This window comes from Streptococcus sanguinis, from assembly GCF_013343115.1.
GTDB classification, from domain to species: domain Bacteria; phylum Bacillota; class Bacilli; order Lactobacillales; family Streptococcaceae; genus Streptococcus; species Streptococcus sanguinis_H.
In genome coordinates this window covers 1,554,175-1,611,845 of sequence record NZ_CP054570.1, presented here as the reverse complement: position 1 = coordinate 1,611,845, position 57,671 = coordinate 1,554,175, and the positions used below count along the sequence as shown (strand labels likewise).

General features: G+C 44.0%; 57 protein-coding genes and 1 riboswitch (1 of these 58 running past the window's edge). Of the genes, 55 read left to right on the top strand and 2 right to left on the bottom strand.

The genetic code is table 11. The features are described 5' to 3' along the window. The 37 genes from cobD to recG form a co-directional block, all read left to right on the top strand. Nucleotides 1-808, top strand: the 3' portion of a protein-coding gene (cobD, locus tag FOC72_RS07715) for a threonine-phosphate decarboxylase CobD (protein ID WP_002896402.1). Its footprint begins 287 nt before the window's first position; 808 of the gene's 1,095 nt are visible here — the last part of the coding sequence; its start codon lies beyond the left edge, outside the window; the stop codon is at nucleotides 806-808. Further along, a complete protein-coding gene (locus FOC72_RS07710; RefSeq protein ID WP_002896400.1) occupies nucleotides 801-1,667 on the top strand; it encodes a GHMP family kinase ATP-binding protein in 867 nt (288 codons plus the stop codon). The genes cobD and FOC72_RS07710 overlap by 8 nt, the downstream gene beginning before the upstream one ends. A gap of 1 nt (nucleotide 1,668) precedes the next feature. Then, nucleotides 1,669-2,736: a nicotinate-nucleotide--dimethylbenzimidazole phosphoribosyltransferase gene (gene cobT / locus FOC72_RS07705; protein ID WP_002896398.1), complete on the top strand. Its 1,068-nt coding sequence runs from the start codon at nucleotides 1,669-1,671 to the stop codon at nucleotides 2,734-2,736. Between the two features lie 12 nt (nucleotides 2,737-2,748). Further along, nucleotides 2,749-3,348, top strand: a complete 600-nt coding sequence (locus tag FOC72_RS07700; protein ID WP_002896396.1) for a cob(I)yrinic acid a,c-diamide adenosyltransferase — start codon at nucleotides 2,749-2,751, stop codon at nucleotides 3,346-3,348. A gap of 260 nt (nucleotides 3,349-3,608) precedes the next feature. Beyond that, nucleotides 3,609-3,757: riboswitch (adenosylcobalamin (AdoCbl) riboswitch) on the bottom strand. 310 nt (nucleotides 3,758-4,067) lie between these two features. Then, nucleotides 4,068-5,210, top strand: a complete 1,143-nt coding sequence (locus FOC72_RS07695; RefSeq protein ID WP_002896393.1) for a 1-propanol dehydrogenase PduQ — start codon at nucleotides 4,068-4,070, stop codon at nucleotides 5,208-5,210. A 96-nt stretch (nucleotides 5,211-5,306) separates the two neighbouring features. Then, nucleotides 5,307-5,651 (top strand): BMC domain-containing protein, encoded by a 345-nt coding sequence (locus FOC72_RS07690; protein WP_002896391.1) that lies wholly within the window; start codon nucleotides 5,307-5,309, stop codon nucleotides 5,649-5,651. Between the two features lie 24 nt (nucleotides 5,652-5,675). Further along, nucleotides 5,676-6,251, top strand: coding sequence for an ANTAR domain-containing response regulator (locus FOC72_RS07685; RefSeq protein ID WP_002896388.1), 576 nt, complete (start codon nucleotides 5,676-5,678; stop codon nucleotides 6,249-6,251). Continuing rightward, complete coding sequence (locus FOC72_RS07680) at nucleotides 6,251-7,687, top strand: sensor histidine kinase (RefSeq protein ID WP_002896387.1); 1,437 nt, start codon at nucleotides 6,251-6,253, stop codon at nucleotides 7,685-7,687. The genes FOC72_RS07685 and FOC72_RS07680 overlap by 1 nt, the downstream gene beginning before the upstream one ends. Nucleotides 7,688-7,800: 113 nt before the next feature. Next, entirely contained in the window at nucleotides 7,801-9,234 is a 1,434-nt protein-coding gene (gene eutA / locus FOC72_RS07675) for an ethanolamine ammonia-lyase reactivating factor EutA (RefSeq protein ID WP_002896385.1), read from the top strand. 31 nt (nucleotides 9,235-9,265) lie between these two features. Further along, the gene (locus tag FOC72_RS07670; RefSeq protein WP_002896383.1) at nucleotides 9,266-10,636 is read left to right on the top strand and encodes an ethanolamine ammonia-lyase subunit EutB; all 1,371 of its coding nucleotides are present in this window, start codon (nucleotides 9,266-9,268) and stop codon (nucleotides 10,634-10,636) included. 16 nt (nucleotides 10,637-10,652) lie between these two features. Further along, nucleotides 10,653-11,597, top strand: coding sequence for an ethanolamine ammonia-lyase subunit EutC (gene eutC, locus FOC72_RS07665; RefSeq protein WP_002896381.1), 945 nt, complete (start codon nucleotides 10,653-10,655; stop codon nucleotides 11,595-11,597). Between the two features lie 15 nt (nucleotides 11,598-11,612). After that, complete coding sequence (eutL, locus tag FOC72_RS07660; RefSeq protein WP_009659835.1) at nucleotides 11,613-12,266, top strand: ethanolamine utilization microcompartment protein EutL; 654 nt, start codon at nucleotides 11,613-11,615, stop codon at nucleotides 12,264-12,266. Nucleotides 12,267-12,281: 15 nt separating this feature from the next. Then, complete coding sequence (locus FOC72_RS07655; protein WP_002896377.1) at nucleotides 12,282-12,845, top strand: BMC domain-containing protein; 564 nt, start codon at nucleotides 12,282-12,284, stop codon at nucleotides 12,843-12,845. Nucleotides 12,846-12,851: 6 nt separating this feature from the next. Beyond that, a complete protein-coding gene (locus tag FOC72_RS07650) occupies nucleotides 12,852-14,330 on the top strand; it encodes an acetaldehyde dehydrogenase (acetylating) (RefSeq protein WP_002896375.1) in 1,479 nt (492 codons plus the stop codon). Nucleotides 14,331-14,364: 34 nt separating this feature from the next. Continuing rightward, entirely contained in the window at nucleotides 14,365-14,646 is a 282-nt protein-coding gene (gene pduA, locus FOC72_RS07645) for a propanediol utilization microcompartment protein PduA (protein ID WP_002896374.1), read from the top strand. 55 nt (nucleotides 14,647-14,701) lie between these two features. Beyond that, nucleotides 14,702-14,977 (top strand): propanediol utilization microcompartment protein PduA, encoded by a 276-nt coding sequence (gene pduA / locus FOC72_RS07640; RefSeq protein ID WP_002896373.1) that lies wholly within the window; start codon nucleotides 14,702-14,704, stop codon nucleotides 14,975-14,977. 195 nt (nucleotides 14,978-15,172) lie between these two features. After that, nucleotides 15,173-15,814: a hypothetical protein gene (locus tag FOC72_RS07635; protein WP_002896366.1), complete on the top strand. Its 642-nt coding sequence runs from the start codon at nucleotides 15,173-15,175 to the stop codon at nucleotides 15,812-15,814. Nucleotides 15,815-15,837: 23 nt separating this feature from the next. Beyond that, nucleotides 15,838-16,464: an ethanolamine utilization phosphate acetyltransferase EutD gene (eutD, locus tag FOC72_RS07630; protein ID WP_002896361.1), complete on the top strand. Its 627-nt coding sequence runs from the start codon at nucleotides 15,838-15,840 to the stop codon at nucleotides 16,462-16,464. A gap of 31 nt (nucleotides 16,465-16,495) precedes the next feature. Continuing rightward, entirely contained in the window at nucleotides 16,496-17,143 is a 648-nt protein-coding gene (locus tag FOC72_RS07625) for a hypothetical protein (protein WP_002896359.1), read from the top strand. Nucleotides 17,144-17,157: 14 nt separating this feature from the next. Further along, nucleotides 17,158-17,439, top strand: a complete 282-nt coding sequence (locus FOC72_RS07620; protein ID WP_002896356.1) for a EutN/CcmL family microcompartment protein — start codon at nucleotides 17,158-17,160, stop codon at nucleotides 17,437-17,439. A 16-nt stretch (nucleotides 17,440-17,455) separates the two neighbouring features. Beyond that, a complete protein-coding gene (locus FOC72_RS07615; protein ID WP_002896353.1) occupies nucleotides 17,456-18,550 on the top strand; it encodes an ethanolamine utilization protein EutH in 1,095 nt (364 codons plus the stop codon). A gap of 17 nt (nucleotides 18,551-18,567) precedes the next feature. Then, nucleotides 18,568-19,017, top strand: a complete 450-nt coding sequence (locus FOC72_RS07610; protein WP_002896350.1) for a cupin domain-containing protein — start codon at nucleotides 18,568-18,570, stop codon at nucleotides 19,015-19,017. Between the two features lie 440 nt (nucleotides 19,018-19,457). After that, nucleotides 19,458-20,162 (top strand): propanediol utilization microcompartment protein PduB, encoded by a 705-nt coding sequence (gene pduB, locus FOC72_RS07605; protein ID WP_002896349.1) that lies wholly within the window; start codon nucleotides 19,458-19,460, stop codon nucleotides 20,160-20,162. A gap of 21 nt (nucleotides 20,163-20,183) precedes the next feature. Then, the gene (locus FOC72_RS07600; RefSeq protein ID WP_002896348.1) at nucleotides 20,184-21,845 is read left to right on the top strand and encodes a propanediol/glycerol family dehydratase large subunit; all 1,662 of its coding nucleotides are present in this window, start codon (nucleotides 20,184-20,186) and stop codon (nucleotides 21,843-21,845) included. An 11-nt stretch (nucleotides 21,846-21,856) separates the two neighbouring features. Then, nucleotides 21,857-22,525, top strand: a complete 669-nt coding sequence (locus FOC72_RS07595) for a propanediol/glycerol family dehydratase medium subunit (RefSeq protein ID WP_002896346.1) — start codon at nucleotides 21,857-21,859, stop codon at nucleotides 22,523-22,525. A 30-nt stretch (nucleotides 22,526-22,555) separates the two neighbouring features. Then, on the top strand, nucleotides 22,556-23,071 hold the full coding sequence (locus FOC72_RS07590; RefSeq protein ID WP_002896345.1) for a diol dehydratase small subunit: 516 nt from the start codon (nucleotides 22,556-22,558) through the stop codon (nucleotides 23,069-23,071). A gap of 98 nt (nucleotides 23,072-23,169) precedes the next feature. Next, nucleotides 23,170-25,026, top strand: coding sequence for a diol dehydratase reactivase subunit alpha (locus tag FOC72_RS07585; RefSeq protein ID WP_002896344.1), 1,857 nt, complete (start codon nucleotides 23,170-23,172; stop codon nucleotides 25,024-25,026). After that, nucleotides 25,007-25,387 carry a glycerol dehydratase reactivase beta/small subunit family protein gene (locus FOC72_RS07580; RefSeq protein ID WP_002896342.1) on the top strand — a complete coding sequence of 127 codons (381 nt, stop codon included), beginning with the start codon at nucleotides 25,007-25,009 and terminating at the stop codon, nucleotides 25,385-25,387. Before FOC72_RS07585 ends, FOC72_RS07580 begins: the two co-directional genes overlap by 20 nt. A 58-nt stretch (nucleotides 25,388-25,445) precedes the next feature. Further along, nucleotides 25,446-25,979 (top strand): GlcG/HbpS family heme-binding protein, encoded by a 534-nt coding sequence (locus tag FOC72_RS07575; RefSeq protein ID WP_002896340.1) that lies wholly within the window; start codon nucleotides 25,446-25,448, stop codon nucleotides 25,977-25,979. A gap of 188 nt (nucleotides 25,980-26,167) precedes the next feature. Continuing rightward, nucleotides 26,168-26,881: an MIP/aquaporin family protein gene (locus tag FOC72_RS07570; protein WP_002896339.1), complete on the top strand. Its 714-nt coding sequence runs from the start codon at nucleotides 26,168-26,170 to the stop codon at nucleotides 26,879-26,881. A 133-nt stretch (nucleotides 26,882-27,014) separates the two neighbouring features. After that, nucleotides 27,015-28,214: an acetate/propionate family kinase gene (locus FOC72_RS07565; RefSeq protein WP_080557415.1), complete on the top strand. Its 1,200-nt coding sequence runs from the start codon at nucleotides 27,015-27,017 to the stop codon at nucleotides 28,212-28,214. Between the two features lie 292 nt (nucleotides 28,215-28,506). Beyond that, complete coding sequence (gene secA / locus FOC72_RS07560) at nucleotides 28,507-31,026, top strand: preprotein translocase subunit SecA (protein ID WP_002896334.1); 2,520 nt, start codon at nucleotides 28,507-28,509, stop codon at nucleotides 31,024-31,026. 21 nt (nucleotides 31,027-31,047) lie between these two features. After that, nucleotides 31,048-32,079, top strand: a complete 1,032-nt coding sequence (locus FOC72_RS07555) for a 3-deoxy-7-phosphoheptulonate synthase (RefSeq protein ID WP_002901054.1) — start codon at nucleotides 31,048-31,050, stop codon at nucleotides 32,077-32,079. A gap of 1 nt (nucleotide 32,080) precedes the next feature. Then, nucleotides 32,081-33,112: a 3-deoxy-7-phosphoheptulonate synthase gene (locus tag FOC72_RS07550; RefSeq protein WP_002896330.1), complete on the top strand. Its 1,032-nt coding sequence runs from the start codon at nucleotides 32,081-32,083 to the stop codon at nucleotides 33,110-33,112. Between the two features lie 111 nt (nucleotides 33,113-33,223). Continuing rightward, nucleotides 33,224-33,586: a holo-ACP synthase gene (acpS, locus tag FOC72_RS07545; protein ID WP_002896329.1), complete on the top strand. Its 363-nt coding sequence runs from the start codon at nucleotides 33,224-33,226 to the stop codon at nucleotides 33,584-33,586. Beyond that, nucleotides 33,576-34,682 carry an alanine racemase gene (gene alr / locus FOC72_RS07540; protein WP_032914253.1) on the top strand — a complete coding sequence of 369 codons (1,107 nt, stop codon included), beginning with the start codon at nucleotides 33,576-33,578 and terminating at the stop codon, nucleotides 34,680-34,682. The genes acpS and alr overlap by 11 nt, the downstream gene beginning before the upstream one ends. 103 nt (nucleotides 34,683-34,785) lie before the next feature. Continuing rightward, nucleotides 34,786-36,801 (top strand): ATP-dependent DNA helicase RecG, encoded by a 2,016-nt coding sequence (recG, locus tag FOC72_RS07535; protein ID WP_002896326.1) that lies wholly within the window; start codon nucleotides 34,786-34,788, stop codon nucleotides 36,799-36,801. A 714-nt stretch (nucleotides 36,802-37,515) separates the two neighbouring features. Here recG and FOC72_RS07530 read toward each other — a convergent pair. Further along, nucleotides 37,516-38,478, bottom strand: coding sequence for an asparaginase (locus tag FOC72_RS07530; RefSeq protein WP_002896325.1), 963 nt, complete (start codon nucleotides 38,476-38,478; stop codon nucleotides 37,516-37,518). 180 nt (nucleotides 38,479-38,658) lie between these two features. On the opposite strand from FOC72_RS07530, the gene FOC72_RS07525 reads away from it, so the two are divergent. From FOC72_RS07525 to FOC72_RS07480, 10 genes are all read left to right on the top strand, one after another. Beyond that, nucleotides 38,659-40,056, top strand: coding sequence for a Cof-type HAD-IIB family hydrolase (locus FOC72_RS07525; RefSeq protein WP_032914251.1), 1,398 nt, complete (start codon nucleotides 38,659-38,661; stop codon nucleotides 40,054-40,056). Nucleotides 40,057-40,145: 89 nt separating this feature from the next. After that, the gene (locus tag FOC72_RS07520) at nucleotides 40,146-40,496 is read left to right on the top strand and encodes a TIGR04197 family type VII secretion effector (protein ID WP_002896323.1); all 351 of its coding nucleotides are present in this window, start codon (nucleotides 40,146-40,148) and stop codon (nucleotides 40,494-40,496) included. A 3-nt stretch (nucleotides 40,497-40,499) separates the two neighbouring features. Further along, on the top strand, nucleotides 40,500-40,847 hold the full coding sequence (locus FOC72_RS07515) for a DUF3958 family protein (protein WP_002896322.1): 348 nt from the start codon (nucleotides 40,500-40,502) through the stop codon (nucleotides 40,845-40,847). Nucleotides 40,848-40,849: 2 nt separating this feature from the next. After that, on the top strand, nucleotides 40,850-42,577 hold the full coding sequence (locus tag FOC72_RS07510; RefSeq protein WP_002896321.1) for an RING finger protein: 1,728 nt from the start codon (nucleotides 40,850-40,852) through the stop codon (nucleotides 42,575-42,577). Between the two features lie 11 nt (nucleotides 42,578-42,588). After that, entirely contained in the window at nucleotides 42,589-42,951 is a 363-nt protein-coding gene (locus FOC72_RS07505) for a hypothetical protein (RefSeq protein WP_002896320.1), read from the top strand. A 223-nt stretch (nucleotides 42,952-43,174) separates the two neighbouring features. Continuing rightward, a complete protein-coding gene (locus FOC72_RS07500; RefSeq protein ID WP_238525733.1) occupies nucleotides 43,175-43,489 on the top strand; it encodes a DUF4304 domain-containing protein in 315 nt (104 codons plus the stop codon). Between the two features lie 6 nt (nucleotides 43,490-43,495). Continuing rightward, nucleotides 43,496-43,918, top strand: coding sequence for a DUF4304 domain-containing protein (locus tag FOC72_RS07495; protein ID WP_002896315.1), 423 nt, complete (start codon nucleotides 43,496-43,498; stop codon nucleotides 43,916-43,918). Nucleotides 43,919-44,109: 191 nt separating this feature from the next. After that, nucleotides 44,110-44,817: a TreTu family toxin gene (locus FOC72_RS07490; protein ID WP_002896314.1), complete on the top strand. Its 708-nt coding sequence runs from the start codon at nucleotides 44,110-44,112 to the stop codon at nucleotides 44,815-44,817. Continuing rightward, nucleotides 44,817-45,134 (top strand): hypothetical protein, encoded by a 318-nt coding sequence (locus FOC72_RS07485; protein ID WP_002896313.1) that lies wholly within the window; start codon nucleotides 44,817-44,819, stop codon nucleotides 45,132-45,134. Before FOC72_RS07490 ends, FOC72_RS07485 begins: the two co-directional genes overlap by 1 nt. Nucleotides 45,135-45,259: 125 nt before the next feature. Beyond that, entirely contained in the window at nucleotides 45,260-45,637 is a 378-nt protein-coding gene (locus FOC72_RS07480) for a hypothetical protein (protein ID WP_002896312.1), read from the top strand. A gap of 117 nt (nucleotides 45,638-45,754) precedes the next feature. Here FOC72_RS07480 and FOC72_RS07475 read toward each other — a convergent pair whose 3' ends face one another. Further along, nucleotides 45,755-46,207: a universal stress protein gene (locus FOC72_RS07475; RefSeq protein ID WP_002896311.1), complete on the bottom strand. Its 453-nt coding sequence runs from the start codon at nucleotides 46,205-46,207 to the stop codon at nucleotides 45,755-45,757. A 340-nt stretch (nucleotides 46,208-46,547) separates the two neighbouring features. Between FOC72_RS07475 and FOC72_RS07470 the strand changes: the two genes are divergently transcribed. The 8 genes from FOC72_RS07470 (at nucleotide 46,548) to gatB (ending at nucleotide 57,669) form a co-directional block, all read left to right on the top strand. Continuing rightward, nucleotides 46,548-47,762: a pyridoxal phosphate-dependent aminotransferase gene (locus FOC72_RS07470; protein ID WP_032908228.1), complete on the top strand. Its 1,215-nt coding sequence runs from the start codon at nucleotides 46,548-46,550 to the stop codon at nucleotides 47,760-47,762. A 321-nt stretch (nucleotides 47,763-48,083) separates the two neighbouring features. After that, complete coding sequence (locus tag FOC72_RS07465) at nucleotides 48,084-50,669, top strand: SEC10/PgrA surface exclusion domain-containing protein (RefSeq protein WP_080557414.1); 2,586 nt, start codon at nucleotides 48,084-48,086, stop codon at nucleotides 50,667-50,669. 201 nt (nucleotides 50,670-50,870) lie between these two features. Beyond that, nucleotides 50,871-51,659 carry a GTP-sensing pleiotropic transcriptional regulator CodY gene (codY, locus tag FOC72_RS07460; RefSeq protein WP_002896308.1) on the top strand — a complete coding sequence of 263 codons (789 nt, stop codon included), beginning with the start codon at nucleotides 50,871-50,873 and terminating at the stop codon, nucleotides 51,657-51,659. Next, complete coding sequence (locus FOC72_RS07455) at nucleotides 51,659-52,216, top strand: cysteine hydrolase family protein (protein WP_002896307.1); 558 nt, start codon at nucleotides 51,659-51,661, stop codon at nucleotides 52,214-52,216. Before codY ends, FOC72_RS07455 begins: the two co-directional genes overlap by 1 nt. 312 nt (nucleotides 52,217-52,528) lie before the next feature. After that, nucleotides 52,529-54,265 (top strand): aspartate--tRNA ligase, encoded by a 1,737-nt coding sequence (gene aspS, locus FOC72_RS07450; protein ID WP_002896306.1) that lies wholly within the window; start codon nucleotides 52,529-52,531, stop codon nucleotides 54,263-54,265. Nucleotides 54,266-54,467: 202 nt separating this feature from the next. Then, on the top strand, nucleotides 54,468-54,770 hold the full coding sequence (gene gatC, locus FOC72_RS07445; protein WP_002896305.1) for an Asp-tRNA(Asn)/Glu-tRNA(Gln) amidotransferase subunit GatC: 303 nt from the start codon (nucleotides 54,468-54,470) through the stop codon (nucleotides 54,768-54,770). Then, nucleotides 54,770-56,236, top strand: a complete 1,467-nt coding sequence (gene gatA, locus FOC72_RS07440; RefSeq protein ID WP_002896304.1) for an Asp-tRNA(Asn)/Glu-tRNA(Gln) amidotransferase subunit GatA — start codon at nucleotides 54,770-54,772, stop codon at nucleotides 56,234-56,236. Before gatC ends, gatA begins: the two co-directional genes overlap by 1 nt. Further along, nucleotides 56,236-57,669: an Asp-tRNA(Asn)/Glu-tRNA(Gln) amidotransferase subunit GatB gene (gene gatB, locus FOC72_RS07435; RefSeq protein WP_002896303.1), complete on the top strand. Its 1,434-nt coding sequence runs from the start codon at nucleotides 56,236-56,238 to the stop codon at nucleotides 57,667-57,669. Before gatA ends, gatB begins: the two co-directional genes overlap by 1 nt. Nucleotides 57,670-57,671: the final 2 nt, after the last annotated feature.

Below are 57,671 nucleotides of genomic sequence, written 5' to 3'. Positions count from 1 at the left end.
AACTGTCCTGACTTTGAGCCCTACTTTCATGGAATATGAAAAAGCCTTTTCGCAAGTGCAGGCTAAGGTGGAGCGCTTTAGCCTCCCTTCTCCATCCTATGAGTGGAATCTAGCTGATATGATGCCGGCCTTGGATTCACTAACTGCTGGAGACGCTGTACTCATCTGCAATCCTAATAATCCGACGGGTACCTTGATTCGGCGTACTGAGCTAGAAAAGCTAGCTGAGGACCTGCAGGAGCGGCAAATCTTTTTGATACTGGATGAGGCTTTTATGGACTTTCTGGACGATGAGGAGGACTATAGCTTCGTCTCACGTCTGGCCACCTATCCAAATGCAGTAGTGGTGCGGTCTCTGACCAAGTTTTATGCTATTCCCGGTCTGAGACTGGGCTATGCTCTCAGCTGTCATCCAACTTGCTTTGATGAGATAGAGGGGAGCCGCGCTCCTTGGTCGGTCAATGCTATGGCGGATCACGCCCTGCCTGTCCTTTTGGAAGATCAGGCCTATCAGCAAGCTACCAAGCAGTGGCTTCGAGTAGAAAGAGATTTCCTTTTTCAAGGACTAACTGCATTTTCACAGATTCGGCCGGTCAAGCCTAGTGTCAATTATATCTTCTTTGAGTATCTAGGTCGGCTGGACCTGCGTCAGGAGCTTCGGCAGAGAAAGATTTTTATCCGTTCCTGTCAAAATTATCATGATCTGTCAGAACGGCATTACCGCATAGCCATCCGCAGCCATCAGGAAAATGAACAGCTTCTGGCTTGTCTGACAGAAGTCTTAGCGAAAGAGGCTCCTTATGACTAAGGTAATGGTTTCCTGTCCAGGTTCCTGCGGTGAATTATTTCAAGGTTTAGTTGGAGAGCAGGAAGTCCTGCTCTCCTATGGGATTGAGAAGAGCAGTCGAGTGAGATCGGACGGAGCTTCGTCTCTCGCAAGGCAAGACCAAGGTGAAAAGGTAAGGCGAGCTTTGGAGCTCCTGCCTGAGTCCAATGCTTTCTCTTTTGTTCAGGAGTCCGACCTGCCTATCAGCAAGGGCTATTCTAGCAGCACAGCAGATATGGTTAGCTGCCTGCAGGCAGCTGCTCTGGGGCAGAAGCAGCCTCTAAGAGCAGCAGATTTAACTCGTCTCTGTGCCAAGATTGAGCCTACTGACTCGGTGGCTTTTGAGGACTGGACGGTCATTAATCCCCTGACTGGTCAAGTGGTCTGGCAGACAGACTGGCAACCGGAGCTCTATGTTTATATCTTGGAGCCTGTGGAGATGGTGACTACCCTTGACTTGGTTCGGATGAAGGACAGTCCTAGCTATCCGGCTGAGGAGTCCAAACGCTTGCTTCCTCTCTTTCAGGAGGCTTGTCAGGAGAAGAGTCTGGAAAAGATTGGCCATTTAGCGAGTTATAGTGCTTTGTTGAATAACCAACGGCTGCCCAAGCCCTATCTGGAAGAATTACTGAATTTGGTAAAAAAATACCAATGCTTAGGGCTCAATGTTGCCCATAGTGGCACATTGGTTGGTCTGCTGCTGAGCAGGGAACAGCTAGAAAACTTGCCTCAATTGGAGGCTGAACTAGCTCGCTCAGCCAGTGGGGCTTATTATCAGACTCGGACCTTGAGCAGGATTATTTTTGAAGGGGTGCAGCCGGTCAGGGAGGAGACAGACTAGTTTGAAAGACTTAGAAAAAATTATTGAGCAGATTCTTCCGATAGACAAAGACAAGCTTCAAGAAGGCCGGCGCTACTGTGATCAGCTAGGAAAGCCGCCAGGCTCCTTAGGGAAACTCGAGACCATCTATGCTCGCTTGCATGCCATGTTTTCTGGTCCCATTGATTTAGAGAAGAAGATTGTTCTCGTCTACGTGGCAGATAATGGCATTGTGGCTGAAGGCGTTTCTGCCAATCCTCAAGAAACGACCTATACTGTTGCTCGCAATATTCTAGCAGGGAAGTCAGGCCTGTGCGCTATTTCCAAACATGTAGGTTCAGACATCTGCCTGGTAGACATTGGCTGCAAGAAGGATATCTTTGAGGAAAATAAGGACAAGGTCTGTCATGGGACGCGTAACATGCTCAAGGAGCAGGCCATGACTCGCGAGCAGGCTATAGCGGCAATTCTAGTCGGCTACAAGAAGACAGAGGCCTTGATCAAAGACGGCTATCGTCTCTTTGGAACTGGAGAAATGGGGATTGGCAACACCACCACCTCGGCTGCTGTCATTGCGGCAGTTCTCGGTCTTAAAGCAGAAGATGTCACAGGCTATGGAGCCGGTCTGACTCAGGATATGAAGGCTCATAAAACAGCTGTTATCCAGCAGTGTTTGGATTGTCACGCTCCTTATGGAGATATTCTGGATCTGACAGCTAAGCTTGGCGGGCTGGATATGCTGGCTATGGCAGGCACTCATCTTGCCTGTGCCCGCTATCAGCTGCCTTGTGTAGTGGATGGCCTTATCTCTCTAACGGGGCTTCTGATTGCCCATCAGCTGACTCCTCATGTCTTGGACTATACCTTTGCTTCCCATGCTTCGACGGAGCCTGCTTACAGACTGGTCAGTGACTTTCTAGGACTGGAGCCCATGCTTTTGCTGGACATGCGGCTAGGTGAAGGTTCAGGCTGTCCTTTGGCTTTCTTTCTGCTGGAAAATGCTGTTTATACCATGGAGCACATGCCAACCTTTGCTGAAGGCAGCTTGAAAGAAGAAGATTATGTTGATATTCGCAAAAATGTGACTTAAAGGAGGAAAAATATGCAACTCTATACAAAAACAGGTGACAAGGGCTTGACTAAGCTAGTTGGCGGTCAAAGTGTTGCCAAGGATGCAGAACGAGTTAATGCTTACGGAACCATTGATGAGCTGAACTCTTGGATTGGTTATACCATTACCAAGCTGGACAAGGATGATAAGCTGAGAGATGAGCTGCTCCAGCTGCAGCATTATCTCTTTGACTGTGGTTCAGACCTCTCTACTCCTAAGGGAGTTTACCCTTATAAGGTCGATCAGCAGCTGATTGACTGGATTGAGGAGAGGATTGATACCTACGCAGAAATTCCACCGGCTCTGGAAAGATTTATCCTGCCAGGCGGTGACGAGATTGCTTCCATGATTCATGTGGCTCGGACCATTGCAAGACGGGCAGAGCGCCATATCGTAGGGGCTATGTGGACTACAGAAATTAACAATAATGTCCTGATTTTTGTCAATCGTCTATCAGATTATTTCTTTGCCTTGGCTCGAGTAATCAACTTTACTAAAAACCAAGAAGACATCGCCTATGAAAGAGGTGCTAAGGTCTTCCACAATATCACCAAGGCAGATGTTGAGCGTTGGGCAAGCAAACGCCAGTGACAAAAAGAAACAGAAAAAGTTCTGTCTTTCCAAATTGACTCCTACTGAGTCTTGGAAGGACAGAACTTATTTTAATCTTCTAAAAAAGAAAGCCGCCTATACATCATTGTATCTTCATGCTAAGCTTCGTTGATTAGCACTAGCTTTCCAATTATTGACTCTGCTCCTTTGCAGAAAGACAAGTGAAACCTCATCTTTAGAAAATTAACGTACTTAAACGTAGAGTCAATAATGGAAACTAAGCTAAAATGTTTGTTCCAAACTGACATCACTACCTTACATCGAGGCATGAAATCTACTAAAATTTAAGAATAAAGACCTGACTTAAAGCTGAAAAGCTTATCACAGTGGCGGGACCGCGCTGGATTTGCACCAGACTTCCATATCCTTAAAAGTACTAAAATCAATTTCCTAGTAACTAGATTGTAACACCTTTCACAGGTAATTACAAGGAAAACGAATCAAATTTTAATAAAAATTTAATCCTTCAAACAAGCTTGTTTTTGAAAAGAGAAGCGGCACTAAAAACTTCTTATATTAATGACTTTTTCATTGCCATGAAAGCGCTTTTGTGTTATAATTCAATATAGTACAAAGGGGTACTGAAGATAAATAAGCAATGAAGCTATATGAAAATGCTGTGACGTGTGTAGGGGAACAGTCTTATTTTCATATAGCTTCTTTTTGTTTAAAAATAGATACAACAGAAAGGAGAAAAGATGTATAAGATTTCCTATAAGACTGAATTGCATGTGGGCAAGGGCGCTCTGCAGCAATTAAGCCATTATAAAAACGAGCATATTTTAGTCGTTGCCGATCCTTTTTTGAAGACATCTGGCACGTTGGATGCTATTTTAGCCAACTTTGATGACAGCAATGACATTGTTGTTTTCACAGACATTGTGCCTGATCCGCCAATCGAAACGGTTGTAGCTGGTATCAAGAGTGCAGGAGACAAGCCAATCAGCATTGTGCTTTCTATTGGCGGAGGCTCTGCCATTGATGCTTCCAAGGCTATGTATTATTTTGCCAAGAAGCAGGGTGCCTTCTCAGAGGCTATTCTCATCGCCATTCCTACAACAAGCGGAACTGGATCTGAAGTAACGTCCTTTTCTGTCATCACGGATGCAGAGAGAGGTACCAAATATCCTTTAGTGACCAAAGAAATCCTTCCGGATGTTGCGATCTTAGATGCGGATTTGGTTCTGTCACTTCCTGGTAACATCACGGCTGACACTGGAATGGATGTACTGACCCATGCCATTGAAGCTTATGTATCGACCAAGGCTACGGACTTCTCTGATGCCTTGGCTGAAAAGGCAATCAAGCTGGTCTTTGAATACCTGCCTAAAGCCTACAAAAATGGTCAGGATGTAGAAGCGCGTGAAAAGATGCATGCAGCATCCACTCTGGCAGGTATGGCCTTTAATACAGCTTCTTTGGGTATCAATCACAGTCTGGCACATGCGGCAGGCGCTAAGTTCCATGTGCCTCATGGTCGTTTAAACAGTATTTTAATGCCCCATGTCATTCAGTATAATGCTGGTATCGAATTCAACAATCGGAACCGGCAGGCGACAGACAAGACTGTAGCGAGCCGCTATCAGGATATTGCCAAACTACTGGGATGCAGTGCTTCAAGTCCTGTGTCAGGAGTAAGACAGCTGGTTGAAGCCATCAAGAAACTACAAAGAAAGCTGGAGATGCCAACTTCTCTAAGAGAATATGGTGTGAAAGCAGATGCTTTTGCTCAGTACAAGGTAGAAATTTCAGAAGCTGCTCTGCATGATGGCTGTACTCCGACTAACCCTCGTGTCCCTACGGCAGAAGAGCTGCTTAAAGTATTAGAGAAAGCGTTTTAATCCTCTGAATTGCTGTTATGCCAAAATTATTGTATAATGATTAAGAGCGTGCAGTACACTTCTGAAGGTTTAAAATCATGAAGAAGGTTTACTAAATTGGAAGAAAAACAAAGAATGATACAGGAATACGTTCCTGGGAAACAAGTGACCTTGGCGCACCTTATCGCTAATCCTGATGAAGTCATTTTTGAAAAATTGGGATTGCAGGCAGAAATCAAGAATGCGATTGGAATCTTGACGATCACTCCGAGTGAAGCGGCTATCATTGCGGTTGATATTGCGACCAAGGCTGCAGATGTTCAAATTGGTTTTGTGGATCGTTTCAGCGGCTCTGTCGTGATGACAGGTGACGTTTCTTCTGTTGAGGCAGCTCTCATTGCCGTTTTACAAGGTCTGGAAGAGATTTTAGGCTTCTCCAGCACTGTCGTAACGCGGACATAAAAAATCAAACTGTCGAGGGGAAGTATGAAGGGCAGAATACTAATTGTTGATGATGATCCAATTGTAAGATTAGATATCCGAAATATATTAGAAGAAGCTGATTATGAAGTGGTGGCTGAGGCATCCGATGGCTTTGAGGCTATTGATTTGTGTCAGAAATATCGTTGTGACTTGGTCATGATGGACATCAAGCTTCCGCTTCTGGATGGCCTGACAGCGGGTAAGAAGATACTCGAAGATGCTTTAGCCTACAGTGTGATTCTACTGTCAGCCTACAGTGATGAACACTATGTTCAAAAAGCTAAAACCAATGGAATTAGTGCTTACTTGGTTAAACCTTTGGATGCCAAGTCCTTGGTTCCAATGGTAGAGGTCTGCATTGAGAAGGGCCGTCAGCTTCAGCAGATGTCCAATGAAATGGTCAAGCTGTCTAAAAAAATAGACGATCGGATTGTGATTGAAAAGGCTAAAGGCTTGCTGATGGCTCGTGATCATTTGTCAGAGCCAGAAGCTTTCAAACGCATTCGGACAATTAGTATGCAAAAGAGAGTGCCGATGATTGAGATTGCCAAATTGCTGGTGCTCCAAGATGATGTGTAATGATGTATAAAGATAAGATAAAGCAGCTTTGTCAGGAACAGACAAATTTGGATGAGGCTGATATCGAGCATCTTGTCCAACAGGCTGATGAATTATTGAAAAACTCAGCTTATGCCAATGAAGATGTCTTCATTGACGTAAAGAATATCTTTTCAGAACATGCCATTGTTATCTTTCACAAAAAACCGGAAAGCAAGCTCAGCTTGTACGAAAACTCGGTCGTAGGTGCTATGGCTTACCTGGAAAATGAGCCAGGTGTTATCCGGACCTTGGAGACGGGCGCTCCTTCGATTGGGCTTTCAGCCAGATCGCAGGAGGGCTTAGCCATCCATCAGACGGTCTTTCCGATAGTGAGAGAAGAGCGCGTCATCGGAACGCTGATTATCGAAAGAAATGCTCCTCAGACTTTACCGGACCACTTTTCTTTAGATAAAGAGGACGGCGGTTTTGAGTTACGGAGCACTCCTGAGATTTCAGCCCAAGAGCAGTTTGTTTTATTTGATCATATAGATGAAGCTTGTCTGGTCTTTGACCGGCAGGGCTATCTCAAGTATTTCAATCAAGCAGCTGCCGACTCTTATCGCCATAAACTGGGCTATATGGACTCGATTGAGGGAATGCACTACAGCAATCTGGTCTTAGACAGTCTGACTTTTGAAGAAATCCAGCAACTGGGACCGCAAGCCCCTCAAGAAAAACCTCACCAAGTTGAGGTACATTATGGCACTTATTGCTTTTTGGTCAAACGCTATCTGCTGGCTGAGAGTGAAAATGTGGTCATGATCTGTAAGGATATTACAGACATCAAGGAAAAGGAAGCACAGCTCTTAACCCATACAACTACCATTCGTGAAATGAACCATCGGGTAAAGAATAACTTGCAAACCGTTGTTTCTTTGCTGCGACTACAGGCTCAGCAAAGTCCAGGAGCAGACACCAAAAAAGCTCTTAATGACAGTATGAATCGTGTGCTCTCCATAGCGGCGACTCACGAGCTCCTGTCTTCTCAGCAGGATGACAGCATTCAGATTGAGCATCTGCTGAAGAGAGTTATCGAAAATGTTCAGCGTTGTTTTTCCGGGCATAGGGAAATAACCCTTACCTATAGCCTGGAACCGGAACTCTGTCTCGATAGCAGCCGGGCCACTTCACTGGCGCTAATCGTCAATGAATTACTGCAAAACAGCTATGAACATGCTTTTAAGGACAAAAAAAATCCAGAAAAACCGCAAATCCATTTGCAGGTTGGACTTAAAAATGATATAATAACTTTAAAAGCACTGGATAATGGTAGCGGTTACAATCAAGAGCATTCCTTTGAGAATCATCTGGGTCTACTCTTGGTGGAGCGCTTTGTCCAAGGAAAATTGTTTGGAACCTTGTCTATCCACTCAGACCATGAGGGGACAACAACGACCATTCGTTTTAAAAAATAAATACTACCAGACTAACAATGATGTCAGTCGAAAAAAGCAATGACGCTTGAAGAATGTAAATGAACTCTGTTTGTTTGCATTGCTTTGAGCGTCTTTTTTTGGAGGTTTTTAGTATGTCAGATAAAATTTTGAGTGTGGGGCTCGATATCGGGACAGCCACTACACAGCTGATCTTGTCAGAGCTTACCATCGAGAATATTGCTTCTGTGTTTACTATTCCTCGTGTCTATATTACAGATAAAAAAGTTCTTTATAAAAGTGAAATTATCTTCACACCAATTTCGGATCAACTTTTGATCGAGGTAGATAAGATCAAAAACTTTGTTCTGAATGAGTATGCGAAAGCAGGCATTCAGAAAAAAGATATTCAGATGGGAGCAGTCATCATTACTGGTGAGACAGCTCGCAAGGAAAATGCCAGTCAGGTGCTCCAAGCACTGAGTGGCTACGCTGGGGACTTTGTTGTTGCGACTGCTGGTCCAGACCTTGAGAGTATCATCGCTGGTAAAGGGGCCTGCAGCCATCAATATTCTCAAGAGCATCATACATCAGTAGTCAATATTGATATTGGTGGGGGGACTTCCAATCTGGCAGCCTTCCGAGAAGGAGATGTGATTGATACAGGATGTTTTGATATCGGAGGTCGGCTGATAAAAATCGATCCGCAGACCCAGCGGATTAGCTATATTGCTCCAAAACTGCAAACGATCATTGCAGAGCAGGGGCTTCAGCTGGCAGTTGGTGAAACGGTCCATCGGGCTGATTTGGATCGGCTGATTCAAGAAATGGTCTCCGTATTAGAACAGTCTGTAGGAATTGACAATCACAGTCCTTACTATGAGCTTCTACAGACCAACCACGGTCTCAAGTTGAACTATGATCTCCACTGCGTATCTTTCTCTGGTGGTGTAGCTGATGGAATATACTTGGAAACGACCTCGGCGGATGATTTTCGCTATGGGGATATCGGTATCCTGCTAGGCAGGGCGCTGAGAAAGTCCAAGATTTTTGAACAAAAGAAGGTCATCCAGTCAGCTGAGACCATTCGGGCAACCGTTGTTGGAGCCGGCAGCCATACGACCGATGTCAGCGGCAGTACCATTACCTACATCTCCGATATCCTTCCTATTAAGAACATTCCAGTTCTCAAACTGGCAGCTTCTGATGAGCATGAGGATAAGGAGGGGCTGCAGCAGATTATCAAGGACAAGGTAGCTTGGTTCACACTGGAAAATGAAGTCCAGCAGGTGGCTTTGGCAATCAATGGAGAAAAAAGCCCAAGCTTCGCCCGGGTTTTGGAATACGCAGAGGCTATTGTCAGTGGAATGAGCGAAAGCATTGAAAAGAAAATTCCGCTGCTAGTAGTGGTCAGAGAAGATATGGCCAAGGTTCTAGGTCAATGTCTCTTTGCTCAGTTGCCTAAGGATTATCCATTTGTCTGCATTGACTCAGTGGATGTTCAAAATGGCGACTATATCGATATTGGTAATCCAGTCATTGAAGGATCGGTCCTACCAATTGTCGTGAAAACATTGGTGTTTAATTAAACTTTTATTTACACTAAGGAGGAAGTAATCCATGATTTTGAAAACAAAATTGTTTGGTCGGCTTTACGAATTTAAATCCGTAAAAGAAGTGCTGGCCAAAGCCAATGAGTACAAATCAGGGGATCAGCTAGCGGGAGTAGCAGCAGAATCTGCCGAAGAGCGCGTTGCTGCTAAGGTTGTACTAGCTCAGCTGAAATTATCTGATTTGTTCAATAATCCAGTAGTTCCTTATGAAGAAGATGAGGTAACACGGATTATCATTGATGATGTCAATCTTCGTACTTACGAAAAGATTAAGAATTGGACAGTAGAAGAGCTGCGTGAATGGATCTTGGATAACAAGACTAAGAACGTAGACATTCAGTGGCTGTCTCGTGGGTTGACTTCTGAAATGGTAGCAGCAGTCGCTAAGTTGATGACCAACTTGGACTTGATTGTCGCTGCCAATAAGATTATCATTACCAAACATGCTAATACAACGATTGGTATGCCAGGAACATTCTCCTCTCGTCTTCAGCCTAACCACACCACAGACGATCCAGACGGTATCATGGCGTCTACTATGGAAGGTTTTGCTTATGGATGTGGGGATGCTCTCTTGGGCTTGAACCCGGTAGACGATTCAGTAGAAAGCGTTAAGCGGGTCTTGCATAAGTTTAACGACTTCATTGAAGAGTACAAGATTCCAACTCAGCACTGTGTGCTAGCTCACGTTACCACTCAGATTGAAGCCATGAATCAAGGTGCTCCAACAGGATTGGTCTTCCAGTCTATCGCCGGATCTGAAAAAGGGAATGAAGCTTTTGGATTTAATGCTAAGATCATTCAAGAAGCTTGGGATACAGCACTGAAAGTGGGAACAGCTGCTGGACCGAATGTCATGTACTTTGAAACAGGTCAAGGTTCTGAACTTTCGTCTGACGCTCACCATGGAGCAGACCAAGTGACTATGGAAGCTCGTTGTTATGGTTTCGCTAAACGCTTCGATCCATTCTTGGTAAATACCGTTGTTGGATTCATCGGACCTGAGTATCTCTACGATTCTAAGCAGGTTATCCGTGCTGGTTTGGAAGATCACTTCATGGGCAAACTGACCGGTATCTCAATGGGGTGTGATATTTGTTACACCAACCACATGAAGGCTGACCAAAACGATGCTGAAAATCTCTTGGTTCTTCTCGGAGCAGCTAATGTTAACTACATCATGGCGATTCCTCATGGTGACGATATCATGCTTAACTATCAAACAACTGGTTACCATGAAACAGCAACCATGCGTTCACTTCTCAATAAACGTCCGATCAAGGAATTTGAAGAGTGGATGGAAAAGATGGGCTTGATGGAAGATGGCCACCTGACAGAAATCGGCGGCGATGGCTCCATCTTTATGAGATCAAATTAGCAAGGAGGAAATCATTGTGGATGAATTGCAATTAAAAGAAATGATTCGCTCATTGTTAAATGAGATGGGCGGTGCCTCAGCTGCTAAAGAAACGGTAGCAACTGAACAAAATAAAGCTGAAAAACCTCCTGTTTCAGAGGAAGCCAAACCTACAGTTTCTCTGCAGGAAGAAGTCAAACAAGACACTTCAGTGATTGAAGATGGCATCATTCCGGATATAACGGAAGTAGATATTCAGGAGCAGTTCTTGGTTCCAAATGCCATCAATGAAGAAGCTTACCGGAAGATTAAGAAATTTACTCCGGCACGTCTGGGCTTATGGCGAGCAGGCGATCGCTACAAAACACAAAGTGTTTTGCGTTTCCGTGCAGACCATGCGGCAGCTCAGGATGCGGTCTTCTCCTATGTCTCAGATGACTTTATCAAGGAAATGGGCTTCATTCCTGTACAGACTAAGGCGACTACTAAAGATGAATACTTGACACGTCCAGATTTTGGCCGGGTCTTCCCAGAAGATCAGCAGGCTATTATCAAGGAAAAATGCAAACCTAATGCCAAAGTTCAGATTGTCGTTGGTGATGGTCTTAGCTCATCAGCTATCGAGGCCAACGTCAAAGACTTCCTGCCAGCTCTGAAGCAAGGTCTGAAAATGTTCGGACTGGACTTTGGTGAAGTACTCTTTATCAAGCATGCTCGTGTTGCGGCTATGGACCAAATCGCAGAACTGACTGGAGCAGAAGTTATCTGTATGCTGGTCGGTGAGCGTCCAGGTCTGGTAACAGCTGAGTCTATGAGTGCTTATCTGGCTTACAAGCCAACAGTTGGTATGCCAGAAGCGAAACGGACCGTTGTTTCCAATATTCATAAAGGCGGAACACCAGCCGTTGAAGCTGGAGCCTATGTAGCAGAAATCATTAAGAAGATTCTTGATAATAAGAAATCAGGAATTGATTTGAAATAATAGGAGGTAGTGGCTTTGAAAAATGATCGATTAGGTGCAAATGTATTAAGTGCCCTTCTGATTTCAAACGTGGATGCAGGTTTGGCAGCTTCTTTGGAGCTGAAACCACATCACAGAAGCCTGGGAATTATCACTTCTGACTGTGATGATGTCACTTATGTAGCCTTGGATGAAGCAACCAAGGCAGCAGATGTTGAAGTGGTCTATGCTCGCAGTATGTATGCTGGTGCAGGTAACGCTTCGACTAAGCTGGCTGGTGAAGTCATCGGTATCTTGGCTGGTCCAAACCCAGAAGAAGTTCGCAGCGGTCTGGATGTAGCAGTCTATGAAATCGAAAATGGGGCTAGCTTCTACAGTGCCAATGATGATGACAGCATTCCTTATTTTGCACATTGTATCTCTCGTGCGGGCTCTTACCTGTCAGAGGGTGCTAATGCAGAAGAAGGAACAGCAATTGCTTACTTGATTGCTCCACCGGGTGAAGCTATGGTGGCACTGGATGCAGCTTTGAAAGCGGCAGATGTGCAAGTTGGTGCCTTCTATGGACCACCGAGTGAAACCAACTTTGCCGGCGGACTTCTAGTCGGATCACAGTCAGCATGCCGAGCTGCCTGCGACGCATTTGCGAATGCAGTCATCGCAGTAGCAAATGATCCTAAAAGTTATTGATTAGGAGTTGATTAAATGGCAGATAGAGCACTAGGTTTAATTGAAGTAAAAGGTTATCTAGGTGCTGTAGTTGCGGCAGATGCGGCTTTGAAGGCTGCCAATGTATCATTGCTTAATATTGAAACGGTCAAAGCTGGTTTGAATACGGTTCAATTAATAGGCGATGTCAGTGCAGTCCGCTCAGCGGTTGATGCAGCAGTTGAGTTGGTACAGGATAAACCTTACTATCTGGCCAGCCATGTAATTTCTAGGCTGGATAATCAGACAGACCTTCTCTTTGTACCAAAGAGAAACAGTAAAACAACTAAAAAAGAGATTGCTTCTACGGCGGAAACAATCCCTTCAGAAAAAATCGAAGAAAAGCCTCAGCCTGTAAAGGAAACTAAGGCTGAACCAGCAAAGAAGCTTGAAGGAGAGACAAGGACCTACACCAGAGAAGAACTGGAAAAACTAAAAGTCGTCGAACTACGCAGCCTTGCCTATCATCAAGAAGGTATCCGTCTCAGCAAGAAAGAAATCAAATTTGCCAACAAGAAACTTCTCGTTGAGACTTTGATGGAAACAATACGAGAGGAGTAATTGCGGATGTTTTTAGAAGATAAAGATTTGGTATCAATTCAGGAAGTAAGGAATTTGATTCGGGATGCAAAGAAAGCCCAAGCAGAACTTGCTAAAATGAGCCAAGAGCAAATTGATACCATTGTAAAAGTAGTAGCGAAAGCTTGTTATGATGAGCGTGAACGCCTAGCTAAAATGGCGGCTCAGGAAACTGGCTTTGGCCGCTGGGAAGACAAGGTATTGAAAAATGCTCTTGCTTCCAAAGGTATTCTTGAAGAAATCAAGGATATGAAAACGGTTGGGGTTCTCAGCGAAGACAAGGAAAAGAAAGTCTTGGAAGTTGGGGTTCCAGTCGGTGTCATTGCTGGCTTGATTCCATCAACCAACCCGACCTCAACGGTTATGTATAAGGCTTTGATCGCTTTGAAGGCAGGAAACAGTATCGTCTTCTCTCCTCATCCAAATGCTCTTAAGAGTATTGAGGAAACGGTGGAAATCATCAAGAAAGCTGCTAAATCAGCTGGCTGTCCGGATGGAGCCATCAGTGCGATTCATCGGGTATCCATCGCAGCTACAAATGAGTTGATGCGACACAAGGATACAAATCTGATTTTGGCGACTGGTGGAAATGCCATGGTCAAAGCAGCATACTCATCTGGTACACCAGCAATCGGAGTAGGTCCTGGTAATGGTCCAGCCTTCATCGAAAGAACAGCAGATGTGCCAAAAGCAGTTCGTCAGATTTTGGATTCTAAAACCTTTGACAATGGTGTGATTTGTGCATCTGAGCAGTCTATCATCGTCGAAGAAGATATGAAGGAAAAAGTTGTAGCAGAGTTCAAGAAACAAGGTGCTTACTTTGTTCCAGCAGAAGATGCTAAGAAACTAGGCTCCTTCATTATCCAGCCGAGTGGTGCGATGAATCCGAAGATGGTTGGTAAAACACCGCAAGTGATTGCTGAGTTAGCTGGTATTTCAGTTCCAGCAGATGCTCGGGTCTTGATTGCAGAAGAAACAGGCGTCGGCAAGCAGTATCCATATTCTATGGAAAAACTGGCTCCGGTCTTGGGCTTCTACACTGTCAAGGACTGGTTGGAAGCTTGTGAGCTGAGTATTAAGATCTTGCATCATGAAGGTGCAGGCCACACTCTTGCTATTCACAGTCAAAACGAAGAAATTATTCGTGAATTTGCACTGAAAAAACCAGTATCTCGTCTGCTGATTAATACGCCAGCAGCTCTAGGTGGTGTCGGTGCAACGACTGGTCTCTTCCCAGCCTTTACTTTGGGTTGTGGAGCTGTGGGAGGCAGCGCGACATCTGATAATGTCAGCCCGCTCAATCTCTTCAATATCCGTCGTGTAGCTTACGGTACATCAGAACTGTCAGACCTGCGACAAGCAGAAAATATGGCAGTGGAAGAACCAAAAGCAGTAGCAGTTGACGGATCAAACGAAGAAGAACTGGTAACCTTGTTGGTTCAACGCGTATTGGAAAAACTAAAATAGTCAATATTAAACATTATAATTGGAGGATACAATCATGGCAAACGCAAATGCATTAGGAATGGTAGAAACAAAAGGACTCGTCGGCGCAATTGAAGCAGCTGATGCAATGGTCAAAGCCGCTAACGTAACTTTGATTGGTAAAGAACAAGTCGGAGCTGGTTTGGTAACTGTAATGGTTCGTGGTGATGTCGGTGCAGTCAAAGCAGCGACAGATGCTGGAGCAGCTGCAGCTGAAAACGTTGGTGAATTGATTTCAGTTCACGTAATTCCACGTCCACATGCTGAAGTAGAAGTAATCTTGCCTCATCAAGAATAAGATTACAGACTTTCGGATAAAATTAAAAACAAGAAAATAATTGGAGGAAATAAACATGGCAAACGCAAATGCATTAGGAATGGTAGAAACAAAAGGACTCGTCGGCGCAATTGAAGCAGCTGATGCAATGGTCAAAGCCGCTAACGTAACTTTGATTGGTAAAGAACAAGTCGGAGCTGGTTTGGTAACTGTAATGGTTCGTGGTGATGTCGGTGCAGTCAAAGCAGCGACAGATGCTGGAGCAGCTGCAGCTGAAAATGTTGGTGAATTGATTTCAGTTCACGTAATTCCACGTCCACATGCTGAAGTGGAAGTTATTCTGCCCAAATAATCTGGGACAGATAAATATTTGCTGAAAGGGTCTGTATTGTAGCGTTTAGGCCTGATACAGGCCCTGAGGCAAATAGAATACTCAGTGAAAATGAAGCTTATGGGCAGCAGCCCGATACTAGACAGAAATGTTGATTTTCGGAGAGTATCAGATTGATTTTCACAGAGTATCAACGGAGTAGAAGGATGTGAATACATGTCAGTTTTTACAGAAGCTAAGATCAGAAAGCTTTATAGAGAATCCGTTCTCGCTGATAACGGTGTCTTTGAATTAAACAAAGATGAAAAACTGACGCCAGCAGCCAGAGGTTTTCTCAATGATCACCATATTCGAATTATTTCTTCAGGTCAGACCAAAGGGAAAACAGCCTCAGCTGCTGATGCTATCAGGGTGCCGATTACAAACCTTGAGGACTCTGCTGTGTATCCACGACTATTTAGACTGACTAAACTTTATACTTGCTTTTTGAAGAACCAGAGAGAATTGCATCAGGCTTTTCAGGATGAAAAGTGTGAGCAAGTTGGCCAACTATTGAACATAGTAGAACAAATCGTCGGCCATCATATTCTGGATGATATTTCTGATTACCAGACAGACCTGCCTAGCAATGCAGAATTGCAGGCCATTCGGGTCAGTCGACAGCTCGATCAAGAAACGGTTATGATGAGTTACCAAGAACCGACTTGGCAGCTGAATTGCTATGAAACATATATCGAAACGACTCTCCTGCGCAAAGAATTGGAGCAGGCTGCTGATGGTGACAGAGATCAATTTGCTTGTAAGGTTTCTCAATTATTAAAATCAATTGAAGTCTTGCTCTGGTTGATAGCAAGCTAATAACAAGAGAAAGAAGAACAGCAATGACTTTAGAAAATTTGGTAAATAAAGTAATTGATAAAGTTCAGGAAGAATTGCAGGGGTCATTTGAGGTAGAAGCGAGCGGACGTCATGTCCATTTGAGTCAGGAAGATTTGGAAGCCTTGTTTGGTCCCAACTATCAATTAACAAAAGCAAAAGACCTATCACAGCCAGGCCAGTTCGCTAGTCAAGAAAGGCTGACAGTTGTCGGTCCAAAAGGCGCTTTTCACAATGTGGTTATTCTGGGGCCTGTTCGCAAACATTCTCAGGTAGAAGTTTCCCTGACAGACTGTTTGCAGCTGGGTACCAAGGCACCCATTCGCGAAAGTGGCGATATTGAAGGAACACCAGGTGTCATCTTGGCTCATGGAGACAAGGCAGTTTGTCTGGATAAGGGCCTGATTGTAGCTAAGCGTCATGTTCATATGACACCGGAAGATGCCGAACGTCTGAATGTAAAAAATCACGAGATTGTACAAGTCAGAGTAGAAGGTGCTCGTCCGCTGATTTTTGATGATGTGGTCATCCGTGTTAGTCCTAAATTTGCGACTTATATGCATATTGACTACGATGAAGCCAATGCCTGTGGTTTCAAAAAAGGAACACGCGGACGGATTATTAAAAAATAAGTCGTATGAGCAAATAAAAGGTAGGTAAAGAATGGAAAATCTAGATCATTTAGTAGATTTGATTACAGACCGCCTGATGGAAAAGTTGAAGAAAAAGCCTCAGAAACCCTCAGTATACGTCATTGGAGGCGATAAGATTCCTGACTTATTAGAAGGGGAAGGCTTTCAAGTCGTAAAAGATTCTTGCACAGCAGAGATTGTTGTTGTTGAGTCGCTTGGTTTTGATGCTTTTCTAAGACTCTCATCCCTTTGCCCTTTAGCGGTGGAGGAAGCAGTCATTTTAAAGAGTCTTTTGAAAGGCAAAAAAGTCCTCGTATCAGACAGCGCCTTTGCTATTCAACAGTACAAGCAATCTTCTAAAGTGTACTTGTATCAGGAACTGCAGGGACAGCGAGAAAAGCTGATTCGCTACGGTCTGCAATTTTATAAAGAAGGCCAACTCTTAGCACTCCTAGAAAACGATCAGGCTGAAGAGCCTCGCCCGGAAGTGAAACGGGCGGTGGCAGAAGAAGTCAGCTCGAAGACTAAGGCTCCGGGCAAGCCAGTTTTGCTGACAGAGAAGAGGCTGAGAGAGATGGGCTTACCTGAAAGCGGAAGCTTTAAAATAGAAAAAGGAATGATTGTGACAGCCTTGGCGAGAGATTATCTAAAACGTCAAAAAATAGAAATCATAGAATAAAGGAGTGGGTAGAGATGTTTGTTGGTAAAGTAAAAGGAAGCCTTTGGGCGACTAGAAAAGACGAAAATTTAAATGGTTTGAAATTTTTAGTGGTCGAACGGCAGCTAAATGAACATCAAAGTGACCCAGCTCTGCTTATTGTGGCCGACTGCATCGGTGCAGGCGAAGGAGACCAAGTAATGGTAACCACTGGCAGTTCTGCCCGGATGAGCCTAAATAAGACAAATATCCCTGTGGATATGGTCGTTGTGGCTATCATTGACAAGGTTGACTATCACAGTGATGAAGAATATTAGAAACTAAGGTAATGTTATGAGTATCAATGAAATTATCATTTATATCATGGTGCTATTCATGCTGATCGGTGCAGTGGATAAATGTATCGGTGGCAAACTAGGACTAAGTGAAAAATTTGAAGAAGGAATCATGGCTATGGGAGCTTTGGCTCTGTCTATGGCTGGGATTATGGTAATCGCTCCCCTCTTGGCGGATGTCTTGAAACCAATTGTCGTGCCTTTGTATGGCTTGGTGGGCGCTGACCCGTCTATTTTTGCGACAACCTTCATTGCCAATGATATGGGAGGAGCTCCTCTGGCTCTCAGTCTGGCTCAGGATCCGGCGGTAGGAAACTTTGCTGCCTTTGTACTGGGTTCTATGATGGGGCCAACCATCGTCTTTACGATTCCAGTTGCCTTGGGTATTATCGAAAAAGATGACCGTCCGCTTTTGGCTCGCGGAATCCTATATGGTTTGGTAACTGTTCCGATTGGCTGTCTCCTTGGAGGAATTTTCGTGCCAGGTCTGCCTTTTGGAACCTTGGTTGTCAATCTTATCCCGATTATCATTGTATCTGCTCTGATTTTCATAGGTTTGCTTTTGGCACCTAATGCCATGATTAAAGGTTTTGAAGTATTTGGTCAGATTATTGTTATCTTGGCAACGCTTGGTTTGGCCTTTGGTGCAGCGCAGCTTCTGACTGGAAATGAATGGCTCATCAGCCTCTATCCAAAAGGTGCTGAGACACTGAAGGAAGCCTTTGAAGTTGTCGGAACGATTGCCGTAACCTTGGCTGGAGCCTTTGGTCTGGTAGCTGTCTTTACCAAGGTAGCCAACAAACCGCTTTCTGCTATCGGAAAATCCCTAGGAATGAACGAAGTTGGTGCAGCTGGTTTGGTAGCTTCTCTGGCTAATAACATTGCCATGTTCCAGATGATGAAGGATATGGACAAACGCGGTAAGATTATCAACGTAGCCTTTGCCGTATCTGCTTCCTTCGTTATCGGAGATCACCTAGGCTTCACAGCTGGTCAAAAACCGGAAATGATTGTGCCGATGATGATTGGTAAATTTGTCGGCGGTATCACAGCGGTATTACTGGCTTTCTTCTTAACGAAAAAGGAAGCTTAGACTTGGAGGTATGAAGTATGGCAGATATTAATCGTTCTGACCTAGAAACATTGGTTCGTAAGATTTTATTGGAAGAATTAGCCACCAAAGATGGTGGGAAGAAAGTCAGCAAGGCAGGCGTAGCTTCTATCGCCCTGCCTGGTCTGGATGTTCGTCCAGAAGATCGCTTGGATACAGGTGATGCGAGCCATCAAGTTTATACACGAGACTTGCTGACCTTAGATGAAAGCCCAAGATTGGGCTTGGGTCTGATGACCATGGAAAAGACAACTTTCCCTTGGCATCTGGACTATGATGAAGTGGACTATGTTATTGAAGGGCGTCTTGATATTATCGTTGGTGACGAAGTCATGACAGCTGGCCCTGGCGAAGTACTCTTTATCCCTAAAGGCAGCGACATTCAGTTCTCTGTCAGAGATAAGGCCCGCTTTATCTATGTGACCTATCCGGCTGACTGGCAAGGCTAGTTTGTCGGAAGATTCAACTATCAGATTTACTAGAATGGCAGGACAGCGGCCTGCTGTCCTGCCATTCTGTAATGATGGAAAATAAAAAAACAGATAGAAGATGAGCAACCCTGCGAAAAGTTTATCATCTGTTATCTGTCTCTGTGATTGTTATTTCTGAAGGGAAAGGCCTGTCAAGTATATTTCTTGTAGGCTTAGCTTGGCATTCCTAAAAAAGTTGGTTAGGCTTTTTTGGAGAACGCGGAAAAATCTTCCTTTTTAAAAAACAACCATACTCATTCTAACAGAAAACCTTAGAATAATCTATTCTTTTGACCCCAAAAAAGTAAAAAAAAAGAATCAGAAAGAGGCGTATAGCTATGGTGCTCCTCTTATCTGATTTCCTTATTCCCTAAAATTGTAAGCGCTTCAAAATATATGTCAGCGAAAGGAGCTGTCTTATGGAAAACAAATGCAATATTACAGAATTTGTCGGTGTTAATCCGATAGGCGATACAATTGGACTTGTCATTGCCAATGTGGACCAGCAGGTGCTGGATGCTATGAAGCTAGAAAAGAGCTATCGCTCAATCGGTGTGGTCGGTGCTCGTACCGGTGCAGGTCCTCATATCATGGCTGCTGATGAAGCGGTCAAAGCAACCAATACAGAAATTGTTAAAATCGAACTGCCTCGTGATACTAAGGGTGGTGCTGGACACGGAAGTTTGATTATCTTTGGTGGCGAAGATGTATCAGATGTCAGACGAGCTGTAGAAGTAACCTTGAAGGAAGTAGATCGAACCTTTGGTGATGTTTATGCTAATGATGCAGGGCATATTGAACTCCAGTATACTGCGCGTGCTAGCTATGCTTGTCAGACTGCCTTTGGTGCTGAATACGGTCGTGCCTTTGGCTTGATTGTCGGAGCACCTGCAGCTATTGGTGTTGTTATGGCGGATACAGCTGTTAAGGCTGCCAACGTTACTGTTGTCGGCTATGCTTCTCCAGGAAATGGTGGTACCAGCCACTCAAACGAAGCCATCCTCTTTATCAGTGGGGATTCTGGAGCAGTTAGACAATCAGTTATCTCAGCGCGTGAAGTTGGACTGGCACTTTTAGGCAGTATGGGTGAAGAGCCAACCAACTCACAGCCATCTTACATTTAAGAGTGAGAGGGAGGAAACGGTATGAGATCCAAACGTTTTGAAGTATTAAGCGAACGCCCTATCAACCAAGATGGATTTGTAAAAGAATGGGTTGAAGAAGGTTTAGTGGCTATGGAAAGCCCCAATGATCCTAAACCCAGTATCAAGATTCAAAATGGGAAAGTGGTTGAGTTAGACGGCAAACCAAAAGAAGAATTTGACCTGATTGACCAATTCATTGCCAACTATGGGATTGACCTGAGCCGAGCTGAAGAAGTTATTCAGATGGACTCAAGAGAGATTGCCAATAAAATATTGACACCGAATGTACCTCGGACAGAAATCATCAAGCTGACCAAGGCCATGACTCCGGCTAAAATCATTGAAGTGGTCAATCAGATGAATGTCGTGGAAATCATGATGTGTCTGCAAAAGATGCGGACCCGTAAGCAAACAGCTACTCAAGCCCACGTCACTAATGTCAATGATAATCCAGTGCAGATTGCAGCAGATGCGGCTGAAGGAGCTCTGCGTGGTTTTGCAGAGCAGGAAACAACGGTTGCTGTAGTGCGTTACGCTCCTTTCAATGCCCTGTCTCTGATGATTGGTTCCCAAGTTGGCCGTCCTGGGGTACTGACTCAGTGCTCCTTGGAAGAAGCGACAGAGCTAGAATTTGGTATGCGTGGCTTTACGGCCTATGCTGAGACCATTTCTGTTTATGGTACAGAAGATGTCTTCACTGATGGAGATGATACACCTTGGTCCAAGGCCTTTCTGGCTTCAGCCTATGCCTCTCGTGGACTTAAGATGCGCTTCACTTCTGGTACAGGGTCTGAAGTGCAGATGGGACAAGCCGAAGGCAAGTCCATGCTCTATCTAGAAGCTCGCTGTCTTTATGTCACGAAAGCGGCTGGGGTTCAAGGAACTCAGAATGGATCAGTAAGCTGTATCGGTATTCCTGCAGCTGTTCCGAGTGGTATTCGGGCGGTCGTTGCTGAAAACTTGATTGCCAGCATGCTTGACTTGGAATGTGCTTCATCAAATGACCAAACCTTTACTCACTCAGACTTACGTCGCTCTGTTCGGACTTTGATGCAGTTTGCGCCAGGTACAGACTTTATCAACTCTGGCTACTCTGCTACGCCAAACTATGACAATATGTTTGCCGGCTCTAACTGGGATGCTGAAGACTTTGACGACTACAATGTCTTGCAACGTGACCTGCGGGTAGACGGTGGTCTTCGTCCTGTACGTGAAGAGGAAGTTGTGAAGGTTCGGAACAAGGCAGCACGCGTTATGCAAGCTCTTTTCAAAGGCTTGGGCCTGCCGCCGATTACCGACGAAGAAGTCGAAGCAGCGACCTATGCTCATGGCTCTAAAGATATGCCAGAGCGGGATAAGGTTGAAGACATCAAGGCTGCTCAAGGTATTCTGGAACGCGGAGTTCAAGGGGCTGATTTGATCAAAGCCTTGGCTAATAATGGCTTCCCTGAAGTTGCCAATGAGCTGCTCAATTTGTTCAAGCAACGTGTAGCAGGGGATTTCCTGCAAACATCTGCTATCTTTGATCGAGATTGGAATGTTATTTCAGCGGTGAATTCACCGAATGACTATGTTGGTGTCGGTACAGGCCATCGCCTGGTCGGCGAAGAATGGGAAAAAGTCAAAGACATTCCTAAAGCGATTGACCCGCGTGATGTATAGGAGGAGCTAAGATGACAGAGATAAATGAAACTTTACTGCGCTCCATTATTGCAGAAGTGATGAAAGAGATGAGCGCCAATACCAACGAAACAGCTGCTGAAACAAGCGAAAAGCCTGTTACAAAGCCTGTGTCCAATGAAAAAGCTGTTATCCGTACAGTTGGTGTGGCTAAGCCTAGCCAGTCAACGGATGAAGTCGTTATTGCAGTTGGACCTGCCTTTGGGGAACAGCAGGTGAAGACAATGGTGGACATTCCTCATACGGAAGTGCTGCGCCAGCTGGTGGCTGGTATCGAAGAAGAGGGGCTCAAGGCTCGCATTGTCAAGGTCTATCGTTCTTCTGACGTTGCCTTTGTAGCGGTAGAAGGAGACCATTTGTCTGGTTCTGGCATTTCTATCGGTGTTCAGTCTAAGGGAACAACGGTTATTCACCAACGTGATTTGCCACCGCTCAGTAATCTGGAACTCTTCCCGCAGGCACCTTTGTTAACTCCTGAAACCTATCGTTTGATTGGTAAAAATGCTGCTAAGTATGCTAAGGGTGAAACACCAAATCCGGTGCCCACCCTTAACGACCAAATGGCTCGTCCTAAGTACCAGGCATACTCAGCCTTGCTGCATATCAAGGAAACGAAACTGGTTAAAAGAGGAAAACCAGCTGATGAATGTCAGGTGATTTAATGCATATGATGTCTACAAGGAGAAATCAGAATGAGTGAATCAGTAGAAACATTAGTAAAACAAATATTAGCCGAGCTAAGCGACAGCGGCTCAGCTAGTCAAGGAGCAACCAGTCGTCCTGTCAGTTCTGATGAAGCGACAGCGGCTGATTATCCTATTTCTAAAAAACACCCAGACTGGATAAAGGTTGGTCAGGATAAGAAATTCGAAGATATTACACTGGAAAATATCTTGTCTGGCTATGTGACTGCAGAGGATTTGCGGATTAAGCCGGAGATTTTGATTAAGCAAGGCGAAATTGCTAAGAATGCCGGCCGCGAAGCAATCCAGTATAACTTTTCTCGGGCTGCGGAACTGACCAAGGTTCCGGATGCGCGTGTGCTGGAAATCTACAATGCCCTGCGTCCTTACCGGTCTTCCAAGCAGGAATTATTGGACATTGCCAATGAATTGGAAAACCAATATGGAGCTGTTATCTGTGCGGGCTTTGTCAGAGAAGCAGCTGAAAATTATGAACGCCGCAAGAAGTTGAAAGGCGACAACTAATCAAGTTTTATCAAGGCTATTTTGGGTTGAAAAAAGATTATTGTCACTTCTTTTATAAATGCTGCTCAAAATAGCCTAATCTTGGTGGAGGTGAAAATGTGAAACGAATCATTGGAGTAGACATAGGAAATTCTTCGACCGAGTCTGCCTTAGCTGAAGTGCAAGATGATGGAAGCATTCACTTTCTTGCCTCAGCCATTGCGGATACAACAGGTATCAAGGGGACCAAGGAAAATGTCCACGGGATTTATCAATCTCTGAGGAAATTGATGGAGCAAACACCGCTTGAGTTGGGACAAGTTGATTTGATTCGGATCAATGAAGCGACGCCTGTTATCGGCGATGTTGCCATGGAAACCATCACAGAGACGGTCATTACTGAGTCTACCATGATTGGTCATAATCCCCGTACTCCAGGCGGTCTGGGTCTGGGGATTGGACTGACAGTGGATATTCTCGACTTGGTTCATCATCCGATTGATGGGAAATACATCGTAGTAGTGCCGAAGATTATTGATTTTGACTTGGTTGCCCAGCTGATCAATGCCTATCTAGCCAAGGGCTATCAGATTACCGCTGCCATTTTGCAGGCGGATGATGGGGTTCTGGTCAACAACCGCATTAGCCAGAAGATTCCAATCGTGGATGAGATTCTCTTTATCGACAAGGTTCCTTTGGGCATGCAAGCTGCTGTTGAAGTGGTAGAGCAAGGAAAGGTGATTTCCCAATTATCCAATCCCTATGGCATTGCGACAGTCTTCGGCTTGAGCGCAGAAGAGACGAAAAGCATCGTTCCCATTGCCCGTGCCCTCATTGGCAACCGCTCGGCTGTCGTAATTAAGACACCGGCAGGTGACGTTCAGGCTCGGACGATTCCAGCAGGCAGTATCCAAATTATCGGCAAGGAGCATACCTTAAAGGTGGATATTTCCAAGGGCGCCGATGAGATTATGGAGAAAATTGTCTATGCTGGTGAGATTAGCAATGTTGTCGGAGAAGCGGGAACCAATGTTGGAGGCATGCTGGAGAAGGTGCGCCAAACCATGGCTGACTTGACCGAGAAAGAGCCTTCTGACATTTATATCCGTGACTTACTGGCTGTCAATACTTTTGCTCCGATTTCTGTGCGAGGTGGTGTGGCTGGAGAATTTTCTATGGAGCAGGCTGTCGGCATTGCCTCTATGGTAAATTCCGACAAGCTGCAAATGTCCATCATTGCCCAAGAAGTCGAACGAGAGCTGGGTATTACCGTAGAAATCGGTGGAGCAGAAGCTGAATCAGCTATCCTTGGGGCTCTGACTACACCAGGGACGGATCGCCCCTTGGCTATTTTGGACTTAGGAGCAGGCTCGACAGATGCTTCCATTATCGATAGCAGGGGTCAAATCTTGGCTGTCCATCTAGCCGGTGCCGGTGATATGGTAACCATGCTGATCAATTCGGAGTTGGGACTGGAAAATCATCATCTGGCAGAGGACATCAAACGATATCCTTTGGCTAAGGTAGAAAGTCTTTTCCATATCCGGCATGAAGACGGGACTGTTCAATTTTTTGACAAGCCGCTGTCTGGAGATTTATTTGCCAGAGTAGTCATCGTCAAGGAAAATGATGAATTTGTTCCTATAGATGATGGAGACTACTCTATTGAAAAAATCAAACTCGTTCGGCAGTCTGCCAAGGAAAGGGTCTTTGTTACCAATGCGGTTCGGGCTCTCAAGCGTGTCAGTCCTACTCAGAATATTCGAGACATTCCTTTCGTTGTCATCGTGGGTGGCTCAGCCTTGGACTTTGAAATACCTCAGCTAGTGACCGAAGCTCTCTCTCAGAATGCCATTGTAGCTGGTCGAGGTAATGTGCGTGGCTTGGTAGGGCCTCGAAATGCAGTAGCGACCGGACTGATTTTGACCTATGTCAGAGAGAAATGGGGGGTCGACTATGGAATTAGCTTATACTAGAAAGCCCACCATTAGGTTTATTGCTACGGACGATGCTCCTGCGGATAAGGTGGCACAAATCGGCTACGGTATCGAAGAGGAAGGTATCCCATTTAGTCTGGTCAGCCCAGATGAACTTAGCGATCCTGTGTCGCTAGCGCATGTGGCTGCAACTCAATCCCAGCTTTTAGTAGGGATTGCCTGTGACGGGCGAGACGCAGTCCTCCATTATCGTAACTTGCCGCTTGAAAAATTTATCTATCGTATCAAAGATTATTCTGCTATACCAGACCATGTCTTGCGCCTGTTTGGCTCAAATGCAGCGCGTTTGGTCAAGGGAGTCCCGTTTAAAAAATCTGACCTGTTAGAAGCATCTTTTTGACTTGTTCCGATCGATTCAAAAAGATGGCCGAGCTAACTACTGAAAAGAGGTGAAATGGATGGCTAGAGATAGAGAGAGAGACGAGCTCAGCAGTCCAGAACTATCAAGCTGGGAAGGAAACTCAGAATTGCAGGACATCATCATCCAAAAAGTCCTTGCCAGATGCCAAACCTTACTGGATAAAGAACCTGTTCTTTTCACAAATATCTATCAGGATGCCTGGGAATTGGTAACAAGGGCCAGACGCAAGGCTGAAGAGCTGGGACTAGCCGTCGTGATAACGGTGGTTGATCCAGCGGCACAAGTCGTGATGACCTATCGTATGGAAAATGCCTTGTTAGTGAGTAACGATATGGCTTATAAGAAAGCTTACACAGCTGTTGGCATGAGGATGCAGTCCAAGGATCTAGCACCTTTAACTCAGCCTGGCCAATGGCTCTACCAGCTGGAAACGATGACTGACAATAAGGTCGTTAGTTTGGCAGGCGGCATTCCTATTTATTGCCAGTCAGAAATGATTGGCAGTATCGGCGTCAGCGGAGGAAGTTCTGAAGAAGACCAGTCCATTGCTGAGTATGCTGTGGGACTGTAGAGAAGCAAGCTAGCTAATTAAATAATATCAGAGGAGAGAATACCACTTGTAATCCATGCTTTGGAGCTAGGGATTTTCTCCTATTTTACGAGCACATTTCTCTTATGCTTTCTTAGAATCTATATTGCGCTGTAGAAGCAATATAGAGGAGAGAGTATAAAGTATTTCGAAATGAAGGAGTATGGAGTATGGAAAAATATCTAGGTGAATTTTTAGGCACCATGGTTCTGATGGTTTTTGGGAATGGAATCGGAGCGTCTATCAGTCTTAATAAGAGTCTCGCAAAAGGTTTCTCTCCCAACTGGTTTACTGTTGTATTTGGCTGGGGCTTGGCAGTGACCTTGGGTGTCTATACGGCAGGATTTTATAATACTGGCGGTCACCTTAACCCAGCTGTCACTATTGCCTTTGCGGTGGGTGGCATCTTCCCTTGGGAACAAGTGGTGGGCTATATCATCGCTCAGATTCTAGGGGCTTTTGTCGGAGCGGCTATTGTAGTGCTCTTCTATTATCCCCATTTCAAAGAAACCAAGGCAGAAGAAGGCAACTCAGTTGGCGTATTTGCTACTGGACCAGCCATCCAGAATCCAGCATTTAATTTGCTCAGCGAGATCGTTGCGACTTTCTTCTTCATCTTTGCACTTTTGATGATAACGCACGGCGAAATCACGCCTGGACTCACTCCACTCTTAGTTGGCTTCCTCATTATGGCGGTCGGCTTGTCTTTGGGTTCGACGACAGGTTTTGCCCTCAACCCAGCTCGGGACTTCGGTCCGCGCCTTGCTTATGCCCTCTTGCCAGTTCCGAATAAAGGAGATGCAAACTGGGCTTATGCTTGGGTGCCAATTGTAGGACCGACTATCGGCGCTGTCTTGGCTGTCTTGGCAGTCAATGTTATGTAATATATAAAATAGTAAATAAGCTAGCCGACCAGTTGAAGCTAGCTTATTTATCTAACAAGTAGCAATGGAAAATTTCAGTTTTCAAAAAACGTTATTTGAAAAAATCACTGTTTTCATTGCTCAGGAGAAAAATATGTCTAAAAAAATTTTTGCGATTAATGCGGGCAGTTCGTCATTGAAATTTCAACTGCTCAGTATGCCCGACGAAAGCCTTTTGGTGAAAGGGATTTTTGAAAAGATTGGCTTAAAGGAAGGTATTTTTAAAATTGAATTTGAAGGTCAAAAAGAAAAGGAACTGTTGGTTATTCCTTCGCATCAATTTGCCGTGGATTACTTGCTGAACTTTCTTTTGGAGCGGAAGCTGATTGCTTCTCTGGACGAGATAGATGGAGTCGGTCATCGCGTAGCTCATGGCGGAGAATCCTTTGATGATTCTGCTTTGATAGATGAGCAAGTGCTATCCATCATTGAGAAGCTGTCTTTCTTGGCTCCTAGTCATAACCCTGTCAACTTGGTAGGGATTCGAGCTTTCCAAAAGGCTTTGCCGGAGACAGGACAAGTGGCTGTGTTTGATACAGCTTTTCATCAAAGCCTTTCAGAAGCTTATTATCTTTATCCTCTTTCCTGGGATTACTATCATAAATACGGTTTGAGAAAGTATGGTTTCCATGGAACGAGTCACAAGTATATTGCTCAAAAGGTACAGGAGATTTGGGAAGGGCAAGGAGAAGCTGCGGAGCATTTGAAGATTATCAATTGCCATTTGGGCAATGGTGCTAGTATCTGCGCCATTAAAAATGGTCAGTCTGTCAATACTTCGATGGGATTCACCCCCTTGGCTGGCCTGATGATGGGCTCCCGCTCAGGTGATATTGACCCTATGATTCTCCCTTTCCTGCTAGAACAGGAAAAATTATCAGCTCAGCAATTAAGTGATGTCCTCAATAAAGAATCCGGTCTGCTAGCGATCTCCCAGCTTAGCAATGATTTAAGAGATGTTTTGGAGGCTTGTGACAGAGGCGATGAAAAAGCTAGTCTAGCAGTTAATATGTTTGTCAACCGTATCGCTCAGACTATTGCAAGCTACATCACAGATTTAGATGGTCTGGATGCCTTGGTCTTTACCGCTGGAATCGGGGAGAATTCAGCCTTGATCCGTAGCTTGGTCGTTCAAAAGCTCAATTGCTTAGGACTTTCTTTGAATAAGGCAGCTAACGAGCAAGGTCAGCTCTTTATTCAAAATTCTCAGTCTAAGTCTAAAATTCTCATTCTTCCAACCAACGAAGAACTGATGATTGCCCAAGATACCATGCGCTTGCTGGATTTTAAGTAGCCGAAAGAGTGATAGAATGTTCAAGGAGTGATAGGTCTTATCAGGAACAGATTTCTTTATTAAGAAGAAAAAAGAAGATTAGTTTATCCTTGTAACATTCGTATTTGAAAAGACAGAGCAATACCTCTGCCTTTTCTTTTTTAGCCTCTAATCTCCTGCCATCTCCCAGTTCTGTAAGCACAGTCTGATGGAGCTTTTTTGCTTTTTTCATTCTTGAAAGATATAGGAAAACATGCTATAATGAAAAGAACATTCTAAAAATCAGAAAGATTATTATATAGTAAGGAAAAAAATGGCGAATATTTTAAAGACTATCATTGAAAATGATAAAGGTGAATTAAGAAAATTAGAAAAAATGGCTGACAAAGTCTTGGCTTATGAAGACGAAATGGCAGCCTTGTCTGATGAAGAACTTCAGGCAAAAACAGAGGAATTCAAGAAACGCTATGCTGATGGTGAAACTTTAGATCAGCTCTTATTTGAAGCTTTTGCGGTTGTCCGTGAAGGAGCTAAGCGGGTATTGGGCCTTTTCCCTTATAAGGTACAGGTTATGGGGGGGATCGTTCTCCATCATGGTGACGTTCCAGAGATGCGTACCGGTGAAGGAAAAACCTTGACTGCGACGATGCCAGTTTACTTAAATGCTCTTGCAGGTAAAGGAGTACACGTTGTCACAGTCAATGAATACTTGACTGAGCGTGACGCGACCGAAATGGGTGAACTCTACTCTTGGTTGGGCCTTTCTGTCGGTATCAATCTGGCAGCTAAATCTCCATCTGAGAAGAAAGAAGCGTACGCTTGCGACATTACTTATTCAACCAATGCTGAGATTGGCTTTGACTACCTGCGTGATAACATGGTAGTCCGCGCTGAAAACATGGTACAGCGCCCACTCAACTATGCCTTGGTCGATGAGGTGGACTCAATCCTGATTGACGAAGCTCGGACACCACTGATTGTTTCAGGACCGGTTTCTTCAGATACCAACCAGCTTTATCATATGGCTGACCACTATGTCAAATCTCTGGATAAGGACGACTACATCATCGATGTTCAGTCTAAGACGATTGGTCTGTCTGACTCAGGTATTGACAAGGCGGAAAGCTACTTCAAGCTGGACAATCTCTACGATATTGAAAATGTTGCCCTGACTCACTTTATCGACAATGCTCTGCGAGCTAACTACATCATGCTCCTTGACATTGACTATGTGGTCAGTGAAGATCAGGAAATTCTAATTGTCGATCAGTTTACCGGTCGGACAATGGAAGGCCGCCGTTACTCTGACGGTCTCCACCAAGCGATTGAAGCCAAAGAAGGTGTGCCGATTCAGGAAGAAACAAAGACTTCTGCTTCCATTACTTATCAGAACCTCTTCCGTATGTATAAGAAGCTGTCCGGCATGACGGGTACAGCTAAGACGGAGGAAGAAGAGTTCCGCGAAACATACAACATTCGTGTTATTCCGATTCCAACCAACCGTCCGGTAGCACGTATTGACCATTCTGACCTGCTCTATCCAAGTATTGATTCTAAGTTTAAGGCAGTTGTTCAGGATGTTAAAGAGCGTCATGAAAAAGGCCAGCCAGTTCTGGTCGGTACCGTTGCGGTTGAAACCAGTGATTATATTTCTAAGAAATTGGTAGAAGCTGGGGTTCCTCACGAAGTTCTTAATGCGAAAAACCACTATAAAGAAGCACAAATTATCATGAACGCCGGTCAACGTGGTGCGGTTACCATTGCGACCAATATGGCCGGACGGGGAACCGACATCAAGCTGGGTGAAGGTGTTCGCGAACTGGGCGGTCTCTGCGTTATCGGTACAGAGCGCCATGAAAGCCGCCGGATTGATAATCAGCTGCGTGGACGTTCAGGTCGTCAGGGTGATCCAGGTGAGTCACAGTTCTATCTATCACTGGAAGATGAGCTGATGCGTCGCTTTGGCTCAGAGCGCATTAAAGCCCTCTTGGATCGAATGAACCTTAGTGACGAAGATTCTGTTATCAAGTCTGGCATGCTGACCCGTCAGGTAGAGGCAGCTCAGAAGCGTGTCGAAGGAAATAACTACGATACGCGGAAACAAGTCTTGCAGTATGATGACGTGATGCGCGAGCAACGGGAAATCATCTATGCCGAGCGCCACGATGTCATTACTGCTGACCGTGACCTCAGTCCTGAAATCCATGCTATGATTAAGCGGACGATCAACCGTATCGTTGATGGCAGCAGCCACTCTGATCAGGATGATAAGATTGAAGCGATTTTAAACTTTGCTAAGTATAACTTGGTTTCAGAAGATTCTATTTCAGACAGCGATTTGGAAGGCAAGTCTGACCAAGAAATCAAAGATTATCTGTTTGAACGTGCATTGGAAGTCTACGACAGTCAGATTGCTAAACTGCGAGACGAAGAAGCTGTACGTGAATTCCAGAAGGTCTTGATTCTGCGCGTGGTGGACAGCAAGTGGACTGACCATATCGACGCCCTTGACCAGCTGCGCAATGCTGTTGGACTGCGCGGTTATGCACAAAATAACCCAGTTGTCGAATATCAAGCAGAAAGCTTCCGTATGTTCAACGATATGATTGGCTCTATTGAGTTTGACGTGACTCGTCTGATGATGAAAGCGCAGATTCATGAGCAAGAGCGCCCTCGGACAGAGCGGGCTATCAATACCACAGCTACCCGCAATATCTCTGCCAAGGCGCCAAATATGCCTGAGAATGTAAACCTGTCTAATGTAAAGAGAAATGACCCTTGTCCATGTGGTTCTGGCAAGAAGTTCAAGAACTGTCACGGCCGCAAAAAGTAAAACATAAAAGAAGGAGAATAGATGACCTTTAAAGCAACTAGTCAACCCATTGATGTGGCAGAAGTTCGCCAACTTGCTAAGCTAGAAGGCGACATGTTAGCTCGCAAGGAAAAGCGTGACCGAGAGTTGGAAGCCATTCTGCGTGGCCAAGATGACCGCATTCTCTTGGTTATCGGTCCCTGCTCTTCAGATAACGAAGAAGCGGTGCTAGAGTATGCCAAGCGTCTATCTGCTCTCCAAGAAGAAGTAAAAGACCGCATTTTCATGGTCATGCGGGTTTATACTGCTAAGCCTCGGACGAACGGAGATGGCTACAAAGGGCTTATTCATCAGCCTAATGCGACTGCCGCTCCTAGTCTGATTAACGGTATCAAGGCAGTTCGCAATCTGCACTATCGGGTTATTTCTGAAACGGGCATGACCACAGCTGATGAGATGCTCTATCCGGAAAATCTGCCTCTGGTAGATGATTTGATTTCTTACATGGCTGTAGGAGCTCGCTCGGTCGAAGACCAGCAGCACCGCTTTGTGGCTAGTGGAGCAGATTTGCCAACGGGCTTGAAAAATCCGACTTCTGGTAATCTCAATGTCATGTTTAACGGCATCTATGCAGCTCAGAACAAGCAGAGTTTCCTATTCGCTGGTAAGGAAGTAGAAACATCTGGCAATCCCTTGGCGCATGCCATCTTGCGCGGTGCTCTGAATGAATACGGCAAGAATATTCCCAATTACTATTATGATAACCTGCTGGATACCATTGCCCAGTATGAAAAAATGGGCTTAGAAAATCCCTTTATCATCATTGATACCAATCATGATAACTCTGGTAAGCAGTATCTGGAGCAGGTCCGTATCGTTCGCCAGACTCTGATTAACCGGGACTGGAATGAAAAGATTAAGGCTACAGTGCGTGGCTTTATGATTGAGTCTTATCTGGAAGACGGTCGTCAGGACGAACCAGAAGTCTTTGGCAAGTCCATTACTGATCCTTGTCTGGGTTGGGCAAATACAGAACAGCTGGTTCGTGAGATTTATGATACATTAGGAAAATAGTATGGCGTTTATTGAAAAAGGTCAGAAGATTGACATTGAGCAGATTAAGTCCAGAACCAGGCTGACTGGTCAGGCCTTGACTCATAAAAACAAGCGAGACCAAGAACTAGCTGAGATTCTCAGTGGGGAAGACGAGCGTATTCTCTTGGTGATTGGTCCTTGCTCATCAGACAATGAAGAGGCTGTGCTGGAGTATGCCCGCCGTTTGTCAGAGCTGCAGAAGAAGGTCGCAGATAAGATTTTTATCGTCATGCGGGTCTATACTGCTAAGCCGCGGACCAATGGGGATGGTTATAAGGGCTTGGTTCACCAGCCGGATACTTCTAAAGCACCTAGTCTTATCAATGGTTTGCAGGCTGTTCGTCAGCTGCACTACCGTGTTATCACAGAGACTGGTCTGACGACGGCTGATGAGATGCTCTATCCGTCCAATCTTGTGCTGGTAGACGACTTGGTCAGCTATCATGCTGTGGGGGCTCGCTCGGTTGAAGACCAGGAGCACCGCTTTGTGGCATCAGGTATTGACGCTCCAGTCGGCATGAAAAATCCAACTTCTGGTAATCTGGGAGTTATGTTTAACGCTGTCTATGCGGCACAAAATAAGCAGACTTTCCTTTTTCATGGCCAGGAAGTAGAAACCTCTGAGAATACTTTGGCTCACGTTATTCTGCGTGGGGCTACCAATGAATACGGTAAGAACATTCCAAATTTCTACTATGAAAATATGCTGGATGCCATTTCCTACTATGAAAAGATGGGCTTGGAGAATCCTTTCATCGTCATCGATACCAATCACGATAACTCCGGCAAACAATATCTGGAACAGATTAGGATTGTACGTCAGACCTTGCTGAATCGGGATTGGAACGAAAAGATTAAGAGAGCGGTTCGTGGTTTTATGATTGAGTCTTATCTGGAAGACGGCCGGCAAAATGAGGCGGAAGTCTTTGGTAAATCTATCACTGACCCTTGCCTGGGCTGGGATAATACAGTTCAGCTCATTGAAGAAATTTACAACACTTTATTTAGATAATTAAGGAAAATTGAAAGGGACAGTCTTGACCTGTAAAGAGGACTAACTGTCGGGTGAAGACGAACTCAGCTGGCGGCCCAGCTGAGTTTTGTCGCCTTTCTAGAGAATGATATGATAAAAGGACACGGAATTGATATAGAAGAGCTGGCTGCCATTGAGCGAGCCTATCTGAAAAATGCCCGCTTTGCAAAGAAGGTGCTGACCGAGGCGGAGCTTTCTCGTTTTGAGGAGTTATCCGGCAAACGGAAAATTGAATTTCTGGCTGGCCGTTGGGCTGCCAAGGAGGCTTTTTCTAAAGCTTGGGGAACCGGCATCGGTAAGCTCAGGTTTCAAGACTTAGAGATTTTAAATGACCGTCAGGGAGCGCCTTATTTCAGCCGGTCACCTTTTACTGGCAAGGTTTGGATTTCGCTCAGCCATGCTGCTGGCCTAGTTACAGCCAGCGTTATTTTGGAGGAAAATGATGAAAGCTAGTCTGCATAGACCCAGCAAGGCAGTGATTGATTTAGCTGCCATTGATTTTAATATTAGACAATTGAGTGCCCATCTGCCTCAGACGACAGAGAAGTGGGCCGTTGTCAAGGCCAATGCTTATGGCCACGGAGCTATTGAGGTTTCTAGGCATATTGAGCCCCTCGTAGATGGCTTTTGTGTGTCTAATATCGATGAAGCCTTGGAGCTGCGTTCAGCTGGCATTGGCAAAAAAATTCTGGTGCTTGGAGTATCAGATCTGGCTGCGCTTCCGCTGGCTAGAAAGGGAAAGGTGTCTCTGACCGTAGCCAGTTTAGAATGGTTGGATCTAGCTTTAACTGCTGAAGAAGACTTGACTGGATTGAACTTTCATATCAAGATTGACTCTGGTATGGGGCGGATTGGTTTTCGAGATAGTCAGGAAGCTCAGGAGGCAATCCATCGCCTGCAGGCTGCTGGGGCTGTAGCGGAGGGAATTTTTACCCATTTTGCAACAGCAGATGAAGCGGAACACCATAAGTTTGAAGCCCAGCTGGCTCGTTTTCATCAGATCTTATCTGAGCTGGACAGTGTTACTCCTCTCGTTCACGCTAGTAATTCCGCCACCTCTCTCTGGCACAGTGAGACCGTTCTAAATGCCGTTCGGCTGGGGGATATCATCTATGGTCTCAACCCCAGCGGAAGAGTCTTGGAACTTCCTTATGAATTCAAGCCGGCCTTATCTCTGGTCTCAGAATTGGTGCATGTCAAAGAAGTTGAGGCTGGAGCAGATGTTGGCTATGGAGCCACCTACACTAGCCAGTCTCAAGAGTGGATTGGTACCATTCCTTTGGGTTATGCGGATGGTTGGACACGGGATATGCAGGGCTTTGATGTCTTGATTGACGGTCAGCGCTGCCCTATTGTCGGCCGCGTTTCCATGGACCAGATTACAGTGCGCCTGCCTCAGTCTTATCCCCTTGGCACGCCGGTTGTGTTGATTGGAAATAGCGGAGCGGAGACCATTACGGCGACAGATGTGGCAGAAAAACGTGGCACCATTAACTATGAGGTGGTCTGCTTGATTAGCGACCGTGTACCGAGGGTCTATAAAGACTAAGCAGATTAATGCAGGGAACCGCTTGAAGTACTTGATAATGTTCTAGCTTGGTCCCTGTCTGTGATGTCAGCAGCGCAGCAGTATCAGAACTGAAAGAGGAATTATGAATTTACACCAACCTTTGACGGTTCTGCCTGGTGTGGGACCGAAATCAGCAGAAAAATTTGCCAAGCTGGGTCTAGAGACTTTGCAGGATTTGCTGCTTTATTTTCCTTTTCGTTATGAGGATTTTAAGAGTAAAAATGTCCTAGACTTGGAGGATGGAGAAAAGGCGGTTGTTTCTGGTCAGGTCGTGACCCCGGCCAATGTCCAGTATTACGGCTACAAACGCAATCGCCTGCGCTTTACCATCAAGCAGGGAGAAGTCGCTCTGGCAGTTAATTTCTTTAACCAGCCTTATCTGGCGGACAAGATTGAAGTGGGAGCTAATATAGCCGTCTTTGGAAAGTGGGACAAAGCCAAGGCTAGTCTGACTGGAATGAAACTGCTGGCTCAGGTAGAGGATGACTTGCAGCCTGTCTATCGGCTGGCTCAGGGAATTAGTCAGGCCAGTCTGGTCAAGCTGATTAAGACTGCCTTTGACCAAGGATTAGACTTGCTCTTAGAGGAAAATCTGCCCCAGCCCCTGCTGGAACGCTACCAGCTAGTGAGCAGAGTTGAGGCTGTGCGGGCCATGCATTTTCCAAAGGACTTGGCGGACTACAAGCAGGCTCTTCGGCGGGTCAAATTTGAAGAACTCTTTTATTTCCAAATGCAACTGCAGGTCTTAAAGAGAGAAACCAAGGCTGTTAGCAATGGATTAAAAATTGATTGGCAGTTGGATGCTGTGGCCGAGAAAAAGCAGAGCTTACCTTTTGAACTGACTTCAGCTCAGGAGCGCAGTCTGACAGAGATTTTGCAGGATTTGCGATCGCCTGGCCACATGAATCGCCTGCTGCAGGGCGATGTGGGAAGCGGAAAGACAGTAGTCGCTGGTCTAGCTATGTATGCTGTTTATACAGCTGGCTTTCAGTCAGCTCTGATGGTCCCAACAGAAATTTTGGCTGAGCAGCATTTTGACAGCCTAGCTCAGCTTTTTCCAGAATTGAAGCTGGCCCTGCTAACTGGGGGAATGAAAGCAGCTGAACGCCGGGAGACCTTGGCAGCGATTGAAAAGGGTCAGGTGGACATGATTGTCGGAACCCATGCCCTGATTCAGGAAGGAGTCCGTTACCATGCATTGGGCTTGGTCATTATTGACGAGCAGCATCGCTTTGGTGTGGAGCAACGCCGGATTTTACGGGAAAAGGGAGACAATCCTGATGTCCTCATGATGACGGCGACGCCTATTCCCAGAACCCTTGCTATCACTGCATTTGGTGATATGGATGTGTCCATTATTGACCAGATGCCGGCGGGACGCAAGCCTATCATCACCCGCTGGGTCAAGCATGAGCAGCTGGAAGTCGTCCTCGACTGGCTGAAAAAAGAGCTCCACAAGGGTGCTCAGGTCTACTTTATTTCTCCCTTGATTGAGGAATCTGAGGCGCTGGATCTTAAGAATGCCATTGCCTTAGAAGAAGAACTGACAGCCTATTTTGGTCAGCAGGTACAAGTGGCTCTGCTTCATGGCAAGATGAAGAGCGAGGAAAAAGAGGCGATTATGCAGGACTTCAAGGAAGGACGGACTGATATTCTGGTCTCTACCACGGTCATTGAGGTCGGAGTCAATGTCCCCAATGCTACGGTGATGGTCATCATGGATGCGGACCGCTTCGGACTCAGCCAGCTTCATCAGCTGAGAGGCCGTGTCGGCCGAGGAAGCAAGCAGTCTTATGCCGTCTTGGTTGCCAATCCTAAGACGGAGTCGGGCAAGCGCCGCATGAAAATCATGACTGAGACTACTGATGGATTCCTGCTGGCTGAAGAGGATTTGAAAATGCGAGGTTCCGGAGAAATCTTTGGCACTCGGCAGTCTGGTATTCCTGAGTTTCAAGTGGCAGACATCGTGGAAGATTATCCGATTTTAGAAGAAGCTAGAAAGGTTGCTAGCCAGATTACGGCTGATTCGAACTGGCGGACAGATCCTAATTGGCACTTGATTGCTCTTCATTTAGACAAGCGAGATTACCTAGATTAAGAGTTCTTTTGATTAAGTTTCCTGCAAGTTATTTATAAGTGGGCTTTAAGTTTGAGGGATTATACTATTGTCAAATCAAAGAAAGAGGTAGGACCAATGACAATGTAAACATCCCTTAAAATCCTGTAACCAAAGCTTGAAGACTAGAAGACTTGCGAGGTATGAGCCACTCAAAGAATAAGAATAATTTAGAATTTTTTCATCATAAATCTCCTAACAAATCACAAGCTTCACCCAATCGGTGAAGTTTTTTTGTATTTGGTTGAAAAGACTTGTTCCTTTCAAATAGTAGATAGGGAATGCTGCCGGATTTCTTTGACTATAAGCTTTCCCTAAGAAATCTATAAGAGATTCTTAAGTTTAGGGCTGTATCCTTATATCCAAGTAAGAACAAAAAGATTAGATACCAAACTTGAAGCTAAACACTCCAAGAGTTTCGTTTTTGCTCTTAAAGGATTAATGATAAGCGAGGTAAAAGCTATGAAAGTTACAATCAAAGTCCACTATCCGAAGACATTTAAGCAAGCTCAGAAAATGGAGGTGACCTATGGTAAGTGATTATATTTTTGAAATTCTAGAGTCTCTGTTTGAGGTTATCTTTTAAGGCTGGCGATTCAATGAATTTGCCCAGTGTTAGAATATGAAAGAGTCAAAAAAGTGCTAAGCAATCTTAGCACTTTTTGATTTAAAGAAAGTAAATAGGGACTTTTTCTCTCAGCCTTCCATATAATCTCGGAGTTCTTGGTCTTTGAGTCCAGCATTCAGGGCGATGAGCAGTTTGATTCTGGCTTTTTGAGCATTGAGCTCTTTGACGAAGAAGATACCAGCCTGGTGCAGCTGAACGCCGCCTCCTTCATAAGCATAGACTGGCTCAGCAATCCCGTTAAAGCAGCGAGAGACCAGAGCGATTGGCAGGCCAGCTGTTATCATATCAGCCAGTTTGTCCGCCACTTCTTTGGGAAGATTGCCAGCACCGAATGCCTCTATGATGAGGCCGTCTATCTTGTCTAAATCCAGCATGTCCAGAAGCTCTGTCTTCATACCTGCATAAGCTGAAATGATGGGCACCAGACCAGAAATGCTGTTCAAGTCGAAGCGGACTCGAGGCTCCGCTGTCTTAAAATAGAGAATTTCCTGCTTCATAATCAAGCCAAGCGGTCCGTGAGTCGGCGTCTGGAAGGTGCTGACATTGGTCGTGTGGGTTTTGGTTACATACTTGGCAGCATGTGCCTCGTCATTCATAACGACAAGCACGCCTTTATCACAGGCTTTTTCATCACTAGCCACCCGCAGGGCTGTCAGGTAGTTATAGACCCCGTCGCTCCCCAACTCATTGGAACTGCGCATAGCCCCAGTCAAAACGACCGGAATCTTCGGCAGCTGCATAGTATCTAGAAAGTAAGCTGTCTCTTCTAAAGTGTCCGTCCCATGAGTAATGACTACTCCGTCAAATTGGTCAGCACTGGCTTTGATTTTCTGGTAAAGTTTGAGCATGTGTTGGGGCGTGATATGTGGACTGGGAATATTAAAAAAGTCAATGACTTCCGTCTCGATCCCCTCAAGCGGAACTGTCACATGGTTCATAGGGTTATCAGCATTGGTAACGACAGCCCCAGAGCCGTCAGCCTGCATGGAAATGGTTCCTCCAGTGTGCAGGATCAAGATTTTCTTTGTCATAAATCCTTTTTCTCCTTGTAGTCATGATGCAGATTCGAAAACATACATTCTGTTTTCATAGAGTTTTCAATCCTATTGCGTGGGTATTACTCCAGTTTTTCTTTTCTGCAATTCATGTGATTGTGTGTCATTTTTGTGTTATAATTTATTGTATCATAAAAGGAAAGAATGAGAAAATCAATGGAAGTAAAGGCCGTCTTTTTTGATATTGATGGGACACTGGTCAATGACAGTCGAACGGTTTTGAAATCTACAGAAAAAGCTATTCAGAGTTTAAAGGAGCAAGGAATATTGGTCGGTTTGGCAACAGGCCGCGGTCCTTTCTTTGTCAAACCTTTTATGGAGCAATTGGACTTAGACTTTGCTGTGACCTATAATGGCCAGTATATTTTTTCAAGAGATAGGGTGATTTCTGCCAGTCCCATTGACAAGCAGAGTTTACGGGATTTAATCGCCTATGCTAAGAAGCATCGGAAAGAAATTTCCTTGGGGACGGCTGAGGCTATGCTGGGCTCCAAGATTATGTCCTTCGGCATGAGCCCTTTCTCCCAGTGGACTAGCCGCTTCATCCCTAAGAGAATGGCGCGAACAGTCAGTCACGGTTTTAATAAAGTCATCAGCAAGGCCCTGCCCCAGCATGAAAAGGATCTCCTGCAGCTGATTCAGGAGCCGATTTATCAAGCTTTGATTTTGGCCAGTCCAGAAGAAAGCCGTAAGATTGAAGCAGACTTCCCTGATTTGAAATTTACCCGCAGTAGCCCCTATGCGGTTGATATTATCAATAAAAACACATCTAAGCTAGAGGGGATTCGCCGAGTCGGCAAGGAATATGGCTTTGACATTCATCAAGTCATGGCCTTCGGCGACTCTGACAATGACTTGGAAATGCTATCGGGAGTTGGTCTGTCCATTGCTATGGGAAATGGAACCAGCTCAGTCAAGGAAGTGGCTAAGCATACGACTAGCAGCAATAGTCAGGATGGGATTCACAGGGCTCTGGAGCATTTTGGCATACTAGCGAGGGAAAAGGTCTTTACCAGCAGCGACCATCACTTTAATAAGGTTAAAGAGTTCCATAGTGTCATGGATGAAAGCACTCAGGAAGAGCCGATTGCTTGGTCGCCTCAGGACGCTCGCTATAGGGCAGGCTTTAAGCTAGAAGAGCTGGTCGAGTTTCTGCGGGCAGCTAGTAACTCAGAGGAAGACTTTGATAGCTCTGTAGCTTATCTCCATAAAGCGCTTGACAAGGCTGCTGACAAGGTTCGCTCCAAGAGTCAGGCTGAGGTTTCTCTAGTCGGTCAGGTAGATGCCTTGATTGATACTCTTTACTTCACTTATGGCAGCTTTGTCCTGATGGGAGTGGATCCAGAGCAGCTGTTCGATATTGTCCATCGGGCTAATATGGGCAAAATTTTCCCAGACGGGAAGGCTCACTTTGACCCCGTCACCCATAAAATCCTCAAACCAGATGACTGGGAAGAAAAATACGCTCCCGAAGGAGCTATCAAAGAAGAACTGGAACGACAGATTCAGGCCTACCAGCGTACCTTAGAGCAGAAAGAAGAAAACAAAGAATAAATACTTTAAGAGCAGATTATTTCTTGGAAATTTTTTGCTCTTTTTTTATTTTATGGTACAATAAGAAAAAAATGTAGAGGAGAGGACGGATGGATCAATACCAAGTTAAGAGCGACCTATCAACAGCAGCTCGTCATGCAACAGCAATCGGAGATGCAAATTTCCTGCAGATGATGGCTATTACTCGAGATTCGCAGACAACTGTTGCTGGAAATTCTAATGCAAATGCAGGGATTTCAAATGTTGAGAGCTTACAAGGGCAGCTCGGGGGACACATTACAAGTATTATTCAGAATGTTCATAGTGTAGCAGCGGAGTTTGAGGATAAGGATGCTATGATTCGTCAAAGTCTGACTACTAACTATTTACCGCCTAAAAAGGAACCGACAGTCACTAAAAAAGATTTAGGTCTGAGTACCTTGACTGCTTTGGAGGAATAATCAATGCAGGAAGATAAGCGATGGACTGCCTTGTTGGCCAAGGAGCGGAGGCTTGCTGATCATGAATGGGAACTCTATCAAAAGTTGGAACAGGCAAAAGCTCAAGAAGAAGATGTATTATGTCAGTTGGATTCTATGGGGACATGGTTTCATGATTTGTCTTATGATTTCGAAGGAAGCCGGTACTATAGCAAGATAGTAGACTGTCAGCTAGATTTTTCTCATCGAAGCAGACAGCTAAAGCTTGATATAGAGAATCAGATACAAAAACTGCGGAAAAAACATCAAAATGCAGAAAATCAACTAGAGGAAGTATACCAAGAGAAGCGTGCCTTAGCTAGCAAGGAGTAAAGATGAGTATTGATATGTATCTAGAAGCTGCTCGAACGCAGGCAGAAAGCCTTGGAAGAGCAGTTGAACAATGTTTGGGGCAGAATCTTAAATTAATAAGCGTTTTATCAGCTTTTCATAATGAGGATGAACTAAAAGGTAAAGCGTATGATTCTGCCAAAAATCATGTTGTCGGAACGGTCATCCCGATTGTTCAGGGAGTCATTCTCTATCAGGAAGCGATAGCCTTAGCTTGTCAAAATTTTGTTAGTAACTACACGGCAGAAGTAGACGGTAAGAGTTGGCGCCAATCAGAACTGGAAGAGAAAATTCGTTTTGCAGAACAGCAACTGGCAGAGTTGGAACGCAAATCGCAACTCTATGCAAATAATAAAGGTATGTCTATTGTGGATTTCAGTGCTTCCATCGCTGTTGCAGAAAGTGCTAGGCAAGTCTTCCAAGAAATTTTGGATAATTTGCTTGCTTTTAATGAGAGTTCGCCAACTATCTTCACGGAAGCTGAAGCTTATTTAGCAGCCGCATCTACCGGTCTATCTCAGGCAGCGCAGAGCTGGGATGCATCTACTCAGACTTATCTTCCTCCTCGCCGGGATGCTGATCTCAGCTGGAAAGGTACCATCAATACTGGATGGACTAAGCGGCAGGAGAGAATAGAGGAGACGAAGAGTCAACAGTCTTTCGTGAAATATATTGACGAATTGTCATTTTCCGAGATGGAAGAGCGATACGGTAAACTTATCAGTGAGTACGAAAGCTATCTCAATACTGGTTATAACTTTCCTCAAAGAGCCGATTTGACTGCAGAACAAATTAATTATATTTATTCTCGATATCAGTATTTGAGAGAAGGGGGAGGTGCGATATATATTGAAAGTGAAAGTTCAAAAAAAATGAAGGCAAATCTTCTAGCATCTGATAAAGAAGAAGTAGATGGTATGTCGTTAGTTGAGCTAGCGGATAAGTATCCAGAATTTTTACGTGGAAGAATAAGTATCGAATTTGACTATATCTTCATGTCAGATGAGGAAAAAGCAAAGAAAGATTATAGTTATGTTCGCTTCAACCAATTAATGAACGCTGAACCGATTGATTGGCGTGATCCAGATTACGCTACAAAGCGGAATAAATATATTCTTGAAACAGGAAAAAATCCAAGTACTAATGAACCGGCTACAGAAGCTGAAATCATCACAGCAAAAAACTATGGATGGGTTAAAGCTATTCCAGATACGGTTGCTTGGACAGATATGATGGTTGGATCTTATGTGGGGCATCAAGTCTACAATGGGAAGCCTGTTTATGGATTGGATACAGATTTATTAGGCAGAGCTAAAATTCCAAGTTCTGGAAATTCTTCAGTGGTGTCAAGGATAAAATTCGAGAACAATTCAGTACCACCTGTAGGAAAAGCACAGAATGCAAATTTACAGTTTAATAGTGAGCAAAAATTAGTGAATCATTTTGATAAACACAGTGCAGAGGTTGCTCACGCATTGAAAAGAACGGATTACTCAATAGAACAATATTTAAAAGACGCAAATTTTGTAGTTGAAACGGGTACTTATGTACCAGAATTAAATGCATATGTAAAATTTATAGGATACGAAGGCAAAAATACTTTGTACGCCTTTGTTGGATTAGATCAAAATACTGGAAATATAACGACATATCATGTAAAAACTGTTGATTATCTTATCAAAAAGGTACCTAGTCTAGGATTTGAACGTTAAGGAGAAATTTAATGATTTTTGTAAAAAAAATAGAATGGATAGATATTGATACCAAAGAAGCGGATGTCACTTTATCGGATAATCAATATGAATTAGTTTGCTTTTCAGATGAATTTTTTGGAAAGATTGGCGGAAAGTTTGATGATATTCTGTATGCTATTGTTGATGGAGACGTATATAAAAGTGAAGATAATCTATTTCTAGTAAAGCATCTGAATAATTTTGAATATTTTATAATTGCCAAAATATTTGATAAAACAAGAAATATCGCTCAGGTAGGAGAATTTTTGATTAATATAGGTGGAGGAATTCCAAATGATCTTGAGAATGGTGAATTTGTTGAATTTCGTGCTAGACGGATTGATATTTACTAATGCTCAGTGAAAGCTATACAAAAAATTAATTAACTCTATTGGAAGAGATTTTTGAAGCCTACCAAGAAACGCTGTAAAATATAAAAATTTAGGGTATCTGAGGTTATAGTTATTCATGAATAATACAGAATTCAAAAAAATTGTTAGTGAAACTTTGAAATCATAAGATTTTGCTTATGAAAACAAATATTATACATTTGAAAATACTGATTTAAAGGTATTTATTGGCTTTCAAAAATCTAACTTTGAGAACTCTTTTTATATCAATTACGGCTTTTTGATCAAAGGCATTTATGATGGGAATTTACCTCCATATAAACAAGGTTTGGAAGACTTTGGTGGCAGATTTATTTATCAGGACCTAGATAGCTATAATCTAGAGAAGATAACCTCAGAAAGTTTGGTGGCTTCTATTAATAGTAATATCAAAATGTTGATTCAGCCTGCTTTTGATGATGGACTAGCAAACTATTTTGAGTTGTACCCTCACTTCAAGTTTCTTTGTAAAAAACGTGTGAAAGAATATCTGGGCTTCTAATTTTTAATGAATAATACAGAATTCAAAAAAATTGTTGGCGAAACTTTGAAATCACAAGGTTTTGCTTATGAAAATAAATATTATACATTTGAAAATACTGATTTAAAGGTATTTGTTGGCTTTCAAAAGTCTAACTTTGAGAACTCTTTTTATATCAATTACGGCTTTTTGATTAAAGGCATTTATGATGGGAAATTACCTCTATATAAAAAAGGTTTGGAAGACTTTGGTGGTAGATTTGTTTATCAGGATCGAGATAACTATAATCTAGAGAAGATAACTTCAGAATGTTTGGTGGCTTCAATTAATAATAATATCAAAATGTTGATTCAGCCTGCCTTTGATGATGGACTAGTAAACTATTTTGAGTTGTACCCTCACTTCAAGTTTCTTTGTAAAAAATGTGTGAAAGAATATCTGGGCTTCTAATTTTTAATGAATAATACAGAATTCAAAAAAATTGTTGGCGAAACTTTGAAATCACAAGATTTTGCTTATGAAAATAAATGGAAGAAAAAATGCACAGAGGGGAAGATTTTTTTCCCGTAATCTTAGAAGATTGAACTAGTATAAAGAAATTGGGGTAAGAGTGATTTCCTTACCCTTTTCGCATCATAAATTTGTTAAGCAAACACGATCCTAACTTCGAGCAAAAACGTTTTGACTATATAGCTGAAACTGGCCTTGATCCAGTCACAGGCAAAGAGGCTGATGAGGAACTCCAGAATTATGCCACAAACTATACCAAGTATGCATCGAGTATAAAAGCGGGTTATGACTTCCTAATGGTAGGGGCAGCAGCTTGGAGTACTCGGTCTTATAATAAGGATTTACAAACACAAAGGGCTGATGCCCAGATTAATGAGTATTATCAGATTAAGGATGCAGTGAGAAATTCGAGTGTGGGGAGTCAGCCGGTGGTTGGTCCTCAACTTCCATCAAAGAATTTGGACTCCAAATTACCTAAAGTTAATGTTGGTGGCTTAGATAACCCTATTGTAGATGAGATGTCAACTGTAGGACGATGGATGTCAATGGAAGAATATACAAAGATGATTGATTCTGGTAAAGTTCAAATGTCACCGAATGGAAATACAACATATGTTGCTACTCCTTCTAATATTGAAGCATTTCCAGCTGCTAAACCAGGAAGCGTTTTTACAGAATTTGATGTTAATTCCCAGAGTCTTTATCCAGCTGGAAAAGAAGGATGGGGACAAATCCCAGGTCCAGGCTCTCTAATTGATAGGTTAAATCAAAAGAAGGGCTTGCCAGCCATAACAGAAATGCCGGATGCTCGTAATATAAATATCAAAGGAGAAAAGTAATGAGTCGACTTCAAGAAGTAAAAAAAGTGACTAAAGAGTGGCTATCAGAAAACATTAATATTCTAAAACAAGAAAATATTAGTCTAGAAGTTTTAATTGATAATGAAAATTGCTTGAGAATATTATTAGAAACAAAAGATAAAATGGGAGAAATACTAGTTGAAGAGCCAAGCTTTGCTCCTTATAAAAATTTCAAATTTGAAATTGCTCAAATAATTGATAATCAAGCTCAGATAGTAAATGCATGGTACGACAATGAAAATACAAATATTGAAGACTATAAAGTTATATTAGATAATGGAATGGTTCTTATGTAAGAACTGTTGTCACAGAATATGTTGATACTTGAATTATATAGATTACGATATATTAAGACTCTGAGAAAAAGATTATTTCAGCTTTTCCTAGCAGTAAATAAATAGAAAGATATAGGACGTAACAAATGTTAAAAAGACAATATGGAATATTTAAATATCCTGACGGTGATATTAGATTATCGATAAAATTCTTGGATGAAAACTATCAAACTTTAGGCGAGTTTTTTATTATTGAGGTTCATAATTTTTACCCTCATATTTATAAAGAATTGGAAGCAGTTGTTACTGGTCAAAAAGAAGAATCAGACTTTGGCGGTAATATGCTAAATATTGATATAGGTAAAGAAGAAACAGAAGTATACTATCAAATGGATGATGAAAGTCTTGGGGAACCTTGCTTTATTTCAACTGCTGAACTATATAAATTAGTTATTGAGTGGAAAGAAATGGAAGAAAAAATGCACAGAGGGGAAGATATTTTTCCTGTGATTTTAGAAGATTAATCTAGTATAAAGAATTTAGGGTAGGATGCTTTTCTTGCCCTTTTCGTATCATAATCATCATCCCTCGCATAAACAAAAAAACTAGAGCAGATGTGTAGTGCACATCTGCTCTAGTTTTTATAAAGTTTTTTCTGGATCTCTGACCACGAGTAAATCAACTTTGGCGTGGCGCAGGATATATTCAGATGAAGAACCGACTAGCAGCCGTTCAAAGGCATTGAGACCGGTAGCACCGACCATAATTAGATCTACCTTGTGCTCTTCTGGGATATCTGTAGCCAAGAGAGTCTTGGGATTGCCCATCTCAATGACAATGTCAACATACTTGATACCGGATTTTTGAGCCTTTTCTTTCAGCTCAGCTGTCAGCTTTTTGGCATCTTCTTGTAAGTCCTCGTAGACATCTGCATCAAAGGTTGAGACACTTTGCAAAGCCCGGGTGTCAATGACATGGGCGATAGTGAGTCGAGAGCCGTTTCGGAGAGCCACATTAACGCCCTTTTCAAAGGCTAGTTCGGATTCGTGAGAACCATCCACAGCAACCATAATGTTTTCATATTTCTGAGTCATAGAGCTACCTCCTCTAAAATGGTCGGCAAAGGACGTCGCATCATTCACAGAATGATTGGGCTGACCAAAAATCAATCAGTCCATAACGTCCGAGTGATTTGCAACTATTTTCTTGTTTCTATTGTAACCCTTTTCAGAAAAAAAGTAAAGATAAAATGGAAATGCTGTCAGAAAATTGCAAGCTGAGAAAGAATCCTTTACTTTGAGGAATTAGAAGAATGGCGCTTTATATCCTATGATTCTCTTTTTAATTAGATGAAAAGTGAGTTTATTTTTTGTTGTCAATCGCTTTTTCTGGTGGTATAATGATAACATTCTGATGAATAGAGGAAAAATAAGAATGAAAGAATTTGACAAGTCCAGCAAGCTGGAACATGTTGCCTATGATATTCGCGGTCCAGTTTTGGATGAAGCCATGCGCATGCGGGCCAACGGTGAAAAGATTCTCCGCCTCAATACAGGAAATCCGGCTGAATTTGGTTTTACCGCTCCAGATGAGGTCATTCATGATTTGATTATGAATGCGCGTGACAGTGAGGGCTACTCTGACTCTAAGGGGATTTTTTCAGCCCGTAAGGCCATTATGCAATATTGCCAGCTTAAGAATTTTCCTAATGTAGATATTGATGACATTTATCTGGGAAATGGTGTCAGCGAGCTGATTGTCATGTCCATGCAGGGCTTGCTGGATGACGGGGACGAGGTGCTGGTGCCGATGCCAGACTACCCACTCTGGACGGCTGCAGTCAGTCTGGCTGGTGGGAATGCTGTTCACTATGTTTGTGATGAGCAGGCAGAATGGTATCCAGATATTGACGATATCAAGTCAAAAATCACATCTAATACCAAGGCTATCATTATCATTAACCCTAACAATCCAACGGGAGCACTTTATCCTAAGGAACTGCTGCTGGAGATTGTGGAAATTGCTCGCCAGAACAATCTCATTATCTTTGCGGATGAAATCTATGATCGCATGGTGATGGATGGCAATGTCCATACATCTGTGGCTAGTCTGGCTCCTGATATCTTCTGTGTCAGTATGAATGGTCTTTCTAAGTCGCACCGAATCGCAGGCTTCCGTGTTGGCTGGATGGTGCTATCTGGTCCTAAACATCATGTTAAGGGTTATATCGAAGGGTTAAACATGCTCTCCAACATGCGCTTGTGCTCCAATGTCTTGGCTCAGCAAGTCGTTCAAACCTCACTTGGTGGTCATCAATCTGTGGATGAACTGCTTTTGCCAGGTGGCCGTATCTATGAACAGCGTAATTTCATCTATCAGGCTATTCAGGACATCCCGGGGCTGTCAGCTGTTAAGCCTAAAGCTGGCCTCTATATTTTCCCGAAAATTGACCGGAACATGTATCGCATCGACGATGATGAGCAGTTTGTGCTCAATTTCCTCAAGCAGGAGAAAGTCCTTCTTGTCCATGGACGAGGCTTTAACTGGAAGGACCCAGATCATTTCCGAATCGTTTATCTGCCTCGAGTAGATGAGCTAGCTCAAATCCAAGAAAAAATGACGCGCTTCTTGCGCCAATATCGCCGTTAATAAGCGGATGCTACAAAAAGGCCGGAAAATATTCCGGCCTTTTTCTTATCTATTTTACATATTTTTTAGTTCAATGGCTGTCTTTGAATTGCAAAAATAAAAAAATTAAGATGCTCCGGAAATTGAATTTGAGGTCGATTGGTAAAAATTATAGGCGGTTTTACCGACATTTTTTAGGAGTTTGTCCAACATTTTTTATGTATCTGTCCAAAAATGCTTAAAAAAATGTGTTAGCGTCTTCCTTCTAGAAGACAAACATGATAGAATGTGTTTGTCAATGTTTTTAACAATGATGAAAAAGTGGAGGAGATTATATTGACAATGAAAAAGACACTTAGTGCTTTTTCTGTCAGTGCAGCGGCATTGTCTTTGGTGCTCGCAGAAGGAGTTCAGGCTGATCAATTAGTTGATAATCAGTCTTATTCTGATGCGCCCGTTAGTCAAAGCCAACCACAGGCAGAAAACACACAGAAGGATGAATCTGTTTCGAAAGAACAGGTAGACGCTGCTCAGGCTCTTGTACAAGAAGCCGACAGCAATGTTGCACAAGGGAAAGCTGATTTGGCTCAAGCTCAGGCAAATACTGCTGCGGCTCAAAGTCAGGTCGAGCAAGCACAAGCTGAAGCTAACCGGGCACAGGAGGCAGCTGATAAAGCTGGTCCGGAAGCTATTGAAACAGCTAGGCAAGAAGAGAGCAATCAAAAAGCTCAAGTGGACAGCAATAAGTCAGAACTGGCTAAAGCTGACCAAGCAACTAAGGCGGCTGAAGCTGAGCGCGATACTCAGGCAGCCAAGACTAAAGAAGCTCAAGAGCAAGCGAAAACTCAAGAAGGACGCCTTGCTAAAGCTCAAAATGACGTGAAGGAAGCTCAGGCTAATCTAAGTGGGGACGCTACAGCTAAAGCAGAAAAAAATGTGAAAGCAGCCCAAGACAAGGTGGCAGCTGACCAGTCTGCTGTTGAAACAGCTCAAGCAAAAGTAGCTACAGCTCGTCAGACTGACAGTCAGAAGCAGGCTGAGGTTGCAAAAGCTCAGACCAACCAGACTCAGGCTAAGACGGCTCGTGATGCTTCTCAAAAGAACTTGCAGGAAAAAACTGCTGCAGCAGAGAAGACTCAGTCAGATCTGAACCAAGCTCAACAGGCTTTGCAAAAGGCTCAAGCTGGAAAAATTACTACTGAAGCTTCTAGCAATAAAAACCGTGTGTCAATGACTCCGGAATACATTGCAGCCTTGAGAGAGCTAATTGCACCGAATTTATCAGAGCAAAAAACTAATGAGATTCAAAATAGACTGGCTGCACTGAATGCCAGTGCTAAGGCTCTCAATCGTTATGTAGCAGATCCTACAGATAGCAAAGCTTTGATTGATACCAACAATATTCCACAGAATGTTCGTCAGGAACTTTCACAGTTTGCTTCAGAACTCATCAACCAGCTGCGTGCTCAGATGGGAACAGGCGAAGTAGTTGTAACACCGTCTTCAATTGATTTCGCTGATAAGGTGGCAACAGAATATCGCAAAGACAACTGGAACTGGGATTTGATGGAGAAATACCATCACGATGCTAAAGCAATTAACCGCGTAGCGCGTGAATATGGTTTAATGACCACAAGTGCTGAGCAAGAGAGCAAAGGTCTCCAGTATTATGAAAACGCTTATATTTGGAGAGAAAAAGCTGGCCAAATGAGTGTGGCTGAAATGAAGAGACGAATCTATGATTCCGTTGTTGAATTCATGTTTAATGGCTATGAATGGCTGCATGCTACATCAATCTCTGGTCTCAATACTGGTCGCCAGAAAAACTATCTGGGTGTTGATTTCTCAATGGAAAGCGACATCACTATGGCTCATTTCACCATGGTGTCAGAAGATCAAGTCAAATATGCTAGCAAAAAGAACTTCAATGCCAGCCCGATTACAGGCAAAGCTGCAACAGCAAAAGTAGATCCGCAGGAAGTAGCTCAGGCTCAAACTGCCTATGACGCTGCCTTCAAGGCCAATCAACTGGCTCTGGCATCTAAGGGAGTTGCTCAAACCACTTACAATCGGAAGGCCGCAGCCTTAGAGCAAGCCAATCAGCAACTGGCTCAGGCACAAGCTCAAGCAGGTGAGTCAGCAACTGCTCAGGCACAAGCAGCTCTTGCTGCAGCTCAAGAGAAGTTGGCAGCTGATCAAGCGGCTTTGGCAGCAGCACAAGCAGCCCTGCAAAATTCAAACTTGGATGACAAGACCAAAGCGGAAAAATTAACTCAGGCCCAAGATGCTCTGACTGCTGTTCAAGCGACAGTTGCTGCCGCTCAAGAAGCTCTAAAAACTGAATCAGATAAGTTGGCTCAGCTAGAAGCAGCTTTGAATGTAGCAAAAGAAAGAAAGACTAATCTTGAAAAAGCTGTTACAGATGCTGAAGCAGCATTGCAAATGGCTAAAGAGTCATTGTCAAATCTTGAGAATGCAGAAGAAAACTTGGAACAAGCTAAAACTAAATTAGCCGCAGCTCAGGCTGCTTACCAAGCAGCTCTTACAGCTCAAACAGATCAAGAAGCAAAAGTAGCAGTTTTAACTGCTGTTCAAGCACAAGCTAAGGCGACATACGACTTGCTAGCTCAAACTTATGCTGAGCAGAATAAGGAAGAAGATATTCGCTATTACCAATCTGTTTTGGCTCACACAGAGGAGCGTTTCGCTCGCTCTCCGCTTGCTGGACAAGTAGGAGATCCTCAGCATACAGCTCTTGGAACTACTGGAAATGCTGGAAGTGCTAGCCCTGGAAATCATAAGCAGGTAGCTGCTTCAGGTCATGCCTTGCCTAAGACAGGAGAAAACTCTTCTTGGCTTCTTCTAGCAGGCCAAATGCTTCTGCTCATGGCTATGAAATTGTTCTACAAGAAACGTTCTCTTGATTAGAAAGAACAAAAGTAATCAAAAACAGTCAAATTCTTGACTGTTTTTTGTTTAATATAACTTGACATATCAAGTCATATACTTGAAAAATTCTTTATTTTATAGAATTGTATGTAATTGTTTTTCAATAAAAAATTTTCAGATAATTATTGAAATTTCACTGCTTTTATGTTACAATGAAGCTAATAAATATGAGGTAAAAATATGGCCGATTTACTAGAAAAAACACGAAAAATTACGTCTATTCTGAAGCGCTCGGAAGAGCAGATGCAGGAAGATTTGCCCTATAATGCTATTACGCGTCAGTTGGCTGATATTATCCACTGCAATGCCTGCATTATCAATAGCAAAGGACGTCTTCTAGGCTATTTCATGCGCTACAAGACCAATAATGACCGTGTAGAAGCTTTTTTTCAAGATAAGAATTTCCCAGAGGAGTATGTCCAAGAAGCCAATCTGGTCTATGAAACGGAGGCTAATCTACCGGTTACGCATGATTTGACGATTTTTCCGGTAGAGACCAAGGATGATTTTCCAGATGGCCTGACTACCATTGCTCCCATTCATGTTTCAGGGATTCGTTTGGGCTCATTGATTATCTGGCGTAATGATAAGGAATTTGCGGACGATGATCTGATTTTGGTTGAGATTGCCAGTACAGTGGTTGGTATCCAGCTACTTAACTTCCAGCGGGAAGAGGATGAGAAAAATATCCGCCGCCGGACAGCTGTGACCATGGCGGTCAATACTCTGTCTTACTCAGAACTGAGAGCTGTTTCAGCAATTTTGGGCGAGCTCAATGGCAATGAAGGCCAGCTGACAGCATCTGTCATTGCTGACCGTATCGGGATTACCCGCTCAGTGATTGTTAATGCCTTGCGCAAGCTGGAAAGTGCTGGGATTATTGAAAGCCGCTCACTGGGAATGAAGGGAACTTATCTGAAAGTTCTGATTCCGGATGTCTTTGATGAAATTAAAAAGAGGGACTATTAATGGCTAAAGCACTGATTTCCATTGATTATACAGTTGATTTTGTCGCAGATGAGGGCAAGTTGACAGCAGGAGCGCCAGCTCAGGAAATTTCTGAAGCCATTGCTCAAGTGACGGAGGCAGCTTTTGACAGAGGAGATTATATCTTCTTTGCTATTGATGCCCATGATGAGAATGATGCCTTTCATCCTGAGAGCAAATTGTTTCCGCCTCATAACATCAAAGGAACTAGCGGTCGCAATCTTTATGGCCCTTTGGCTGATTTTTATGACAAGCATCAAGCAGACTCTCGGGTCTTTTGGATGGATAAGCGCCATTATTCTGCCTTTTCCGGTACGGATTTAGATATTCGATTGCGGGAAAGAAAGGTAGATACGGTCATTTTGACTGGAGTCTTGACGGATATTTGTGTCTTGCATACAGCGATTGATGCATATAATCTTGGTTATCAGATTCAGGTGGTAGAACCGGCTGTGGCTTCTCTGTCAGAGGAAAATCACAAATTTGCCTTAAACCACTTGCAAAATGTTCTGGGTTCGACTATAATAGATACAATTTAAAAGTAAAAGAGAAGCAGAGTAGGCTTGCTGACTTGCACAGAGAGTGCTGATAGCTGAGAGCAGCACCAAGAAAGCAAAAAACCGAAGAACATGTTTCGTAATCTTTTGTGTGATTAAGCACAAACGTCTCTCACGTTACGAGTTCAGAGGCTGCCTTTTAAGGCGGCGAATAACAGTGGTACCACGGCTTTCGTCTGTTTCAGAGACGGAAGCTTTTTATTTTGCAGTAGGACAAGTGAAGACAATAGAAGAATGCTTCAAATATTCTTAACAGCAGGGCGGAGCTACTAATTGATTTGAAAGGGAAAGAACATGAAAGAAATTTTTATCGGGAACTATGGTTTAGAGCAGGTCGGACAGACCATGACCGCAACTGGCTGGGTGGCCAATATCCGCAATCACGGCAAACTAGCCTTTATTGAATTGCGGGATCGCGAGGGCTTGCTTCAGGTCTTCGTTGGCGGTGAGATTGAAGATTTTGCTAAGCTGGAAGACATTGGCAAAGAGGACGTCATTGCAGTGACGGGGCAAGTCGTTCAGCGTGAAGAGCGTTTTGTCAATAAGTCCATCAAGTCTGGTCAGGTTGAGCTGAGAGCTGAAAAGATTGAGATTATTGCTAGCAGCAAGGCATTGCCTTTTGAGCTGGACCAGCATGCCCATACTGGGGAAGACCTGCGTCAGAAATACCGCTACCTGGACTTGCGCCGTGAGAAGATGACACATAACCTCAAACTACGTCACCAGGTCACCTCAACCATTCGGGAATATTTGAACGGTTTGGACTTTTTGGAAGTGGAGACGCCTTATCTGACCAAGTCAACTCCTGAAGGGGCTAGAGACTTCTTGGTGCCTAGTCGGGTCTTTAAAAATCAATTCTATGCGCTGCCTCAGAGCCCGCAGATGCTCAAGCAGTTACTGATGGGAGCTGGTCTCGAGCGCTATTATCAGATTGTTCGTTGTTTCCGTGACGAAGACCTGCGGGGGGATCGCCAGCCAGAGTTTACCCAGGTGGACTTAGAGCTGAGTTTTGCCAGCGAAGAAGAAATCCGAGCTCTGGTTGAAGCTATGCTCAAGGCTGTCGTCAAGAAAACTCATGGTTTAGAGTTGACAGAAGATTTTCCAACTATCAGCTATGAAGAGGCTATGAGCCGCTTTGGTTCTGATAAGCCAGATACACGCTTTGGTTTAGAGTTGAAGAATCTGACGGATTTGTGCCAGTCCAATGACTCTCTTCTCATCAAGAAAGCCTTGGATAATCAAGAGGAAGTGATGGGAATCTGTATTCCAGATGCGGCTAGTGCTTTTAGCAAGAAACAGCTGAGTCACTACTATCAGGAAATGAAGGAATTTGGCTGCAGTCGTTTCGCCAGTCTAAAGGTTGGAAATGGCCAGTTAGTTGGTGATTTGGCTAGTACCTTTGAAGCTGAAAGTCAGGAGTTGCTGGAACGTTTTGAGGCCAAGGATGGAGATTTGATTCTGCTAGTCATGGCTAAGAAGCGTCGGGCTCAGGAAGCTTTGGGACATCTGCGTATAGAAGTCGCAAAAGCTTTAGATTTGATTGACCCGAGTCTGCTTCATTTCCTCTGGGTTGTGGATTGGCCGCTGCTGGAGTGGAATGAAGACCAAAATCGCTATCAAGCCATGCACCATCCTTTCACACAGGGGATTTTTGAAGATGGACAGGAGCCAGACCAATTCCGCAGCCATGCCTACGACATCGTCTTGAATGGCTATGAAATTGGCGGTGGGAGTCTGCGGATTCATGACCGGAAGGCTCAGGAAGCTATGTTTGAGCTTTTAGGCATGAGCCGAGAAGACTATGAACGGGACTTTGGTTTCTTCCTAGAAGCTTTGGAGTACGGCTTCCCACCACACGGCGGTTTGGCTCTAGGCTTGGATCGCTTGGTTATGATTTTGGCTGGGGAAGAAAATATCCGCCAAGTCATTGCTTTTCCGAAAAATGGTACTGGCTTTGATCCTATGCTGGAAAGCCCGAGTTTGGTTGACCAAAGACAGCTCAAAGAACTGCATTTGGAATTGAAGAATTAGCCTGAAATATGGTAAAATGAAATGATGCGAATTCCTGCAGAATGGCAGGAAGAAGCTGAAGAAAAGAGCTAGCGGATGGTAAATAATTCAGCGTCCCTAGCTTGTCAAAGTAAAGGTGAGCTGAAGCTTGGAAATAAGATGTTATCTAGAAATTGTTATTTTCAGTCGCTAAAGATCACATATCTTATGAAAGGAATCAGAGATGAAGATTACTCAAGAAGAAGTAAGTCACGTAGCAAAGTTGTCAAAACTGGCTTTTTCACCAGAAGAAACTGCTGAGTTTGCGACGACATTAACCAAGATTGTCGACATGGTCGAATTGCTCAATGAAGTGGACACAGAGGGTGTGCCTTTCACTTCCAATGTAGCTGCTAATATCAACTATATGCGAGAAGATGTGGCTCAGCCGGGCTGGAACCGGGAAGAACTTTTCCAAAATGTACCTGAAAAAGAGCGGGGCTACATCAAAGTGCCTGCCATCCTAGATGACGGAGGAGATGCCTAATGACTTTTAATCACAAGACCATTGAAGAACTGCATGATTTGCTGGTCAAGAAAGAAATTTCTGCAGTAGAGTTAACTCAGGCAACTTTGGCAGATATCAAAGAACGTGAAGCGGCTGTGGATAGCTTCATTACTGTCAGCGAAGAGGAGGCTTTGGCTCAGGCTGCGGCTCTGGATGCTAAGGGCATTGATGCGGACAATCTTATGAGCGGAATTCCGCTGGCAGTTAAGGACAATATCTCAACCAAAGGGATTTTGACGACGGCTGCTTCTAAGATACTCTACAATTACAAGCCGATTTTCAATGCGACTAGTGTGGAGAAGCTCTACGGTAAGGACATGATTATCGTCGGAAAGACCAACATGGACGAATTTGCCATGGGGGGATCCAGTGAAAACTCTTACTTTAAGACGACTAAGAATGCTTGGGACAGCAGCAAGGTTCCTGGTGGGTCATCTGGTGGTTCAGCGACAGCTGTTGCTTCTGGTCAGGTTCGTCTATCACTGGGTTCAGATACGGGTGGTTCTATTCGCCAACCCGCTTCCTTTAACGGTGTAGTTGGTCTCAAGCCAACCTACGGACGGGTTTCCCGTTTTGGGCTCATTGCTTTTGGTTCTTCTTTAGACCAGATTGGACCGTTCTCTCAGACAGTTAAGGAAAATGCTCAACTTCTGAATGTTATTTCTGGTAATGATCCTAAGGATTCTACATCATCACAAGAAGCAGTGCCAGACTTTACCAGCAAGATTGGCCAAGACATCAAGGGGATGAAGATTGCCCTACCTAAGGAATACATGGGTGAGGGAATTGACAGCAAGGTCAAGGAAACTATTTTAGCAGCGGCGAAGCACTTGGAAAGTCTAGGAGCCATTGTTGAAGAAGTCAGCCTGCCCCACAGTAAGTATGGCGTAGCAGTCTACTATATCATTGCTTCTTCTGAAGCCAGCTCTAACCTGCAACGTTTTGACGGTATTCGCTATGGCTACCGCGCAGAAGGTATTGAAAATCTAGAAGATGTCTATGTCAAATCTCGCAGTGAAGGCTTTGGTGAAGAGGTGAAACGCCGCATCATGCTGGGAACTTTCAGTTTGTCATCTGGTTACTACGATGCTTACTTCAAGAAAGCTGGTCAGGTTCGGACCTTGATTATGCAAGATTTTGCCAAGGTATTTGAAAAATATGACTTGATCTTAGGTCCAACCGCACCAACTGTTGCTTATGATTTGGGTAGTCAAAATCAAGATCCAGTGGCTATGTATCTGGCTGACCTTTTGACCATTCCAGTCAATCTGGCTGGCCTACCGGGCATTTCAATCCCAGCTGGCTTTGCAGATGGTCTTCCTGTCGGCCTGCAGTTGATTGGTAACCACTTCGATGAAGCGACTATCTATCAGGCAGCCGCAGCATTTGAAGCAACGACTGACTACCACAAACAGCAGCCAGTTATCTTTGGAGGTGAAAAATAATGAACTTTGAAACAGTTATCGGACTGGAAGTCCATGTTGAATTGAAGACCAATTCAAAAATTTTCTCTCCGGCTCCAGCTCACTTCGGTGAAGATCCAAATGCCAACACCAATATCATTGACTGGTCCTTCCCAGGTGTTTTGCCTGTTATGAACAAGGGTGTTATTGACTATGGTATCAAGGCTGCTCTGGCTTTGAACATGGATATTCACCAGAAGATGCACTTTGACCGCAAGAATTACTTTTATCCGGACAATCCAAAAGCCTATCAAATTTCTCAGTTTGATGAGCCGATTGGCTACAATGGCTGGATTGAGATTGAGCTAGAAGATGGCACGACCAAGAAAATCCGTATCGAGCGGGCCCACTTGGAAGAAGATGCCGGAAAGAATACCCATGGCAGCGATGGTTACTCTTATGTGGACCTCAACCGTCAAGGGGTGCCGCTGATTGAGATTGTATCGGAAGCAGATATGCGCAGTCCAGAAGAAGCTTATGCCTATCTGACTGCCCTCAAGGAAATCATCCAGTACACGGGTATTTCGGATGTCAAGATGGAAGAGGGCTCCATGCGGGTGGACGCCAATATTTCTATCCGTCCTTACGGACAGGAAGAGTTTGGTACTAAGACTGAGCTGAAAAACCTTAACTCCTTCAACTTTGTCCGTAAGGGTCTGGCATTTGAGGAAAAACGCCAGGCTGAAATCCTGCGCAGTGGTGGTCAAATCCGTCAGGAAACCCGTCGTTATGACGAAGCAACTGGCGAAACTCTGCTCATGCGGGTTAAGGAAGGTTCAGCGGACTACCGTTACTTCCCAGAGCCTGATCTGCCAATCTTTGAGATTGAGGATGCTTGGATTGAGCAAGTACGCAGTAGTCTGCCTGCCTTTCCAAAAGAGCGCCGGGCTAAGTATATGGGCGACTACGGTCTGTCTGACTACGATGCCAAGCAGCTGACCGCGACCAAGGCTGTGTCAGACTTCTTTGAAGCAGCTGTTGCGGCAGGCGCTGACGCCAAGGCTGTCTCTAACTGGCTCCAAGGAGAAGTGGCTCAATACCTCAATGCCGAAGGCAAGACTATCTCTGATATTGAGCTGACACCTGAGAACCTGACTGAGATGATTGCTCTGATTGCAGACGGAACGATTTCCTCTAAGATTGCTAAGAAGGTCTTTGTTCATCTGGCCAAAAATGGCGGTTCTGCTAAAGAATATGTACAGAAAGCAGGCCTGATTCAAATCTCAGACCCTGCCCAGCTTCTTCCAATCATCCAAGAAGTATTTGCCAACAATGAAAAAGCCATCAATGACTATAAGGGCGGCAACAAGAATGCGGCTAAGTCCCTAATCGGCCAGCTCATGAAGGCAACCAAGGGCCAAGCCAACCCACAAGTAGCACAAAAACTGCTCAATGAAGAGTTGGAGAAACTATAGAA

Excerpts from the sequence above, each read along its gene's own strand:
- FOC72_RS07710 (WP_002896400.1), top strand. The coding sequence starts at position 801 with ATGACTAAGGTAATGGTTTCCTGTCCAGGTTCCTGCGGTGAATTATTT.
- FOC72_RS07700 (WP_002896396.1), top strand. The coding sequence starts at position 2,749 with ATGCAACTCTATACAAAAACAGGTGACAAGGGCTTGACTAAGCTAGTT.
- FOC72_RS07695 (WP_002896393.1), top strand. The coding sequence starts at position 4,068 with ATGTATAAGATTTCCTATAAGACTGAATTGCATGTGGGCAAGGGCGCT.
- FOC72_RS07685 (WP_002896388.1), top strand. The coding sequence starts at position 5,676 with ATGAAGGGCAGAATACTAATTGTTGATGATGATCCAATTGTAAGATTA.
- FOC72_RS07680 (WP_002896387.1), top strand. The coding sequence starts at position 6,251 with ATGATGTATAAAGATAAGATAAAGCAGCTTTGTCAGGAACAGACAAAT.
- eutA (WP_002896385.1), top strand. The coding sequence starts at position 7,801 with ATGTCAGATAAAATTTTGAGTGTGGGGCTCGATATCGGGACAGCCACT.
- FOC72_RS07670 (WP_002896383.1), top strand. The coding sequence starts at position 9,266 with ATGATTTTGAAAACAAAATTGTTTGGTCGGCTTTACGAATTTAAATCC.
- FOC72_RS07655 (WP_002896377.1), top strand. The coding sequence starts at position 12,282 with ATGGCAGATAGAGCACTAGGTTTAATTGAAGTAAAAGGTTATCTAGGT.
- FOC72_RS07650 (WP_002896375.1), top strand. The coding sequence starts at position 12,852 with ATGTTTTTAGAAGATAAAGATTTGGTATCAATTCAGGAAGTAAGGAAT.
- pduA (WP_002896374.1), top strand. The coding sequence starts at position 14,365 with ATGGCAAACGCAAATGCATTAGGAATGGTAGAAACAAAAGGACTCGTC.
- pduA (WP_002896373.1), top strand. The coding sequence starts at position 14,702 with ATGGCAAACGCAAATGCATTAGGAATGGTAGAAACAAAAGGACTCGTC.
- FOC72_RS07635 (WP_002896366.1), top strand. The coding sequence starts at position 15,173 with ATGTCAGTTTTTACAGAAGCTAAGATCAGAAAGCTTTATAGAGAATCC.
- eutD (WP_002896361.1), top strand. The coding sequence starts at position 15,838 with ATGACTTTAGAAAATTTGGTAAATAAAGTAATTGATAAAGTTCAGGAA.
- FOC72_RS07625 (WP_002896359.1), top strand. The coding sequence starts at position 16,496 with ATGGAAAATCTAGATCATTTAGTAGATTTGATTACAGACCGCCTGATG.
- FOC72_RS07620 (WP_002896356.1), top strand. The coding sequence starts at position 17,158 with ATGTTTGTTGGTAAAGTAAAAGGAAGCCTTTGGGCGACTAGAAAAGAC.
- FOC72_RS07615 (WP_002896353.1), top strand. The coding sequence starts at position 17,456 with ATGAGTATCAATGAAATTATCATTTATATCATGGTGCTATTCATGCTG.
- FOC72_RS07610 (WP_002896350.1), top strand. The coding sequence starts at position 18,568 with ATGGCAGATATTAATCGTTCTGACCTAGAAACATTGGTTCGTAAGATT.
- pduB (WP_002896349.1), top strand. The coding sequence starts at position 19,458 with ATGGAAAACAAATGCAATATTACAGAATTTGTCGGTGTTAATCCGATA.
- FOC72_RS07600 (WP_002896348.1), top strand. The coding sequence starts at position 20,184 with ATGAGATCCAAACGTTTTGAAGTATTAAGCGAACGCCCTATCAACCAA.
- FOC72_RS07595 (WP_002896346.1), top strand. The coding sequence starts at position 21,857 with ATGACAGAGATAAATGAAACTTTACTGCGCTCCATTATTGCAGAAGTG.
- FOC72_RS07590 (WP_002896345.1), top strand. The coding sequence starts at position 22,556 with ATGAGTGAATCAGTAGAAACATTAGTAAAACAAATATTAGCCGAGCTA.
- FOC72_RS07580 (WP_002896342.1), top strand. The coding sequence starts at position 25,007 with ATGGAATTAGCTTATACTAGAAAGCCCACCATTAGGTTTATTGCTACG.
- FOC72_RS07575 (WP_002896340.1), top strand. The coding sequence starts at position 25,446 with ATGGCTAGAGATAGAGAGAGAGACGAGCTCAGCAGTCCAGAACTATCA.
- FOC72_RS07570 (WP_002896339.1), top strand. The coding sequence starts at position 26,168 with ATGGAAAAATATCTAGGTGAATTTTTAGGCACCATGGTTCTGATGGTT.
- FOC72_RS07565 (WP_080557415.1), top strand. The coding sequence starts at position 27,015 with ATGTCTAAAAAAATTTTTGCGATTAATGCGGGCAGTTCGTCATTGAAA.
- secA (WP_002896334.1), top strand. The coding sequence starts at position 28,507 with ATGGCGAATATTTTAAAGACTATCATTGAAAATGATAAAGGTGAATTA.
- FOC72_RS07555 (WP_002901054.1), top strand. The coding sequence starts at position 31,048 with ATGACCTTTAAAGCAACTAGTCAACCCATTGATGTGGCAGAAGTTCGC.
- FOC72_RS07550 (WP_002896330.1), top strand. The coding sequence starts at position 32,081 with ATGGCGTTTATTGAAAAAGGTCAGAAGATTGACATTGAGCAGATTAAG.
- acpS (WP_002896329.1), top strand. The coding sequence starts at position 33,224 with ATGATAAAAGGACACGGAATTGATATAGAAGAGCTGGCTGCCATTGAG.
- alr (WP_032914253.1), top strand. The coding sequence starts at position 33,576 with ATGAAAGCTAGTCTGCATAGACCCAGCAAGGCAGTGATTGATTTAGCT.
- recG (WP_002896326.1), top strand. The coding sequence starts at position 34,786 with ATGAATTTACACCAACCTTTGACGGTTCTGCCTGGTGTGGGACCGAAA.
- FOC72_RS07530 (WP_002896325.1), bottom strand. The coding sequence starts at position 38,478 with ATGACAAAGAAAATCTTGATCCTGCACACTGGAGGAACCATTTCCATG.
- FOC72_RS07525 (WP_032914251.1), top strand. The coding sequence starts at position 38,659 with ATGGAAGTAAAGGCCGTCTTTTTTGATATTGATGGGACACTGGTCAAT.
- FOC72_RS07520 (WP_002896323.1), top strand. The coding sequence starts at position 40,146 with ATGGATCAATACCAAGTTAAGAGCGACCTATCAACAGCAGCTCGTCAT.
- FOC72_RS07515 (WP_002896322.1), top strand. The coding sequence starts at position 40,500 with ATGCAGGAAGATAAGCGATGGACTGCCTTGTTGGCCAAGGAGCGGAGG.
- FOC72_RS07510 (WP_002896321.1), top strand. The coding sequence starts at position 40,850 with ATGAGTATTGATATGTATCTAGAAGCTGCTCGAACGCAGGCAGAAAGC.
- FOC72_RS07505 (WP_002896320.1), top strand. The coding sequence starts at position 42,589 with ATGATTTTTGTAAAAAAAATAGAATGGATAGATATTGATACCAAAGAA.
- FOC72_RS07495 (WP_002896315.1), top strand. The coding sequence starts at position 43,496 with ATGAATAATACAGAATTCAAAAAAATTGTTGGCGAAACTTTGAAATCA.
- FOC72_RS07485 (WP_002896313.1), top strand. The coding sequence starts at position 44,817 with ATGAGTCGACTTCAAGAAGTAAAAAAAGTGACTAAAGAGTGGCTATCA.
- FOC72_RS07480 (WP_002896312.1), top strand. The coding sequence starts at position 45,260 with ATGTTAAAAAGACAATATGGAATATTTAAATATCCTGACGGTGATATT.
- FOC72_RS07475 (WP_002896311.1), bottom strand. The coding sequence starts at position 46,207 with ATGACTCAGAAATATGAAAACATTATGGTTGCTGTGGATGGTTCTCAC.
- FOC72_RS07470 (WP_032908228.1), top strand. The coding sequence starts at position 46,548 with ATGAAAGAATTTGACAAGTCCAGCAAGCTGGAACATGTTGCCTATGAT.
- FOC72_RS07465 (WP_080557414.1), top strand. The coding sequence starts at position 48,084 with ATGAAAAAGACACTTAGTGCTTTTTCTGTCAGTGCAGCGGCATTGTCT.
- codY (WP_002896308.1), top strand. The coding sequence starts at position 50,871 with ATGGCCGATTTACTAGAAAAAACACGAAAAATTACGTCTATTCTGAAG.
- FOC72_RS07455 (WP_002896307.1), top strand. The coding sequence starts at position 51,659 with ATGGCTAAAGCACTGATTTCCATTGATTATACAGTTGATTTTGTCGCA.
- aspS (WP_002896306.1), top strand. The coding sequence starts at position 52,529 with ATGAAAGAAATTTTTATCGGGAACTATGGTTTAGAGCAGGTCGGACAG.
- gatC (WP_002896305.1), top strand. The coding sequence starts at position 54,468 with ATGAAGATTACTCAAGAAGAAGTAAGTCACGTAGCAAAGTTGTCAAAA.
- gatA (WP_002896304.1), top strand. The coding sequence starts at position 54,770 with ATGACTTTTAATCACAAGACCATTGAAGAACTGCATGATTTGCTGGTC.
- gatB (WP_002896303.1), top strand. The coding sequence starts at position 56,236 with ATGAACTTTGAAACAGTTATCGGACTGGAAGTCCATGTTGAATTGAAG.